The sequence below is a fragment of the Pseudomonas sp. NPDC098740 genome (assembly GCF_044760065.1).
Classification (GTDB): Bacteria; Pseudomonadota; Gammaproteobacteria; order Pseudomonadales; family Pseudomonadaceae; genus Aquipseudomonas; species Aquipseudomonas rossensis.
This window is the reverse complement of record NZ_JBIWAM010000008.1, coordinates 230,685-288,355: the sequence shown is the minus strand read 5'-3', so window position 1 is coordinate 288,355 and position 57,671 is coordinate 230,685. Positions and strand designations below refer to the sequence as shown.

Annotated in this window: 40 protein-coding genes and 8 pseudogenes (1 of these 48 only partly in view); 20 read left to right on the top strand and 28 right to left on the bottom strand. The window is 60.1% G+C overall.

Annotated features, from left to right (window positions below):
- Window positions 1–91: 91 nt before the first annotated feature.
- From ACIQU2_RS13235 to ACIQU2_RS13220, 4 genes and pseudogenes are all read right to left on the bottom strand, one after another.
- Window positions 92–484, bottom strand: a pseudogene (locus ACIQU2_RS13235) (ATPase); the annotation flags it as partial.
- A 37-nt stretch (window positions 485–521) separates the two neighbouring features.
- Window positions 522–938, bottom strand: coding sequence for a cupin domain-containing protein (locus ACIQU2_RS13230; protein WP_403141241.1), 417 nt, complete (start codon window positions 936–938; stop codon window positions 522–524).
- Window positions 939–1,127: 189 nt separating this feature from the next.
- Window positions 1,128–1,421, bottom strand: a complete 294-nt coding sequence (locus ACIQU2_RS13225; RefSeq protein WP_008150809.1) for a putative quinol monooxygenase — start codon at window positions 1,419–1,421, stop codon at window positions 1,128–1,130.
- A 123-nt stretch (window positions 1,422–1,544) separates the two neighbouring features.
- Complete coding sequence (locus ACIQU2_RS13220; RefSeq protein WP_347805732.1) at window positions 1,545–2,978, bottom strand: PLP-dependent aminotransferase family protein; 1,434 nt, start codon at window positions 2,976–2,978, stop codon at window positions 1,545–1,547.
- A gap of 207 nt (window positions 2,979–3,185) precedes the next feature.
- Here ACIQU2_RS13220 and ACIQU2_RS13215 point away from each other — a divergent pair, with 207 nt between their 5' ends.
- From ACIQU2_RS13215 to ACIQU2_RS13205, 3 genes and pseudogenes are all read left to right on the top strand, one after another.
- Window positions 3,186–3,626: a carboxymuconolactone decarboxylase family protein gene (locus tag ACIQU2_RS13215; RefSeq protein WP_347805731.1), complete on the top strand. Its 441-nt coding sequence runs from the start codon at window positions 3,186–3,188 to the stop codon at window positions 3,624–3,626.
- Window positions 3,627–3,713: 87 nt separating this feature from the next.
- A complete protein-coding gene (locus tag ACIQU2_RS13210) occupies window positions 3,714–4,694 on the top strand; it encodes a LysR substrate-binding domain-containing protein (protein WP_403141238.1) in 981 nt (326 codons plus the stop codon).
- A gap of 202 nt (window positions 4,695–4,896) precedes the next feature.
- A pseudogene (locus ACIQU2_RS13205) lies at window positions 4,897–5,154 on the top strand (GNAT family N-acetyltransferase); the annotation flags it as partial.
- A 71-nt stretch (window positions 5,155–5,225) separates the two neighbouring features.
- Here ACIQU2_RS13205 and ACIQU2_RS13200 read toward each other — a convergent pair.
- Window positions 5,226–5,345 (bottom strand): annotated as a pseudogene (locus ACIQU2_RS13200) (aspartate/glutamate racemase); the annotation flags it as partial.
- A 128-nt stretch (window positions 5,346–5,473) separates the two neighbouring features.
- Between ACIQU2_RS13200 and ACIQU2_RS13195 the strand changes: the two are divergent.
- Together ACIQU2_RS13195 and ACIQU2_RS13190 are read left to right on the top strand one after the other, a co-directional pair.
- Window positions 5,474–8,155, top strand: coding sequence for a YncE family protein (locus tag ACIQU2_RS13195; protein ID WP_403141235.1), 2,682 nt, complete (start codon window positions 5,474–5,476; stop codon window positions 8,153–8,155).
- Between the two features lie 38 nt (window positions 8,156–8,193).
- Window positions 8,194–8,328, top strand: a pseudogene (locus ACIQU2_RS13190) (GNAT family N-acetyltransferase); the annotation flags it as partial.
- A gap of 1 nt (window position 8,329) precedes the next feature.
- Here the strand turns inward: ACIQU2_RS13190 and ACIQU2_RS13185 are convergent.
- Entirely contained in the window at window positions 8,330–9,022 is a 693-nt protein-coding gene (locus ACIQU2_RS13185) for an aspartate/glutamate racemase family protein (protein WP_403141233.1), read from the bottom strand.
- A gap of 93 nt (window positions 9,023–9,115) precedes the next feature.
- Between ACIQU2_RS13185 and ACIQU2_RS13180 the strand changes: the two genes are divergently transcribed.
- Both ACIQU2_RS13180 and ACIQU2_RS13175 read left to right on the top strand, forming a co-directional pair.
- Entirely contained in the window at window positions 9,116–9,892 is a 777-nt protein-coding gene (locus ACIQU2_RS13180) for a helix-turn-helix domain-containing protein (RefSeq protein WP_403141231.1), read from the top strand.
- Window positions 9,893–9,961: 69 nt separating this feature from the next.
- Window positions 9,962–10,456: a hypothetical protein gene (locus ACIQU2_RS13175; RefSeq protein ID WP_046046933.1), complete on the top strand. Its 495-nt coding sequence runs from the start codon at window positions 9,962–9,964 to the stop codon at window positions 10,454–10,456.
- 125 nt (window positions 10,457–10,581) lie between these two features.
- Here ACIQU2_RS13175 and ACIQU2_RS13170 read toward each other — a convergent pair.
- Window positions 10,582–10,802 (bottom strand): annotated as a pseudogene (locus ACIQU2_RS13170) (cbb3-type cytochrome c oxidase subunit 3).
- Between the two features lie 15 nt (window positions 10,803–10,817).
- Window positions 10,818–11,129: pseudogene (locus tag ACIQU2_RS13165) on the bottom strand (cbb3-type cytochrome c oxidase subunit I); the annotation flags it as partial.
- Between the two features lie 71 nt (window positions 11,130–11,200).
- Here ACIQU2_RS13165 and ACIQU2_RS13160 point away from each other — a divergent pair.
- Window positions 11,201–12,169 (top strand): hypothetical protein, encoded by a 969-nt coding sequence (locus ACIQU2_RS13160; protein WP_403141228.1) that lies wholly within the window; start codon window positions 11,201–11,203, stop codon window positions 12,167–12,169.
- Window positions 12,170–12,371: 202 nt separating this feature from the next.
- Here ACIQU2_RS13160 and ACIQU2_RS13155 read toward each other — a convergent pair.
- Window positions 12,372–14,716: pseudogene (locus tag ACIQU2_RS13155) on the bottom strand (tetratricopeptide repeat protein).
- Window positions 14,717–14,837: 121 nt separating this feature from the next.
- Here ACIQU2_RS13155 and ACIQU2_RS13150 point away from each other — a divergent pair.
- Window positions 14,838–15,209, top strand: a pseudogene (locus ACIQU2_RS13150) (DUF3313 domain-containing protein); the annotation flags it as partial.
- Window positions 15,210–15,289: 80 nt separating this feature from the next.
- Here the strand turns inward: ACIQU2_RS13150 and ACIQU2_RS13145 are convergent.
- From ACIQU2_RS13145 to ACIQU2_RS13135, 3 genes are all read right to left on the bottom strand, one after another.
- Window positions 15,290–15,508: a hypothetical protein gene (locus ACIQU2_RS13145; RefSeq protein ID WP_403141225.1), complete on the bottom strand. Its 219-nt coding sequence runs from the start codon at window positions 15,506–15,508 to the stop codon at window positions 15,290–15,292.
- Between the two features lie 10 nt (window positions 15,509–15,518).
- Window positions 15,519–15,647, bottom strand: a complete 129-nt coding sequence (locus ACIQU2_RS13140; RefSeq protein WP_403141222.1) for a hypothetical protein — start codon at window positions 15,645–15,647, stop codon at window positions 15,519–15,521.
- A gap of 304 nt (window positions 15,648–15,951) precedes the next feature.
- Window positions 15,952–16,377, bottom strand: coding sequence for a YciI family protein (locus tag ACIQU2_RS13135; protein ID WP_403141220.1), 426 nt, complete (start codon window positions 16,375–16,377; stop codon window positions 15,952–15,954).
- Window positions 16,378–16,640: 263 nt separating this feature from the next.
- On the opposite strand from ACIQU2_RS13135, the gene tpx reads away from it, so the two are divergent.
- The 7 genes from tpx to ACIQU2_RS13100 all read left to right on the top strand — a co-directional run bounded on the left by tpx (window position 16,641) and on the right by ACIQU2_RS13100 (window position 29,564).
- A complete protein-coding gene (tpx, locus tag ACIQU2_RS13130) occupies window positions 16,641–17,141 on the top strand; it encodes a thiol peroxidase (protein ID WP_403141218.1) in 501 nt (166 codons plus the stop codon).
- 178 nt (window positions 17,142–17,319) lie between these two features.
- On the top strand, window positions 17,320–18,636 hold the full coding sequence (locus ACIQU2_RS13125; protein ID WP_403141216.1) for an MdtA/MuxA family multidrug efflux RND transporter periplasmic adaptor subunit: 1,317 nt from the start codon (window positions 17,320–17,322) through the stop codon (window positions 18,634–18,636).
- Window positions 18,633–21,737, top strand: a complete 3,105-nt coding sequence (locus ACIQU2_RS13120) for an MdtB/MuxB family multidrug efflux RND transporter permease subunit (RefSeq protein WP_403141214.1) — start codon at window positions 18,633–18,635, stop codon at window positions 21,735–21,737. Before ACIQU2_RS13125 ends, ACIQU2_RS13120 begins: the two co-directional genes overlap by 4 nt.
- Window positions 21,734–24,841: an efflux RND transporter permease subunit gene (locus tag ACIQU2_RS13115; protein ID WP_403141211.1), complete on the top strand. Its 3,108-nt coding sequence runs from the start codon at window positions 21,734–21,736 to the stop codon at window positions 24,839–24,841. Before ACIQU2_RS13120 ends, ACIQU2_RS13115 begins: the two co-directional genes overlap by 4 nt.
- Window positions 24,838–26,319, top strand: coding sequence for an efflux transporter outer membrane subunit (locus ACIQU2_RS13110; protein WP_403141207.1), 1,482 nt, complete (start codon window positions 24,838–24,840; stop codon window positions 26,317–26,319). Before ACIQU2_RS13115 ends, ACIQU2_RS13110 begins: the two co-directional genes overlap by 4 nt.
- Window positions 26,320–26,642: 323 nt before the next feature.
- The gene (locus tag ACIQU2_RS13105) at window positions 26,643–28,724 is read left to right on the top strand and encodes a putative bifunctional diguanylate cyclase/phosphodiesterase (protein WP_403141205.1); all 2,082 of its coding nucleotides are present in this window, start codon (window positions 26,643–26,645) and stop codon (window positions 28,722–28,724) included.
- Between the two features lie 93 nt (window positions 28,725–28,817).
- Window positions 28,818–29,564: an SDR family oxidoreductase gene (locus ACIQU2_RS13100; protein WP_403141202.1), complete on the top strand. Its 747-nt coding sequence runs from the start codon at window positions 28,818–28,820 to the stop codon at window positions 29,562–29,564.
- A 150-nt stretch (window positions 29,565–29,714) separates the two neighbouring features.
- On the opposite strand, the gene mapR is transcribed toward ACIQU2_RS13100, so the two are convergent.
- The 3 genes from mapR to ACIQU2_RS13085 form a co-directional block, all read right to left on the bottom strand.
- Window positions 29,715–31,124, bottom strand: coding sequence for a GntR family transcriptional regulator MpaR (mapR, locus tag ACIQU2_RS13095; protein ID WP_347804657.1), 1,410 nt, complete (start codon window positions 31,122–31,124; stop codon window positions 29,715–29,717).
- A gap of 99 nt (window positions 31,125–31,223) precedes the next feature.
- Window positions 31,224–32,654, bottom strand: coding sequence for a cytochrome c oxidase accessory protein CcoG (ccoG, locus tag ACIQU2_RS13090; RefSeq protein WP_403141198.1), 1,431 nt, complete (start codon window positions 32,652–32,654; stop codon window positions 31,224–31,226).
- Between the two features lie 195 nt (window positions 32,655–32,849).
- Complete coding sequence (locus ACIQU2_RS13085) at window positions 32,850–33,083, bottom strand: DUF3203 family protein (protein ID WP_347804659.1); 234 nt, start codon at window positions 33,081–33,083, stop codon at window positions 32,850–32,852.
- 137 nt (window positions 33,084–33,220) lie between these two features.
- Here ACIQU2_RS13085 and ACIQU2_RS13080 point away from each other — a divergent pair, with 137 nt between their 5' ends.
- Window positions 33,221–33,718: an MgtC/SapB family protein gene (locus ACIQU2_RS13080; RefSeq protein WP_403141195.1), complete on the top strand. Its 498-nt coding sequence runs from the start codon at window positions 33,221–33,223 to the stop codon at window positions 33,716–33,718.
- A gap of 69 nt (window positions 33,719–33,787) precedes the next feature.
- Here ACIQU2_RS13080 and ACIQU2_RS13075 read toward each other — a convergent pair whose 3' ends face one another.
- Window positions 33,788–33,952, bottom strand: a complete 165-nt coding sequence (locus ACIQU2_RS13075; protein WP_403141193.1) for a hypothetical protein — start codon at window positions 33,950–33,952, stop codon at window positions 33,788–33,790.
- 230 nt (window positions 33,953–34,182) lie between these two features.
- Here ACIQU2_RS13075 and ACIQU2_RS13070 point away from each other — a divergent pair, with 230 nt between their 5' ends.
- The 3 genes from ACIQU2_RS13070 to glgB all read left to right on the top strand — a co-directional run bounded on the left by ACIQU2_RS13070 (window position 34,183) and on the right by glgB (window position 41,918).
- Entirely contained in the window at window positions 34,183–36,177 is a 1,995-nt protein-coding gene (locus tag ACIQU2_RS13070) for an alpha-1,4-glucan--maltose-1-phosphate maltosyltransferase (protein WP_403141191.1), read from the top strand.
- Window positions 36,178–36,342: 165 nt separating this feature from the next.
- Window positions 36,343–39,684, top strand: a complete 3,342-nt coding sequence (gene treS / locus ACIQU2_RS13065; RefSeq protein ID WP_403141187.1) for a maltose alpha-D-glucosyltransferase — start codon at window positions 36,343–36,345, stop codon at window positions 39,682–39,684.
- 2 nt (window positions 39,685–39,686) lie between these two features.
- A complete protein-coding gene (glgB, locus tag ACIQU2_RS13060) occupies window positions 39,687–41,918 on the top strand; it encodes a 1,4-alpha-glucan branching protein GlgB (protein WP_403141185.1) in 2,232 nt (743 codons plus the stop codon).
- A gap of 86 nt (window positions 41,919–42,004) precedes the next feature.
- On the opposite strand, the gene ACIQU2_RS13055 is transcribed toward glgB, so the two are convergent.
- The 12 genes from ACIQU2_RS13055 to malQ form a co-directional block, all read right to left on the bottom strand.
- Window positions 42,005–43,078 (bottom strand): autotransporter domain-containing protein, encoded by a 1,074-nt coding sequence (locus tag ACIQU2_RS13055; RefSeq protein ID WP_403141182.1) that lies wholly within the window; start codon window positions 43,076–43,078, stop codon window positions 42,005–42,007.
- Between the two features lie 326 nt (window positions 43,079–43,404).
- A complete protein-coding gene (locus ACIQU2_RS13050) occupies window positions 43,405–45,972 on the bottom strand; it encodes an autotransporter outer membrane beta-barrel domain-containing protein (RefSeq protein ID WP_403141150.1) in 2,568 nt (855 codons plus the stop codon).
- 203 nt (window positions 45,973–46,175) lie between these two features.
- Window positions 46,176–46,976: an endonuclease/exonuclease/phosphatase family protein gene (locus ACIQU2_RS13045; RefSeq protein WP_403141147.1), complete on the bottom strand. Its 801-nt coding sequence runs from the start codon at window positions 46,974–46,976 to the stop codon at window positions 46,176–46,178.
- Between the two features lie 248 nt (window positions 46,977–47,224).
- The gene (locus tag ACIQU2_RS13040) at window positions 47,225–47,983 is read right to left on the bottom strand and encodes a PIG-L deacetylase family protein (RefSeq protein WP_403141144.1); all 759 of its coding nucleotides are present in this window, start codon (window positions 47,981–47,983) and stop codon (window positions 47,225–47,227) included.
- Between the two features lie 120 nt (window positions 47,984–48,103).
- Complete coding sequence (locus ACIQU2_RS13035; protein ID WP_403141142.1) at window positions 48,104–48,763, bottom strand: glycosyltransferase; 660 nt, start codon at window positions 48,761–48,763, stop codon at window positions 48,104–48,106.
- The gene (locus ACIQU2_RS13030) at window positions 48,760–49,359 is read right to left on the bottom strand and encodes an SAM-dependent methyltransferase (protein WP_403141139.1); all 600 of its coding nucleotides are present in this window, start codon (window positions 49,357–49,359) and stop codon (window positions 48,760–48,762) included. The genes ACIQU2_RS13035 and ACIQU2_RS13030 overlap by 4 nt, the downstream gene beginning before the upstream one ends.
- Window positions 49,356–50,114: a PIG-L deacetylase family protein gene (locus tag ACIQU2_RS13025; protein WP_403141136.1), complete on the bottom strand. Its 759-nt coding sequence runs from the start codon at window positions 50,112–50,114 to the stop codon at window positions 49,356–49,358. The genes ACIQU2_RS13030 and ACIQU2_RS13025 overlap by 4 nt, the downstream gene beginning before the upstream one ends.
- Entirely contained in the window at window positions 50,111–51,100 is a 990-nt protein-coding gene (locus ACIQU2_RS13020) for an acyl-CoA dehydrogenase family protein (RefSeq protein ID WP_403141133.1), read from the bottom strand. The genes ACIQU2_RS13025 and ACIQU2_RS13020 overlap by 4 nt, the downstream gene beginning before the upstream one ends.
- Window position 51,101: 1 nt before the next feature.
- Window positions 51,102–53,261 (bottom strand): glycogen debranching protein GlgX, encoded by a 2,160-nt coding sequence (gene glgX / locus ACIQU2_RS13015; protein WP_403141130.1) that lies wholly within the window; start codon window positions 53,259–53,261, stop codon window positions 51,102–51,104.
- 130 nt (window positions 53,262–53,391) lie between these two features.
- Window positions 53,392–53,709, bottom strand: coding sequence for a DUF2934 domain-containing protein (locus ACIQU2_RS13010; protein WP_347805010.1), 318 nt, complete (start codon window positions 53,707–53,709; stop codon window positions 53,392–53,394).
- Between the two features lie 21 nt (window positions 53,710–53,730).
- Window positions 53,731–56,514, bottom strand: coding sequence for a malto-oligosyltrehalose synthase (locus tag ACIQU2_RS13005; protein WP_403141127.1), 2,784 nt, complete (start codon window positions 56,512–56,514; stop codon window positions 53,731–53,733).
- Window positions 56,511–57,671, bottom strand: the 3' portion of a protein-coding gene (gene malQ / locus ACIQU2_RS13000) for a 4-alpha-glucanotransferase (protein WP_403141124.1). The gene runs 918 nt beyond the window's last position; only the last 1,161 of its 2,079 coding nucleotides appear in the window; its start codon lies off the right edge, out of view; its stop codon occupies window positions 56,511–56,513. The genes ACIQU2_RS13005 and malQ overlap by 4 nt, the downstream gene beginning before the upstream one ends.

Below are 57,671 nucleotides of genomic sequence, written 5' to 3'. Positions count from 1 at the left end.
CCCATCGCGAGCAAGCTCGCTCCCACATTAGTTTTGCGTCGTGCATATAACCAATGTGGGAGCGAGCTTGCTCGCGATGGGGCCATCAGCCTCAATACAACTTCCGGCCAGTTGAATTATCGATCATCGACACTTTATCTGTCGGTCTGGTCAATAAATTACTGAGCGACTGGTCAAACTTCTGCAAGGCCCTGACTTGCGCATCCTGTTGTTCGTTTATCTCGGCAACTATCTCTTCGCTGCGTTTATAGTCCGCCCATAACGGACTCAGTTCTTTAGCGTCATGACCTTGCGCAGTGCCGATGTAGTTGAAATTGGTATCGTAGAACGCGGCGCTGACATTCGCGCTGATATCCGAACTGCGCGACGTCATCAGTTGACTGCGCGCGTCGACGGCGGCGACCACGTCCGGTTTAGCGGCCCTGAGACTTTGCATGTCCGGGTACACCGTCACCGAACCGAACTGACGTTGCAAGGACGCTTTATTCGAGCCTGTTTATTTATGGCTGGCGCAACAGCTATCAGTTTTCCAAAGGGATCAGTATTTTTTCTTCTGGCGCTAACACCATAAACACCAACAGCTTGGCAGGCTTGGTCGCGCTGGCATTTTTCGAGACCAGATGCTCCGACCCCGCCGGCTCATACCAATATTCACCGGCCTTGTAAGTGATCGCCTTTTCACCTTTGACCTGGGAGATGATTTCTCCCGAAATGACGTAAGCCATGGCCGTGCCCTCGTGCTTGTGGGCGATGGACGATTGGCCGGGCAGATAGTCGACCTCGATCATCAGCGCCTTTTTATTGGGCACGTTTTTCAACATCTGGTCCTGCAACACGGTGACCTTTTCCGAAGGCGCGGCTTCATGAGCGTATGTCGCGGCGGAAAAGGTCAGGGCCAGGGCGGTGAGGGGGGCAGCACAGTAGCGGAAGGCTTTCATGGGTATCACCTGCTGTGGTTAGTCGTCAGGGACCACAGTAAGTCTCGGCCAAGGCCAATCAAACAGCCAATTTTCGTGAAGGCGAGGGGACCAATCATGCGCGCTGAAAAACAAGATCGCCGTCTACAGCCACTTCTGCAGGGGTACCCATTGCCCTGTAGGAGTGGCCGAAGGCGGCGACCTAACTTTCTAAACGATAGGAAAGCTGTTGAAGTCGACGCTGTTGGCCAGGCGGCTGTCGATCAGGCCGATAAAGCCTTGTACTTCAGGGCAGTTGAAATGCATTTGCATGGCCGCTTCCGATTGCCAGCGGGCGCTGACAGTCCAGCGGTTGTCGTCCTCGGGGCAGCGGTCGACCATATAGGAATCACAGCCCGGTAGTTCGCGCAGGGTGTCGACAATCTTTTGCAGTTGCTTGCCCAGTTCGTCCGAGCGGCCGGCGGCGGCCTGCACCTTAACGGTATTGATCACTTCGTTGGACATTGCTCACACTCCTGAATCAGGCCGAACGAATCCTGCTCATTGAGGGATAACACTTTTGCAGGATAGGCCTGCATCCCCGGACCACCAATAGCCAATCGCGGGATAAAAACGCAGACCAATCTGTCAGGCGACCTGCTGCAAAATGTCCCGCAGCCGGTCCAGGGCGATGTCGATGTCCAGGGTTTCAATGGCGCCAAAACCCAGGAAAAGCCCGGCCTGCGGCGCTTGCTGATAGAAAAAGCTGTCGATGGGATACACCCCGACTTCAACCTTTTTTGCAAGTGTGATCACCAATGGAATATCAATAGACACTTTGCACATAACCACCATGTGGAACCCGGCGGTGGTCGGGACAGCCTCGAGCCACGGTGACAGATCGCCGGCCATGCGCTCGAGGATCCGCTCACGACGCCCGGCATAAATCGTATGGCAGCGCCGGATGTGCTTGAGCAGACAGCCTTCGGCGATGAACTTGGCCAGCGCCCATTGGGGCAGGGTGGACGTGTGCAGATCGGTGAGCTGCTTGGCGCGAATGACCGCTTCGAGTATTGCCGGCGGCAGGATCGCATAACCCAGGCGCAGCTCCGGCAGCAGGGTTTTCGAAAAGGTCCCGACGTAGGCGACGATGCCGCGTTCGTCCATGCTTTGGAGCGAGTCGGTAGGCCGGCCTTCATAGCGAAACTCGCTGTCGTAATCGTCCTCGATGATGATCGCGCCCAACTCATGGGCCCGCTCCAGCAGCGCCACCCGGCGCGCCTGGCTCATCGGCATGCCGAGCGGGAACTGGTGCGACGGGGTGACGTAAATCAGGCGGGTGCCAAGGGGGATTTTGTCCACCTGAATGCCTTCCGCATCCACCGGGACGCCGATCACCGTGGCGCCGTGGGTACCGAACAACAGGCGTGCGGGCGGATAGCCGGGGTCTTCCATGGCGACAAGGCTGCCGGGGCGCGTCAGTACCCGGGAGATCAGGTCCAGCGCCTGTTGCGCGCCGTTGCACACCACCACGTCTTCGTCCTGGCAATTGACCCCGCGGGAAAACGCGATGTGCCGGGCGATCGCATTGCGTAGCGCCGGCAAGCCTTCGGGCAGGCTGTAGAAACCCTTGGAAGCGGAGATCTGGCGCAAGGCGTGAGCGGTGCAGCGCCGCCAGTCATCCTGGGGAAACTGGCCCTTGCTGGTGGCGCCGCCGATGAAGTCGTAGCGCAACGAGCCTTCCAGCGTCGGATGGCGCAGGAACACCGGGAGGTTGCGCCAGGATTCGATGACCTCGGCACTGGCCAATTCCGAATGGCTCTGTTTACGGGTGATTTTTGCCGGTCGGGCGTTGACGTAGGTGCCTTTGCCGATGACCCCGGTGAGGAAGTTTTCGTAGGTCAGTTGCGTGTAGGTGTCGGAAATGGTTTTGCGCGAAATGCCCAATTGTTCGGCGAGTAAACGACTGGGCGGTAGCTGCGTCCCGGCTGCCAGACGGCCGGATTCGATGGCGCTGCGCAGTTGGTTATACAACTGGCCTGCCAGGTCCTTGCGGCCGTTGATGACAACGTGAAGTTCCATACCGGCGAGGCTCCTGGGGCGATTGAGGCGCGTGTGCGTCGGGCCAGATTACCCGCATGAACGCCTGCGCAAAAGTTGCGTGGGCGAAAAACCTCCGATTGGTCTGGTGCCTGAGTGGTCCACGGTTATTTCGCAGAATTGGATCTGTAACGCCTGTGTATCAACGCCTACCTTGAGGGGCACGCATTCGATCCACGAGGTCACTCCATGAACGCCCGCCTGGATTACTACAGCGCATCGCCCAAAGCGATGAAAGCGATGATTGCCATGGAGGCCTTGACCAGCAACCTCAGCATCGAGCCGGCCTTGCTGCACTTGATCAAAATCCGTGCCTCGCAACTCAATGGCTGCGCCTTCTGCACCGACATGCACTCGGTGGATGCCCGGCGACTCGGCGAGACTGACCGTCGTTTGTATTCGATCGTGGTCTGGCGCGACAGCGGTTTCTTCAACCCGCGAGAACGCGCGGCGCTGGCCTGGACCGAAGCCGTCACGTTGCTCTCTGAAAGCCATGTACCGGACGAGGTCTACGCGCAGGCACGGGAGCAATTCAGCGAAGGCGAGATGGTCGATCTGACCATCGCCGTCACCACGATCAACAGCTGGAATCGCCTGGCGGTGAGTTTTCGGCAGACCCCTGGAGGCTGAATCGATTTTCTGCCCTGAGCGTCACATCAGGTTCATAAACCCTGCGCAGGATGAGGCTATCAAGGACAGATCGACAGGGAGTCAGCGATGCGATTCATGGAAACCACAGAGCGTCAGCGAGTTGCTGAGTACCGCTCGCCCGTAGAAAAAACTTCATCCTGGCGCACCCTGGCGGCAGGGATCGATCCGGTGCTGGCGCAGTCTTTTCGGGTCAGTGCCCGTTGCGGCTGTTTCATGCAGGCGGCCCGCAGTCTCAATATCAAGACAACACTGTTGCGCAAACACTTGGCGCAACTTGAAGCGCAACTGCAGTGTTCGCTGTTCAGCCATTCAGAGCATGGCGTTGCCCTCAGTCGTGACGGATTGCATCTGCAATCGCAGTTGATTGCACTGGCCCACGAGCGCGACTTGCCGGTGATCGAACAGCCGTTGATTCGCCTGGCCGTCGCCGAATCGATCCTGCATGACATTCTCGGTCGCGATCTGGTTGCCTTGTTGCGGCGCAACGCCAGCGTGCGCCTGGACATCATCACCCTGGACAGCGAACTGTCCCTGCAAGCGGTCAGTGCCGATGTGGTGCTGTGGCTGGCCGGCACCGATTCACCGCTGCCCGGTCCGAGTTTTGCTATCAGCGAGCCTCAGCGTCTGGCGCGGCTCGACTACCTGCCCCACATCGCCAAACGGTATTCACGGGTCGCGTCCCGCCCTGACAGCCTCGATGACCTGGCGGATTTCCTGCTGGTGCAATGGCAGCATGACCGTCAGGTCGACAGCTTTCGGCCGTGGAATACCCTTGTGGACCAACGCCTGGCCGGAGTGGTGCAGTTGCATTCCTATGAACTGATGCTGGAGATGATCCGTTGCAGCGCCTGCATTGGCCTGCTGCCCGGATACATCAGCCGCTTCGACCGCGGCCTTATTGAATTGCCGGGGCTGTTCAGTCAACCGATGCAGCGTCAGGTGTGGGTGGCGGTCGGTGCCGAGTCCGAGGGTTCAGCGCAGGTGCAGATGATCGTTGAGCTGATCCAGAATACCTTCGAAGAGCGGCGGGAGTGGTTCGAAGGGTGACCGCCGTCCAAAATGTGGGAGCGAGCTTGGTCCGGGCGGCGATCCGACGATAGCGGCCGGACAGTCGACATCAATGTTGAATGTGATGGCCCCATCGTCGGATCGCCGCCCGGACCAAGCTCGCTCCCACATGGGTTCTCGCCAAATCGGAAGTAGGCGGTATAGAGTGGTCGGCCATGTCTGTATCAAGGATGAATCACCCATGCCCGCCACTGACGCTGTCATTTCCCTCGAACGTTTCAACGAATCTCACATCGACGGCATTACTGCGCTTTACAACGACCCGGCCATTACCCGTCAGGTGCTGCAAATGCCATTTCAGTCCCCCGAAGTCTGGCGCAAACGCCTGGAGTCGGACAACGAGCGTGTGGTGCAGCTGGTGGCGCTGCATCAAGGGACGGTCATCGGCAATATTGGCCTGGAGCAGTTTTCGCGGAGCCGCCGCAGCCATGCCGGTAATCCGTGCGTGACGGCGGATGGGTCGATGCCTTGAGCATGGCGCGCCTGCGTCGCACACCAAGGCCGGTTGAGTCACTCGCCCAACGCGAACGCCACCGCCGCCTGTGCATGCAGTTCGGTGGTGTCGAGCAAGGGCAGGGCGCTGTGCTCGGGTTTGATCAGCAGGCTGATTTCGGTGCAACCGAGGATGATGCACTACCGTTCGTCTAAAAACCGCCTTCACCTGTCAGATTTGACAGTAGCCAATGTTCGCACCTTTGGTGTGTGATGAGCCTGTACCCCCGAAGGCCAGGGTTAGCCACACACACAGGGAATGAATGATGGATATCCAGTCTGCCGTGTTGAACGAATTATTCGTACTGTACCCAGTGATTATTCAAGGCTGGATCACTCCTGTCTTGCCGACCGGTATCGCGCAGGGTGGCATTCCAAAAGCGCTTTACGATGGTCAGTCCGCGGGGCTTGAGTGTCTGGTCGACCCCTTGACCGAGGTTCGGTCCGGGACCCTGGCGGTGGATGATCGTGTGGATTTGTATGTCAATGACGGGCCGACACCTGTTGCCGGCAAAACCATTAACCCTGGCGAGGAACAACAGCGCATCCGCCTGTACGTACCACACGGAGAGCTGCAGGACGGCGTCAACACGCTCCATTACGTCGTCACCCGTCCCGGCGGGAACGGCTCTGATAAATCCCGAGTGCTGGAGGTGCTGTACCACCTTCGCGCGCCCGGCGAACCGGTCCCGGCAGGTATGCGTTTGCAGATTCCGGCCGCCGTCCGGGAGCAAGGGGTGGACGCCGGTCAGGCTGCACAAGGCGTGGTGTTCGGCTTCGACTATGCCAACCGGCGAGCCTACGACCGTATTCGCCTGACGCTGGGCACAGTGCCTGTTGATCGGGTGGTCGCCCCCGGCGAAGCGGGCCCTGGTCTGCCCGTTGTTACGCAAACGCTGTTCACCGATACCTTTAAACAAAGTGGAGACAACCCCAATACGCTGGTTTTCTATTCGGTCACGGATCAGTTGGGCAACCGCAACACATCGGCAGACGAACAAATTGATGTCCACCTTGAACGTCTCACGCTATCGCCCCCGACGCTGGTCTCGCCCGCCCTCAACCCGATTGACCCATTGGCTTATCCGCAAGGCGTTACCGTGCGTGCCGAGTTCCTGGCAGCACTGAAGGGGGACAAGGCAAGACTCGTGGAAAAGAACCCGCCGGGGGGCGCCCCTGCCTTTCCTCTTGTAGATTTCGGGGCGAACAAACGCGCGGATTTCAAGCTGGATCCGGCCTTTCTCATCGCCCGTCAGGGCAAGCCGCTCGAGGTGTTCTGGAACTTGAACCGTGGCGGCAAAAGGGTCGCCTCGTCAGACCCTCTACCGTTGAGTGTCAAGCCGATCGCCGCCGAAGATCCGCGCTTTCCAACACCGGCGATTGATCGTGCGAGCGGCGAACTGGACGTGACCAACCTGCTGCCTACCGATCAGCTCAGGGTCGCCGAATGGTTGGGGCATACCAGCGGGCAACCGGTGTGGTTGCGGTATGACGGAGTCGATGCCAATGGCACTGCCATTTTCTTTGAAGACCGCAAGGGCGAACCGCACACCACGTTGCCCGGTCTGAACCGTCCGGTGCCGTTGGAGTGGTTGAAAACGCTTAAGGATGGCAGTGAGTTGAAGGTCAGTTTCAAGGTGAATTTTGATGGGGTAGCGAATGAGGCGGCGGCGGTGAGGTTTCCGGTGCGCACGTACAGCGTGAAAGCTGCTGCGGCTACTGTCCTCACGTTCACCAATGATCCCTACCTGATTGCGCCCGCCGGGCGCGTCAAAAACATTGAGTTAAGTTTACGCACTCCTGCAAACCAACCTGTTCCGGGGGCGAACGTGACTCTGGAGTTGCCAGCCAACGTGATCTATGCCGATGGCGGCAGCGGGGCGCGGGACTTCACCACGGAAGCTGACGGCACACTGACCGTAAGGGGGGTAAAAGGCCATACCACACCGGGGACGTATCCGCTGGTTGCCGTCAGTGGTCAGCAGCGTGCGAGCGCCAGTTTGACCATTACCCCTCAAGGGTTGGTCGGGGAGATCCCTGTGCCTGAGCTGAATGATTTTGTCTACAGTCGGGACGGCACCCGCATCTATGCGTGTAGTGGGGTTGGATTTTTCATGGTCATTGATGCCTTGACTTTGCAGGTTCTCAGGACAGTCTACGTCGGCGGGGACACGCCATATTGCATCGCCGTAAGCCCTGACGACACCCGTCTCTATATTGGTCTGTACTACTCCAACGTGGTGGTAGTGATTGATACGATGGACTGGTCAATTATGGTGAGAATTCCCGCAGGTTCGAATCCTCGTGCTATCGCCTTGAGCTCTGACGGGGCTCGTGCCTATGTACTGAATACCACAGGTCTAGGTATCACTGTCATAGATACCGAGTTACTGAAACCAGACGCGTTCGTTTCAATCCCATCCTCTCGTAGGTTCCTTCTAGGGATGACTATCAGCCCGGACAATACTCGTGTCTATGTCGTTGCTATAAACAACACCACCAACGAAGGCCCTAGCACCCTCATCGTTGTTGATACGCAGAAACTGGAAGTAATTAATCGCTTCCAGATACCCTTGCCGGCGGCGGAAAAAGTAATCATCAGTCAGGATGGTCAACGTGCGTATATCATCAGCGCGTATGGCGGACCACTAGTGGTCCTTGATACAAAAAGTGGGGCTCTCATTAAATCTATTCCTATGAGTCCGACACCGGCACATAACGGGACAGGTGGTTTCGTTTTCACGGCAGACGGTTCTCGTCTTTTTACCTGCCACCCTGTTGACTACTTTGTGAGCAACGTTGAGGTCATTGATACAGAAAAACTGGTGCTGAGTTACACCCTGTATAATTGCCCGGCACGCACATACAAGATCGATCTTAGCCCCGATGATACTCGCCTGGCTGTCGGCGTAAGGGAGAAGGGGGTCGTAGTCATCGCCACCCGCTAAACCGAGTGGTACACCGGAGCATGGCCAAATTGGCGTTGGAGCAGGCCATTGCGCTGTACCGCAAGTTTGGCTTCGACACGGAAGGGTTGTTTCGTGAGTATGCGGTCCGTGATGGATCGCTGGTGAAAGCCCTGAGCATGGCGCGTTTGCGCCGTACGCTCAGGGCTTCCTGAGTCAGTCGCCGAGAGCGAAGGCCACGGCGGCCCGGGCATGCAGCTCAGTGGTGTCGAACAGCGGCAGGGCGCTGTGCTCGGGTTTGATCAGCAGGCCGATTTCCGTGCAACCGAGGATGATGGCCTGGGCGCCGCGTCGGGTCAGCGATTCAATGACCTGCTGATAGACCTTGCGTGACGCCTCGCTGATCACCCCGACGCACAACTCGTTATAGATGATCCGGTGGACGGCTAGTCGCTCATCGGCCTCCGGCACCAGTACGGTCAGCCCCATTGAAGTCAGGCGTTCCTTGAGGAAGTCCTGCTCCATGGTGAACGCTGTGCCGAGCAATCCAACCTTCAGCGCGCCAGCCTCGACGGCAGCCTGACCCGCCGGGTCGGCGATGTGCAGAAACGGAATACTGATCGCGGCCTGAATCTGCCCGGCCACTTTGTGCATGGTGTTGGTGCACAGCACCACGCAATCGGCACCGCCGACTTCCAGCCTGCGCGCCGCATCCACTAGAATCGCCGCCGCATCGTCCCAGCGTCCGGCATGCTGGGCCTGTTCGACAGGGCCGAAGTCGACGCTGTACATTAGCAATTTCGCCGAACGCAACGGCCCGAGCCGGTCGCGAACCTGCTGGTTGATGAGGCGGTAATACTCGGCGCTGGACTCCCAGCTCATGCCGCCGATAAGGCCGATGGTGCGCATGTCGTGCTCCTGTTGATGGCAACCCTTTGTTCGAGCATGCCCTTATTTGAGAGTACCCGTGGCTCTTCATCGCGATCTATCAGGAAATTTCACATGCCAACCGCGCTGAGCCAAGAGCTGCTGGACGGCAGACTCTGCTTGCAGCTTTTGCCCCGTGCCGCTTACAGCGCACGTGATCCTGTGCAGTGGCAAACCCTTGGGGTGTCGCTGGAACGTCAACACGGCGTGCACGCCATCGATTCGGATCACCGGGTGGATTTCGATACCTTGCCTGGCGTGCTGGCTTACACCCCGGTCGGCGTGGAAGTGTTTTCCGAATCGGCCAGCGGTGGCGAATACCTGCTGATGCGTCTGGACGAGCCGTTGGCCGATCAGCATTTCCCCTCGGTTGACTACCGCGTGCAGTCTTCAGGTAATCGCCGTGCACTGATGCTTGGTCGTGAACTGCGGCGTCTGTTGCTCGCTCCGGAACCGGACAGGCTGGCGCTTGAGCAAAGGGCGGTGGAATTCGTTGGTTTGATGAACCCGAAGACCAATACCGCGCAACGTGTCACGCCCAGGGTTTTCACCCAAGTGCTGGATCAGATCGCCGAGCAGTTCCACGAACCCCTGACGCTGCAACAATTGGCCGCCACCTACGGACAAAACGAGCTGCGCTTCCTGCGCGACTTTACCCGGGCCATCGGCCTGACACCCCACGCTTACCTCGTTGAAGTGCGGCTTCAGGCGGCACGCCGGATGATCGAACACACCGACCTGTCCCTGGCCGACATCGCCCTGTACGCCGGCTTCGCCCATCAGTCCCACATGGGCAGTGCCTTTCGTAAATACCTGGCCATGACCCCCAGCCAATACCGTTCACGCTTTTAGTCGTACGCCGGCAGCGCGCATCTGCCATGCTCAAAGTCCGCAGCACCGCTTCAACAAAGGAACACCGCAATGGACGACGTACAGCAACTGGGTGAGATGCTTCGCCATTACGCAGAAAGCGAAGCGCACAAGAAGCAACTGTTCGAGTCGCAATCGGCCGTGTGGGCGACGCGCATTGGCGAACTGTTCGATCAGATCCAGCAATGGCTGGAACCGGTCCAGGCCCCTAATCTGCTGGAGGTGAGCCGCGAGGCCTATGTCGCCTCGGGGCCGAGCGTTCCGGTCGAAACGTCGACCTTCAAGACCGAGAAGCTGTCCATTGTGATCGCCGGTAAACCGGTGGAATTTGTGCCGGATGTGATGGGTGCCGGTGGTCAGATTTCACTGGCCGTGATGGGCCTGACAGCGGCGCGGTACGGCAGCATTTCGCTGGTGTGCCTGCCGCCGTCCAGTAGCTGGCAATGGCGCAAGACCAATGGCTTGAAAGACCCGGATACCTTTGCGTTCGATGCGAACTTTTTGGCGCAGCAGTTGCAGAGCCTGATTCCCCGCGAGCGCAGCTGAATTCTCTAAGGCTGGCACAGACCCCTGTGGGAGCGAGCTTGCTCGCGATGAGGCCATAACATCCAACATCCATGTTGACTGTTACACCGCCATCGCGAGCAAGCTCGCTCCCACAATGGGCTGCATCAAACCTCCAGATTTCCCCACCCGTGCTTCAATTCCTCCGGCGCCACCGCCTTCACGATCTTGCCCGTCGCCAATTCCACCCGCCGCGCCACCTCGGGTCATCGGCAAACGGGATCAAACTGGCTTCATCCAGACTCTCTGCCGTCTGGTGCTTCAGGCAGTATTCAACCGCCAGCCAAAGCCCCACCACGCCCAGCACATTCAGCACGACCTCAATCATCTCAAGCCCCTTGCCTCAGGCAATCTGCGCTTCGCGGTGGGCCATTTCGACGTCCGAAACCCGCACCGTGCGCCAGACGTTGTAAGCCATCAGCAACATGCCGCTGAGGAAGAACACACCGCCGGCGAAGCGCACCACGAACCCTGGATGGCTGGCCTGCAAGGCTTCGACGAAGGAGTAAGTCAGCGTGCCGTCATCGTTGATCGCACGCCACATCAAGCCCTGGGTGATGCCGTTGACCCACATCGAGGCGATGTACAGCACCGTGCCGATGGTTGCCAGCCAAAAGTGCAGGTTGATCAGCGGCGTGCTGTGCATCTGCGGTTTCGCTTGGGTCGATGATGGCATTTTGGTAGAGTCCGCGCTTCATAAGGGAGTAGTACGCAAAGGAGTCTGCTTTGAGTGTGGGCAAGAAGATTTTAGGGTTAACCGCGTTTCTGCTGATGTTGACCCTGTGGGGCGGTTACTTTTATGTGTTCCAGGAGAACCGTGGCGGTCAGTTGGGAGGTGCGTTCGACGGTTACGCCTGGTGCGGCACGCCACCGGCCGCCGATGCGCTGTCGCTGGGCAAGGATCAGTTGACCCTGCGCATCACCAACAACCTGCGTGGCGAGTTCCTGCTGAGCGGCGCGGTGATTGTTTCCGAACGCACCTTCAATCGCTATGATCTGGGCCGTAACGAGCTGCGCCTGCGCCTGGAACCGCTGCAATGGTCCTACGGCGCCACGCCGATTTTCCTCGAACAGGTCAAAATCAAACCCCTGAGCCGCAACCTCGCCTCAGACAACAAAAGCGCCTACGCAGAGCTGGAGCCGCGACCGATTGGCGTGCAGGGGCGCGCCACCGAGTTTCCCTTCGACACCTACCGCTATGGCTACAAACCGGTGCTGTATTACCTCAAGGGCAATGAGCGCATCGACCTGCGCTTCCGCCACATCACTACGGTAATGGAGATGTCGAACACCTTTACGCCCATTCAGAAGTACAACCGGGTCGAGTACATCAATGAGAAAAACTCGTTGGTGCGCGACGAGGATTACAAGCCTTACGCCGCCAACGAATGTGCGTTCAGCGTCGAGCGCAAAGGCTCGTTCAAGGTGATCGTCCTGCTGTTGTTGCTGGTGATTTGCCTGCCGCTGATGCACGTGTTTTATCGCGACGAGCCCGGCATCGATTTTCTCGCCACGCTGGTGAGTATCGGTGCAGTCCGGATATTGCTGGTGGGGCCGTTGCAGGACTTTCAGCTGTACAACATTGACTTCCTGTTTGGCGCAGCGATATTGCTGGTGGGCACGGTGTCGTTGATCAAGGCGATGCGAGCGAATAGTCGGCGGGAGTTGGCGCTCAAAAGCGGTTCGTCTTGGTGATTCCACCGTCTATGGTTCTTCGAGGTGATGCCACCGTCTATGTAGCAGCTGTCGAGCAGCGCGAGGCCGCGTTCGGCGACGAAGTCGTCGTAAACCCTACAAACGCGGTTTTCCTGTAAACCTATCGCCTGATTTCACGACGACTTCGTCGCCGAACGCAGCCTCGCGCTGCTCGGCAGCTGCTACAGAGCTGGCGCAAGGGTTACTTCAACGCCGGATCCCCCATGTTCATTTTCTTCCAGCCTTGCAACAGCACCTGTGCCTTCGGTTCCTGCCCATTGTCCAGGTAGTACTGGATCAACGACAACCGAGCATTGCGATTGGCCGGTTGCACTTTCAGCAATCGCTCCAGCTCTTCACAGGCCTCATCGACCTTGCCACTGTCGTGCAACGCCACTGCCAACACGTAACCGTACTGGGCGTTCTGAGGCTCCAGTTGTGCGGCTTTGCGCAACGCCGACATGGCTTGGCCTGATTTACCCGCGCGCACCAGCGACAGGCCTTGAGTGTGTTGCAGCAGAGCGGCATCCGGATGTGCTTTCAGGCTCTGCTCCAGCAGCGTCTGAGCTTCCTGATTGCGTCCGTTCGCCTCCAGCCATTGCACCAGCGTCACCAGCGCCGGGTAGAAATCCGGATCGCGCTTGAGGGCTGTGCGCAGCAGCGCTTCGACTTCGCCGCTACGACCGCTGGCCTGATAGAGCATGGCCAGGTTGAGGTTGGCTTCAGCGCGTTCGGCCAGGCTCTTCTGGACCTCCTCGTATTCGGCGATGGCTGCATTCCAGTTGTCCTGGGCGCTGCCCAAGCCATTACGGGCCACGCTCAGCAGATCCCGGGCCGCGACAATCCGCACAGCCTTCACCGGATCATGCAGCAACGGCGTCAGCAGCGACGCGCGCTCCGGTGGCGGCAAGAACGCGCTGATCGCCCGGACGGCGCTTTCACGCACCTGCGGGGCCGGGTGGTTCAAGTCCTTGGTGGCCAGTTTCAATGCCTGTTCGCTTGGGTACAGCGGCAACTCGGCGAGTAGGGTCGCGCGCTGAATCGCTGGCAAATTGCTGCGTTGAAGCTGCTCGTACAAGGCTTGTGCCGCGCCGGGCTGACCGTTGCGAATCAGCCACAGGCTTTCGTCGTAACGCGGTGCCTGGGCGGTGGTGGTGTTCCAGAGCTTGAATTGCTCGGTGACCTTGTCGCCAGCCTTGCCCTGGTGACAGGTCAGGCAAGCATCCGGCGTGCCGAGTTTTTTCGCCCGCTCAGGGTTGGGGATGCTGAAACTGTGGTCATGCCTGAAGTCATTGCCCATGTAGAACTTGCCGGGCATGTGGCAATCCACGCACTGCGAACCCGGTTGGCCCATGGTGTGGCGGGTGTGTTCGATGGAATCCTTCGCTTGCAGGCCCTGGCCATCAACGCCTGCCACCGAGGTCTTGCCGGCGGTGTTGTGGCATTGCAGGCAGACACCGTTGCCCGGCGCCTTGAGCTCGGTGCTGTGCGGGTTGTGGCAGTTGCTGCAGCGCACGCCCTTGTCGAACATTTTGCTCTGGGCGTAGGAGCCGTGTTCGAACACTTCGTCCTTGATCTTGCCGTCCAGTGCGTACAACTCGCGGGTCAGGGTGCTCGGCAGGTAGTCATCCATCAAGCGTTTGCCAGCGGTGAAGCCGTCGCCCAGTGGCGCACGGCGCGAGTGGCAGCGGGCGCAGGTTTCGATTTCGACAGTGGCGTTCTTGTCCTTCAGGTCTAAGGCAAAACCGGCATGGACCAAGTCACCTTTTTTTGCCGTCCATTCCAGGTGATTGGAGGCCGGACCGTGGCAAGCCTGACAGCCGACACCGAGGCTGTTCCAATGGCTGTCGAAGGTGTTTTTCGGGGCATCGAAATTGCGTTTGTAACCGGTGGTGTGGCACTCGACGCACATGAAGTTGGCGTTCTGGCTCGGCTTGCTCCAGTGCACGGATCTTTGAAGTTCACACCCTGGCCCGGATAGAGGTGAAACCAGCGGTGCTTTTCGGTATCCCAGGCCACGCCGAGGGCCTGCAACCGACCTTCGCCGACCTCAATCAGGTATTGCTGTAACGGCGCGATGCCGAAGGTGTAGGCGACCTTGAAGTCGGCATTCCTGCCGTCAATCCCGGGGGTATTGACCCAGAACCCGTCGCCCTTGCGCGAGAAACGAGTGATTTCGTTTTCCGCTTTGAAGGTGACGTTATTGAAGTCGCCCAGCATCGTCTCGGCATTGGCTTCCTGCATCGCCAATTGGTGATGGGAACCTTGCCAGTCCTTGACCTGCTCGCTGTGGCAGCCTTGGCATTGTTGCTCATCGACCATCGTTGCCGGCGCCACGACGATCGGTTGCGGTTTGGCCGGCTGAGCGACCGGCGTACTGACAGGCGCATACGTCACGGGGGCCGGTTTGCTGCTGAACAGAAACCAGCCGATGCCCGCTATGGCCAACAGCAAAACGCCGAGGACGACGGGAAACAGGTAACGGTTAATGAAGGTCGGTGGCGAATCAGGGTTTGGCTGTGCCGCTTTATTTTTATGTTTCGGCATTGCGACTTCCATAGTCCGGGTGCGTTTGCCGTCGGGCGCGCTTTCAAGCTCGATGCAGCTTTGCCGGATGGCCGGCGTCTGTCAAATGACGGTTGTGATCCACTGTGCGGCGTTGCCATCCTCGGGTGCCACGGTCACGGTGATGCGCTGGGTGGACCCCAAACTCGACATCAACAAATTCACCAGTGTTTACATCGAACCGACCCAGCTCTATCCCAAACCTCAACCGACCGTGAAAATCCCTCAGGCGACCCTGAACGGAATCACCCGTTACTACGATCAGGCACTCAAGCGCGAAATCGGTAAATCCCTGCCGTTGGCCGCAGGTCCTGGTCCGGGTGTGATCGTGGTGCGCGCCGCCATCACCGCCTTGAGCAGCAAGACCGAAGGCCTGAAACCCTATGAAGTGATCCCGATCGCTTTGGTGGCAGCGGCTGTGAGCACGGCCAGTGGCATTCGCGATCAGGAAACCGACCTGGCCACTGAGGCACTCGTGGGAATGATGTGGAGTTGCTGCATCACTCACCGGCAGGTCGCCGCCTGAACGCCGAGTTTGTCACGGAGTTCTTCCTGTCACTGCGCGTAGGAAACCAGCGGCAAGGCCCACAGATAACTTTGGGTCGTCTGTTGGAAATCCAGCTCGGCGTAAAGCCTGGCGATCGATTCTTGGGCCGGCGATTCGCCCGCCATCGCGATCTTGCCGATCCGCATATCGAGGTCCTGAGCACCGACGCCGCAACTGACGAACATCGTCATCAGGCTGAAACCGGCTGCGCGAATTGCAACGTGCATATCAAAGTCCTCATTGGCCGAAGGTGACGTTGGTCCCGGCGAACTGTGCGAATTGCGGTAGGCCATCGCCGTTGCTGTAGCCGCCGTTTGGGTGGGGGCGAGTGTTGATTGGCACGGTGGCGCGCAGCAACTGCGCCACACCAATAATATCGCCGGGAGCGAGGGTTAAGTGCCACGCATCAGAACGTCATTGGTGTGGACATTGGTGTCGTGAGGCGCGGGCGTGTAGTCATCCTGGAGGGTGGGTACCGGGCCTGTAGGACACTCTGTTGAAGCTAGCAGCTGACGCCGGGTTCGCCAGCCGAAGGGGGAATCCTTGGTTTTTTGTACACGTTTGCGTGAGTTCCGTGTACTAAAAAGTTGTTGGGAAACAGGGGGTAGAGATCCATGGACTGCCGATGTGGCGAGGGGGACAAGCCCCCTTGCCACATTGATTGGATTATTCAGCGTTTTTTTGCCTGCTCGCGAAGTCGCTCCTCCTGCTCTCGCAACTCCGGTGTGAACTCAGCCCCGAAATCTTCGGCCTCGAACACCTGGCGAATCTCGATCTCGGCGTCGGTGCCTGGCATCGGGTTGGGGCAGCGCTTGACCCAGTCGATCGCCTCCTGCTTCGACTTCACGTTCCATAGCCAGTAGCCGGCGATCAGCTCCTTGGTTTCGGCGAACGGGCCGTCGATCACCGTGCGCTGGTCACCCGAGAAACGCACGCGGGCGCCTTTGCTGCTGGGTTGCAGGCCATCGCACTCGATGAGGATGCCGGCTTTGACCAGCTCCTCGTTGTAGTTGCCCATCGCGGTCATCAGTTCTTTGCTGGGCAGCGCGCCGGCCTCGGAATCCTGGCTGGCTTTCACAATGATCATGAATCGCATGGTCTTATCTCCGCTGGATGTGAGTGACTCACAGGCTAGTCGAATAGCCATCGCCTGAATCGACAATGCGTCTTACGGATGATCGCCGAAAAGCAGATTTGTTTCTCGACACTAAACTCGCTATGCGGTGATGGGGGCGGGTTGTATCCAATGCGTGCGACGAGACTTCACAATTTGTATCTGGGCATAGGTCGTCGGGCCATTTCGTGGTTAACTTCGGCCTCTTCAAAATTCTCTACAACAACGTCAGAAGGACTCCGTTCATGGCTCAAGTCACTCTTAAAGGCTCCCCGGTTCAAGTCAACGGCCAACTGCCACAAGCCGGTTCCAAGGCGCCAGCCTTTTCCCTGGTTGCCGGCAATCTGTCCGACGTGACCCTGGCGAGCTTCGCCGGCAAGCGCAAAGTGCTGAACATCTTCCCAAGCGTCGATACCCCGACCTGCGCGACTTCGGTTCGCAAGTTCAACGCCCAGGCCAGTGATGTCGCCAACACTGTCGTGCTGTGCATTTCCGCTGACCTGCCGTTCGCCCAGGCTCGCTTCTGCGGCGCCGAAGGCCTGGAAAACGTACAAAACCTGTCGACCCTGCGCGGTGCCGAGTTCATCGAGAACTACGGCGTTGCCATCGCTGACGGCCCGCTCAAAGGCCTGACGGCCCGTGCCGTCGTGGTTCTGGACGAAAACGACAACGTTCTGTACAGCGAACTGGTCAAGGAAATCGCTGAAGAACCGAACTACGAAGCGGCACTTGCCGTTCTGAAGTAAGCGCAACTTTACAATTGTTAACGGCCTGGCCCTGTCCAGGCCGTTTTCATTTGTGATTCAGTGTCTTGGCAAAACATCCTGTTACGTAAGCCAAAGGTAAATTGCCGGTAAAGCCGCTTTGCTTAATGCCCGCCAGTGCTTATCGTTCAGCCTCCTGTAGAAGAAGCCCACGCGCCCAATGGTTGATCATTCCATGCAATCCTCCGTTTCCCGTAGTCCCCGTCGCTGGCTGTTCGGCCTGCTTGTCCTGTTGGTCATCGCTGGCCTGTGCTGGAAATTCTGGCCCGCCGGCACTGCCCAAAAAGAGGGCGCAGGGCAAAAAGCCGTTGCCGGGCATACCGGCAGGTCGGGGGGGATGCGTCCGGGTTTCGGCGGGGCGACCGGACCTGTTCCAGTGCGTGTCGCGCCAGCGGTCAAGGGCGACTTCCCGCTGTACTACAAGGCGCTGGGCACCGTGACGGCGCTGAACACCATCAATGTGCGCAGCCGCGTCGGCGGTGAGCTGATGAAGATCTCCTTCGAGGAAGGGCAGATGGTCAAGGCGGGCGATCTGCTGGCTGAAATCGACCCGCGTTCTTACCAGAACGCCTTGCTTCAGGCCGAAGGCACGTTGCTGCAGAACCAGGCACAACTGAAAAACGCCCAGGTCGATGTGGAACGCTATCGCGGCCTGTATCGCGAAGACAGTATCGCCAAGCAGACCCTGGACACCGCCGAAGCGCTGGTGGGCCAGTATCAGGGCACGGTAAAAACCAATCAGGCGGCGGTTAACGACGCCAAGCTCAATCTGGAATTCACCAAAATCCGTGCCCCGATTGCCGGGCGTGTGGGCTTGCGTCAGCTGGACGTCGGCAACCTGGTGGCAGCCAACGACACCACCGCGCTGGTGATCATCACCCAGACCCAACCGATCAGCGTTGCCTTCACCTTGCCGGAAAACAGCCTCGACGTTGTACTGGCGCGCTACCGCACCGGCGCCAAGTTGCCGGCCGAAGCCTGGGACCGTGGCGACACCAAGTTGCAGGCCACCGGCGTTTTGCAGAGCCTGGACAACCAGATCGACGTCACCACCGGTACCCTGAAATTCAAGGCTCGTTACGAGAACCGCGATCAGGCGCTGTTCCCGAACCAGTTCGTCAACGTCCACCTGCTGGCCGACACCCTCAAAGACGTGGTGCTCGCACCTTCGGCAGCGATTCAGTTCGGCACCAACGGCACGTTTGTCTACGCCCTGGACGGCGACAAGAAAGTCGCGATTCGTCAGTTGAAAGTCGGCGCCAGTGACGGTGAAAACACCGTGATTACCGAAGGCCTGGCCCCTGGGGATCGCGTGGTTCTTGAAGGCACCGACCGCTTGAAGGAAGGAAGCGAAGTGGAAGTGGTCAACGACACCAAGGATGTACCGACCACCCCGACCGGGCACCTGCAAGGCAAATCGGCCGCCACGGCGCCTGACGCGACGACCACCGACAAGGCGAAAAAGGGCGGCGCATGAACATCTCGCGGCTGTTCATCCTTCGCCCGGTAGCCACTACCCTGAGCATGCTGGCCATTATCCTGGCCGGCGTGATCGCCTATCGGCTGTTGCCGGTGTCGGCATTGCCTCAGGTCGATTACCCGACCATCCGCGTCATGACGCTGTATCCCGGTGCCAGCCCGGATGTCATGACCAGCGCCGTGACCGCGCCCCTTGAGCGTCAATTCGGGCAGATGCCCGGCCTGACCCAGATGGCTTCGACTAGTTCCGGCGGCGCTTCAGTGCTGACCCTGCGTTTCAGCCTCGACATCAACATGGACGTCGCCGAGCAGCAGGTGCAGGCGGCGATCAACGCTGCGACCAATTTGCTGCCCAAGGACCTGCCGGCGCCGCCGGTGTACAACAAGGTCAACCCGGCGGACACCCCGGTGCTGACGCTGGCCATCACCTCCAAGACCATGCTGCTGCCCAAGCTCAATGACTTGGTCGACACGCGCATGGCGCAGAAAATTGCCCAGATCAGCGGCGTCGGAATGGTCAGCATTGCCGGTGGCCAGCGTCAGGCCGTGCGGATCAAGGTCAACCCCGAGGCGCTGGCGGCCAATGGCTTGAACCTGTCTGACGTACGCACCTTGATCGGTGCGTCCAACGTCAACCAGCCCAAGGGCAACTTCGACGGCCCGACCCGGGTGTCGATGCTCGATGCAAACGATCAACTGACCTCGCCCAAGGACTACGCCAACCTGATTCTCGCCTACGCCAACGGCGCGCCGCTGCGGCTCAAGGACGTGGCGGAGATCGTCGATGGCGCGGAAAACGAACGTCTAGCGGCGTGGGCCAACGAAAATCAGGCCGTGCTGCTGAATATCCAGCGTCAGCCTGGCGCCAACGTCATCGAAGTGGTTGACCGGATCAAAGCCCTGCTGCCGAGCATCACCGACAACCTGCCGGCCGGTCTCGAAGTCACCGTGCTGACCGACCGCACCCAGACTATCCGCGCCTCGGTCACCGACGTGCAGCACGAATTGTTGATCGCCATTGCGCTGGTCGTGATGGTGACCTTCCTGTTCCTGCGTCGGGCCAGCGCCACGATTATTCCGTCGGTCGCGGTCCCACTGTCGCTGATCGGTACCTTCGGCGTGATGTACCTCGCGGGTTTCTCGGTCAATAACCTGACCCTGATGGCACTGACCATCGCCACCGGTTTCGTGGTGGACGATGCGATCGTCATGCTGGAGAACATTTCCCGATTTATCGAAGAGGGCGACAGTCCCCTGAATGCGGCGCTCAAGGGCGCCAAACAGATCGGCTTCACGCTGATCTCCCTGACCCTGTCGCTGATCGCAGTACTGATCCCGTTGCTGTTCATGGCCGACGTGGTAGGGCGGTTGTTCCGCGAATTTGCCATTACCCTGGCGGTGGCGATCCTGATCTCCCTGGTGGTGTCCCTGACACTGACGCCGATGATGTGCGCGCGGTTGCTCAAACGTGAGCCGAAGGAAGAAGATCAGGGCCGTTTCTACCGTGCCAGCGGCGCCACAATTGATTGGATGATCGCGGCTTACGGGCGCAAGTTAAAGTGGGTTCTCAAGCATCAACCGCTGACCCTGATGGTGGCCATCGGCACGCTGGCGTTGACCGTATTCCTTTACATGGTGGTGCCCAAGGGCTTCTTCCCGGTGCAGGACACCGGGGTGATCCAGGGTATTTCCGAGGCGCCGCAGTCGATTTCCTTTGCGGCCATGAGTGAACGTCAGCAGGAACTGGCCAAAGTGATCCTGGCGGATCCGGCGGTGGAGAGCTTGTCGTCCTACATTGGCGTGGACGGTGACAACTCGACGCTCAATAGCGGTCGCCTGCTGATCAACCTCAGATCCCACAGCAATCGCGACCTGAGCGCCACCGAGGTGATTGCACGTCTGCAACCGGAACTGGACAAACTCACCGGCATTCGCCTGTTCATGCAACCGGTGCAGGACCTGACCATCGAAGACCGCGTCAGCCGGACTCAATATCAGTTCAGCATGTCGTCGCCGGATTCCGAGCTGCTCAGTCTGTGGAGCGGTCGTCTGGTGGACGCACTGGCCCAACGGCCGGAGCTGACCGACGTCGCCAGCGATTTGCAGGACAAAGGCCTGCAGGTGTATCTGGTGATCGACCGCGATGCGGCGTCGCGGGTCGGTGTGTCGGTGTCGAACATCACCGATGCGCTGTACGACGCCTTCGGTCAGCGGCAGATTTCCACCATCTACACCCAGGCCAGCCAGTACCGTGTGGTGCTGCAATCGCAGTCGGGCGAGAGGATCGGCCCGGATGCGCTGAACCAGATTCACGTGAAAACCACCGACGGCGGGCAAGTGCGTCTGTCCAGTCTGGCGCACATCGAGGAGCGTCAGGCCCAACTGGCGATCACTCATATCGGGCAGTTTCCGGCAGTGATGATGTCCTTCAACCTCGCGCCTGGCGTGGCGCTGGGGCATGCGGTGGAGATCATCGACCAGGTGCAGAAGGACATCGGCATGCCGATTGGCGTGCAGACCCAGTTCCAGGGCGCGGCCGAGGCATTCCAGGCGTCGCTGTCGAGCACCTTGCTGCTGATTCTGGCGGCGGTGGTCACCATGTACATCGTGCTCGGTGTGCTGTACGAGAGCTACATCCACCCGATCACCATTCTCTCCACCTTGCCCTCGGCGGCGGTCGGCGCTTTGCTGGCGCTGCTGTTGAGCGGCAATGACCTGGGCATGATCGCGATCATCGGCATCATTTTGTTGATCGGTATCGTGAAAAAGAACGCGATCATGATGATCGACTTCGCTCTCGACGCTGAACGCAATCAGGGCATGGACCCGGAAACGGCGATCTATCAGGCGGCGCTGCTGCGTTTCCGGCCGATTCTGATGACCACACTGGCGGCGTTGTTCGGTGCGGTGCCGCTGATGCTGGCGACCGGTTCCGGCGCGGAACTGCGTCAACCGTTGGGTCTGGTGATGGTGGGTGGCTTGTTGGTGAGTCAAGTGCTGACGCTGTTTACCACTCCAGTCATCTATCTGTATTTCGACCGCCTCGGTCGGCGCTGGGGTCGCAAGTCTGAAGCCGTGGAAGCGGTAGAACAGCCATGAACCTGTCCGGACCTTTCATCAAGCGCCCGGTCGCGACGATGTTGCTGAGCCTGGCGATCCTGCTGCTGGGCGGCGTGAGCTTCGGCCTGTTGCCGGTGGCGCCGTTGCCGCAGATGGATTTCCCGGTGATCGTGGTCCAGGCGAGTCTGCCCGGTGCTAGCCCGGAGGTCATGGCCTCGACGGTGGCCACGCCGCTGGAGCGCTCTTTCGGCGCCATAGCCGGGGTCAACACCATGAGCAGCCGCTCCAGCCAGGGCTCGACCCGGGTGATTTTGCAGTTCGACCTGGACCGCGACATCAACGGCGCGGCGCGGGAAGTGCAGGCGGCGATCAACGCTTCGCGCAACCTGCTGCCGAGCGGGATGCGCAGCATGCCGACCTACAAGAAGGTCAACCCGTCCCAGGCGCCGGTCATGGTGCTGTCGCTGACCTCCGACGTACTGGAAAAAGGCCAGCTCTACGATTTGGCCTCGACGATTCTGTCCCAGAGCGTGTCTCAGGTGCAGGGTGTCGGCGAAGTGCAGATCGGCGGCAGTTCCCTGCCGGCGGTGCGCATCGAACTCGAACCGCAGGCGCTCAACCAGTACGGCGTAGCGCTGGACGATGTGCGCAACACCATCGCCAACGCCAACGTGCGCAGGCCAAAAGGGTCGGTCGAAGACGGTCAGCGGTTGTGGCAGGTTCAGGCCAACGATCAACTCGAGAAAGCCAAGGATTACGAGTCGCTGATCATTCACTACGCGGACGGCGCGGCCCTGCGCCTGAAGGACGTGGCCAAGGTCAGCGACGGCGTCGAAGACCGCTACAACAGCGGTTTCTTCAACAACGACGCGGCGGTACTGCTGGTGATCAACCGCCAGGCCGGCGCCAACATCATCGAGACGGTCAACGAAATCAAGGCTCAACTGCCGGCGTTGCAGGCCGTGTTGCCGGCCAGCGTCAAACTGAACGTGGCGATGGACCGGTCGCCGGTGATCAAGGCGACCTTGCACGAAGCGGAAATGACCCTGCTGATTGCCGTGGCGCTGGTGATTCTGGTGGTCTTCCTGTTCCTCGGTAACTTCCGCGCCTCGTTGATTCCGACCCTTGCGGTGCCTGTGTCCCTGGTCGGCACCTTTGCGGTGATGTACCTCTATGGATTCTCCCTGAACAACCTGTCGCTGATGGCGCTGATTCTGGCCACCGGGCTGGTGGTGGACGATGCCATTGTGGTGCTGGAGAACATTTCCCGGCACATCGACAAAGGCGTACCGCCGATGAAGGCCGCGTACCTGGGGGCGCAGGAAGTCGGCTTCACCTTGCTGTCGATGAACGTCTCGCTGGTGGCGGTGTTCCTGTCGATCCTGTTCATGGGCGGGATTGTTGAAAGCTTGTTTCGCGAGTTTTCCATCACGCTGGCGGCGTCCATCGTAGTGTCGCTGGTGGTCTCGCTGACGCTGACACCGATGCTCTGCGCCCGCTGGCTCAAGCCGCATACGCCGGGTGAGGAAAACCGTTTGCAGCGTTGGAGTCAGCGCGCCAACGAGTGGATGGTCGGCAAATACGCCACCAGCCTCGACTGGGTGCTGCGTCACCGGCGACTGACCTTGCTTAGCCTTATCGTGACAGTCGGCGTTAACATTGCGTTGTATGTCGTTGTTCCTAAAACATTTATGCCTCAGCAAGACACCGGTCAACTGATCGGTTTCGTGCGCGGCGACGACGGACTGTCATTCAGCGTGATGCAGCCAAAAATGGAAACCTTCCGCCGCGCCGTGCTCAAGGATGACGCGGTACAAAGCGTCGCCGGCTTCATCGGCGGCACCAACGGCACCAACAACGCCTTCATGCTGGTGCGGCTGAAACCGATCAAGGAACGCAACATTTCTGCGCAAAAGGTCATCGAACGCCTGCGCAAGGAAATGCCCAAGGTCGCCGGTGCGCAGCTGATGCTGATGGCCGATCAGGACCTGCAGTTTGGTGGCGGTCGTGAACAGACCACGTCCCAGTATTCCTACATCCTGCAAAGTGCCGATCTTGGCGAGTTGCGCGAGTGGTATCCGAAAGTCGTTACCGCACTCAAGGCTTTGCCGGAGCTGACCGCAATTGACGCCCGTGAAGGGCGCGGCGCCCAACAGGTGACCCTGATCGTCGATCGTGATCAGGCCAAACGCCTGGGCGTCGACATGGACATGGTCACCGCGGTGCTGAACAACGCCTACAGCCAGCGGCAGATTTCGACGATTTACGACAGCCTTAACCAGTATCAGGTGGTCATGGAGGTCAATCCCAAATACGCCCAGGACCCGATCACCCTCAAACAGGTTCAGGTGATCACCGCCGACGGCGCGCGGATTCCGCTCTCGACCATCGCTCATTACGAAAACAGCCTGGAAGACGACCGCGTTAGCCATGAAGGCCAGTTCGCCTCCGAGAGCATTTCCTTCGACATGGCCGAAGGCGTGACGGTGGAGCAGGGCACGGCGGCCATCGAGCGGGCTATCGCCAGACTGGGTATGCCGGAAGACGTGATCGTGAAAATGGCCGGCACCGCCGACGCCTTCGCCGCCACCCAGAAGAGCCAGCCGTTCATGATTCTCGGCGCGCTGGTGGCGGTGTATCTGGTGCTCGGTGTGCTGTATGAAAGCTACATCCATCCGCTGACCATTCTCTCGACCTTGCCGTCGGCCGGGGTCGGCGCGTTGCTGTCGATTTACGCGCTGGGCGGTGAGTTCAGCCTGATCTCGTTGCTCGGGCTGTTCCTGCTGATCGGCGTGGTGAAGAAAAATGCCATTCTGATGATCGACCTGGCCTTGCAGCTGGAACGGCATCAGGGCATGGCGCCGCTGGATTCGATTCGCAGCGCTTGCTTGCAACGTCTGCGGCCGATTCTGATGACCACCCTGGCGGCGATCCTCGGCGCGTTGCCGTTGCTGCTGAGCCGCGCCGAAGGTGCGGAAATGCGTCAGCCACTGGGCCTGACGATCATTGGCGGGCTGATCTTCAGCCAGGTGCTGACCCTTTACACCACCCCGGTGGTTTACCTCTATCTCGACAAACTGCGCCATCGCTTCAACCACTGGCGTGGGGTGCGTACCGATGCTGCTCTGGAAACTCCGCTATGACTGACCGTTCGCTTATCACTCTGGCTGCACCGCTGGTAACGGCCCGAGGCTCGCGTTTGTTGAGCCTGGCGCTGTGCGTGGCGATGCTCAGCGCCTGCGCCATCGGCCCGGATTACCAGCGCCCGCAAGCGGCTGCACCGGCGCAATACAGGGAAGCGGCAGGCTGGCGTCAGGCCAATCCCAGCGATTCCCTGGCCCGTGGCGCCTGGTGGGAGTTGTATGGCGATCAGCAGCTCAATGGCCTGATCGAAAAGCTTAACAGTGCCAACCAGACCGTTGCGCAGTCCGAAGCCCAGTACCGTCAGGCCCAGGCCTTGGTGCGCAGTGCCCGTGGCGCGTTTTTCCCGACCGTGGACCTGACCGTCGGGAAAAACCGCTCCAGCCAGGGCACCGGCAGCAGCAGTTCGAGCCTGACCAGTTCTTCCAGCGGGATTCGCGACACTTACACCGCACAGGCCGGGGTCAGTTGGGAGGCCGACGTCTGGGGCAAACTGCGCCGAGGCCTTGAAGCCGACACCGCCAATGCCGAGGCGAGTTTTGCCGATCTGGCGGCGATGCGCTTGAGTCAGCAGTCGGAACTGGTGCAGAACTATCTGCAACTGCGCGTGATCGACGAGCAGAAACGCCTGCTGGAAGCGACGGTCGAGGCCTATCAGCGCTCGCTGACAATGACTGAAAACCAGTATCGCGCCGGTGTCTCCGGCAAGGATGCTGTGGCGCAGGCTCAGACTCAGCTCAAAAGCACCCAGGCTGACATGGTTGATTTGATCTGGCAGCGTGCTCAATTCGAGAATGCCGTTGCCGTACTGATCGGGCTACCGCCGGCCGAGTTCAGCCTGGCTGAAAGCAAAGACATTCCTGCGTTGCCCGAGATACCGCTGAGCCTGCCTTCGCAATTGCTCGAGCGCCGCCCGGACATCGCCTCCGCTGAACGCTCGGTGATGGCGGCCAATGCCAACATCGGTGTGGCCAAGGCGGCCTATTACCCGGACTTCACCCTGAGTCTGAACGGTGGTTACAGCAGCAGCACCTCTTCCAACTGGATCAGCGTGCCGAACCGCTTCTGGTCGGTCGGACCGCAATTGGCCATGACCTTGTTCGACGGCGGTCAGCGCTCCGCGGAAGTTGACCGCAGCGAAGCGGCCTACGACGAAACAGTGGCCAAGTACCGCCAGACCGTGCTCGATGGCTTCCGTGAAGTGGAAAACTACCTGGTGCAGCTCAAGGTCCTGGAAGACGAAGCGGGCGTGCGCCAGGAAGCACTGGACGCGGCGCGTGAGTCCTTGCGTCTGACCGAGAACCAGTACAAGGCCGGGGTGATCGCGTATCTCGATGTGGTCGTGGTTCAAGCCACGGCGTTGAGTAATGAACGCAGCGTGCTGAGCTTGTTGCAGAGCCGGCTGATTGCCAGTGTGCAATTGATTGCGGCGTTGGGCGGTGGCTGGGATGGGGCGTTGCAAGTGAGTGAAAAAGAGTAGCGCCCCCTTCTCTGACGGCAACTCGATACTCCGTAGCAGCTGTCGAGCCTGCGAGGCTGCGTTCGGCTGCGTAGCAGTCGTGAAATCAGACGACACGGTGTTTCAGGAAGACCGCGTGTGCCGGGTTTACGACTGCTTCGCAGCCGAACGCAGCCTCGCAGGCTCGGCAGCTGCTACTGGTGGACGCGGCCGTCGCGAGTTGTCAAACAAGCGCTTCATCGGCTTGATGGCCCTTTGCTAATTTTGTCAGTGCGTTCTTTTGCGCAATCAGTACAATCGCCCGATTTGCCCCCCGAGAGCGGAGGGCTGTCACGAGTAGTCTCATGCTTATCGGTAGCTATTCCCCCACGCTGGTCATCATCTCGCTTTTTGTGGCGATTCTCGCCTCCTATACCGCGCTCGACCTGACCGAACGCATCGCCACGGCCAAGGGCCGGGCCGTGCATTTATGGACGGCGGGCGGCGCTTTTGCCATGGGGGTTGGCGTGTGGTCGATGCATTTCATCGGCATGCTCGCGTTCAAATTGCCCATCGACCTCGGTTACGACGTCGGCATCACGTTGCTGTCACTGCTGACTGGCATCCTGTCCTGCGGCTTTGCCCTGTGGCTGGTCAGCCAGCCACAATTGCCAGCCTGGCAATTGGCATTCGGCGCGCTGGTCATGGGGGCTGGGATTAGCGCGATGCACTACACCGGCATGGCCGCCATGCGTATGCAGCCGGGTATCGATTACGATCCGACGCTGTTCGGCGCTTCGCTGCTGATCGCCGTAGTCGCCTCGGGCGCCGCGTTATGGATCGCTTTCCGTCTGCGCCAGCACACACCTTATGTCGGCCTGATCCGTGGCGGTGCGGCGGTGATCATGGGGTTCGCGATCGTCGGCATGCACTACACCGGCATGGCGGCGGCGCGTTTCCCGGATGGCAGCTTCTGTGGCGCGGCCGTCAGTGGCCTGAACGGCAAGGGCCTGGACAATCTGGTGCTGATCACCACCCTGGCAGTGTTGAGCCTTGCCTTGTTGACCTCGATTCTCGATGCGCGCCTTGAGGCCCGCACCGCAAGCCTTGCCCACTCATTGACCGAGGCCAACCGCGAACTGACTCAACTGGCTCTGCATGACACCCTCACCGGCCTGCCGAATCGCGTATTGCTGGCTGACCGCATCGATCAGGCGATGTCCATGGTGCAGGAGCAGGGCGGTTGTTTCGCATTGATGTTCATCGATCTGGACGGCTTCAAACCAGTCAACGATGCCTTCGGTCACCATATGGGCGATCTGTTGTTGCGTGAAGTCGGTCTGCGCTTGCGCGAGGATTTGCGCAGCCATGACACCCTGGCGCGGATCGGCGGTGATGAGTTCGTTTTACTGGTGCAGCTCGGCGAACAGAATGACGCATTGAGCCTGGCAGCCCGTCAGGTTGGGCTGATCGGGCGTTCGTTCCGGGTCGCCGAACATGATTTGCAGATTTCCGCCAGCGTCGGCATCGCTATCTATCCGGGCAACGGTGAAACCGCCGAGGAATTGCTGATGAACGCTGACGCGGCGATGTACCACGCCAAGGGCGCCGGGAAAAACGGCTACAGCTTCTTCGATGCCTCGATGAACAGCAACGCGCGCAAACAGCTGCAATTGCTGCAGGACTTGCGTATCGCCATTGATCAGCAGCAATTCAGTCTCTATTACCAACCCAAGTTCGATGCCAACAATGGCCGGCCGGTCGGCGCCGAGGCGTTGCTGCGCTGGGTGCATCCGACCCAGGGCATGTTGCTCCCGGACAAGTTCATCGAACTGGCGGAAAAGACCGGGCTGATCATTCCGATTGGCGAGTGGGTGCTCAACGAAGCCTGCCGTCAGATGCGCGAGTGGTACGTGCTCGGGTACACCGACTGGCGCATCGCAGTGAACCTTTCAGCCCTGCAGTTCTGCCACGCAGGCCTGGTCCAGAGCGTCGCCAAAGCCTTGGCCACTCACCATTTGCCGGCCAACAGCCTGACCCTCGAGATCACAGAAACCACCGCCATGAGCGATGCCGATGCGAGCATGACGGTGCTTCAGGAGCTTTCGACAATGGGTGTCGACCTGTCGATCGACGACTTTGGCACCGGCTATTCGAGCTTGATGTACCTCAAGCGCCTGCCGGCTAACGAACTGAAGATCGACCGGGGTTTTGTCCGCGATCTGGAGCGTGACAGCGATGACGCCGCCATCGTTTCCGCCATCGTCGCCCTCGGCCAGGCACTGGGGTTGCGGATCGTCGCCGAAGGGGTGGAAACCGACTCGCAGCAAGACTTCCTGACGCAACTCGGTTGTGATTCGCTTCAGGGTTATCTGCTCGGGCACCCGCTGCCGGCCGAACGCTTCATGGTGGATATTCTGCGTGCAGAGCAATTGGCGGCGAGCTGAGAACACTGTGATTGATGTGAGCCCATGCAAAAGCCAGCGATGACGGTTATTCTTGGCCCCGACTGCTAACGCTTGGAATGGGGGAAATTTCGCATGGACAAAGTCATCGTCATCACTGGTGGCAGCCGTGGTATCGGCGCCGCCACAGCCCTGTTGGCCGCCGAACAAGGCTATCGGATCTGCATCAACTACCTGGCCGACGAATCCGCTGCGCAAACTGTGCTGGATCAAGTCCGCGCCCTCGGCGCCCAAGCCATCGCGGTGCGCGCTGACGTCAGCATCGAAGATGAAGTGATCGCGCTGTTCCACCGCGTGGACACTGAGCTGGGCCGGGTCACGGCACTGGTGAACAATGCCGGCACCGTCGGGCATAAGTCCCGGATCGATGAAATGTCCGAATTCCGTATTCTCAAAATCCTCAGAACCAACGTCCTGGCGCCGATCCTCTGCGCCAAACACGCGATCCTGCGCATGTCGCCCAAGCATGGCGGGCAGGGTGGCAGCATCGTTAACGTGTCCTCGGTGGCCTCACGCCTGGGCGCGCCAAGTGAATACGTCGACTACGCCGCCTCCAAAGGTGCGCTGGATACGTTCACCATCGGCCTGTCCAAAGAAGTGGCCGGCGAAGGCATCCGCGTCAACGCCGTGCGCCCTGGTTACATCTACACCGATTTCCATGCGTTGAGCGGTGACCCGGATCGGGTCAGCAAGCTGGAGTCGGCAATTCCGATGGCTCGGGGCGGGCGTCCGGATGAAGTGGCTGAGGCGATTGTGTGGTTGTTGTCGGATAAGGCTTCTTATGCCACGGGGACGTTCGTCGATCTGGGCGGGGGGCGCTAAGTCCATAGATTTGCATTGTTTGGGCGGGCCTCTTCGCGGGCAAGCCACGCTCCCACAGGATTTGTGTCGTTCACAACCTTCTGATCGACACCGTCCATTGTGGGAGCGTGGCTTGCCCGCGATGAGGCCGGTACAGGCAAAACCAAACCCTCAGAACGACCGCACAATCCGGCCCAACGTCTCCATCGCCTTCTCGGCAGTCTCATCCCAGGGGCTGCCGTAATTCAGGCGGATACAATTCCTGAAGCGCTGGGTCGGTGAAAAAATTGGCCCGGGCGCAATGCTGATCCCTTGCGCCAATGCCATCTGAAACAACTTCAGTGAATCCATCTGCGGTGGCAGTTCCAGCCACAAAAAGTAGCCGCCGGCCGGTTGACTGACGCGGGTTTGTGCCGGGAAGTAGCGCGCGATGGCGGCGAGCATGGCGCTTTGCTGTTCTTCCAGGGCGTAACGCAGTTTTCGCAGGTGCCGGTCGTAGCCGCCGTGTTGCAGGTAATCGGCGATGGCCGCCTGGGCCGGCATCGACGCGCACAGCGATGTCATGAGTTTCAGCCGTTCGATCTTCTGCGCATAGCGCCCGGCGGCGACCCAACCGATGCGGTAGCCGGGGGCCAGGCTTTTGGCGAACGAACCGCAGTGCATCACCAGCCCTTCGGTATCAAAAGCCTTGGCCGGTTTCGGCGCCTGTTGGCCGTAATACAGTTCGGCGTAGACGTCGTCTTCGATCAGCGGCACCTGATGGCTGCGCAATAGCTCAACCAGTTCCTGTTTCTTCGCCTCGGGCATCGTCGCGCCCATCGGGTTCTGGAAGCTGGTCATGCACCAGACAGCCTTGATCGGGTGCCGTGCCAGGGTTTGCGCGAGTACGCCAAGGTCGATGCCATCGCGCGGGTGCACAGGGATTTCCACGGCTTTGAGCTTCAGCCGCTCCAGGATTTGCAGGCACGCGTAGAACGCCGGGGCTTCGATGGCCACCAGATCGCCGGGCTCGGTGACCGCTTGCAGGCACAGGTTCAGCGCTTCCAGCGCGCCGTTGGTGATCAGCAGTTCTTCCATGGGCAGCATCAGCCCGCCGACCATGTAGCGCAGGGCGATTTGTCGACGCAGTTGCGGGTTGCCCGGCGACATGTCGGTGACGACCATGCGCGGGTCCATCTCGCGGGCGGCGCTGGCCAGGGAACGGGACAGGCGCTGCAGCGGGAACAGGGTCGGGCTGGGGAAGGCCGAGCCAAAGGGCACGGTGTTCGGGTCCTTGATCGAATCGAGGACCGAGAACACCAGTTCGCTGACGTCGACTTCGGTGGACTCATTGACCTGACTGCTGATTACCGGCTCCGAGAACGGGCTCGGCGCGTGCGCGTTGACGAAGTAGCCGGAACGCGGGCGAGCGCGGATCAGGCCGCGGCGTTCGAGCAGGTAGTAGGCCTGGAACACCGTGGACGGGCTGACCCCGTAGGTCTGGCTCGCGTAGCGCACCGACGGCACGCGCTGGCCGGGGCCGAGAACGCCGGAGTGGATCAGTTCAGCGATGTCGTCGGCGAATTTTTCGTAGCGTTTCATCGAGTGCCTGGATGGGTGTCATTCATTGAAAAAATGGGTGGCAGTCAGGTCGCCAAGATCGCAGCCTTCGGACGATCTTTGGCTTTGCATCTTAAAGGCTCAACGATTCATCGGCGCAACAAACCGGCTCTTCGCCACGCTATAAATCTCTGGCTCATCACTGTCGACAATCTTGAAACTGATCGTCTGCGAACTGCTGCTCGGCCGTTCCGTGGTCATTGCCACCGACACCGGTACATCCACAATCTCGCCCGGTGCCAGGCTCAGTTCGATCTTGCCTTGCAGCAGGAAGCCTTCGCCATCGACCAGGGTCAGACGGTAATCCTGACGTTGCTGGGTCTTGTTGATGACTTTCAGGCTGTAGATGTTTTCGATCTGCCCCTGACTGTTCTCGCGGAACAGGCCACGGTCCTTGCTCACGTCCAGCGAGACCATCGGCCGCTCCACCAGCGCCAGGGCAAGCGCACCGATCATCACCAACAGGACCGCGGTGTAGCCGATCAATCGCGGCCGCAGCAAATGGGTCTTGCCGCCCTGCAATTGATGCTCCGAGGTGTAGCTGATCAGCCCGCGGGCGTAGCCCATTTTGTCCATGATCGAATCACAGGCGTCGATACACGCGGCGCAACCGATGCATTCCATCTGCAAGCCGTCGCGGATGTCGATGCCGGTCGGGCAGACTTGCACGCACAACTGGCAGTCGATGCAATCACCGAGGCCGACTTCTGCCGGTGCCACGTCACGTTTGCGCGGGCCACGGTTCTCGCCGCGGGCCAAGTCGTAGGAGATGGTCAGGGTGTCTTTGTCGAACATCACGCTCTGGAACCGCGCATACGGACACATGTGCATGCACACCGCTTCACGCAGCCAACCGGCGTTGATGTATGTCGCGCCGGTAAAGAACAGCACCCAGAACAGGCTGACGCCGCCCATCTGCAAGGTCAGCAGTTCTTCGACCAGCGGCCGGATCGGGGTGAAATAGCCGACAAAGGTCAGGCCGGTCAACAGGCTGATGGCCAGCCACAAGGTGTGCTTGGCCGAGCGGCGGACCAGTTTGTTCAGGCCCCAGGGTGCGGCTTGCAGCTTGATCCGCTGGTTGCGTTCGCCTTCGGTGAGCTTCTCGCACCACATGAAAATCCAGGTCCAGGAACTCTGTGGGCAGGTGTAACCACACCAGACTCGCCCGGCGAACACGGTGATCGCAAACAGACCGAACGCGGCAATGATCAGCAGCGCCGACAGCAGGATGAAATCCTGCGGCCAGAAGGTCGCGCCGAAGATGTGGAATTTGCTTTCGCAAAGGTCCCAGAGCACAGCCTGGCGGCCGCCCCAGTTCAACCACACCGTGCCGAAGAACAGCAAAAACAGAAACCCCGCGCCGCTCATCCGCAGGGTGCGGAATAAACCGGTGAAGCTGCGGGTGTGGATCAGGTTGTCGCTGGACTTGGCCTTCATCTTTGGACGCGAAGGCTCATAGCGTTGAACGGACGGGGCACTTTCAACAATTCGGACGGGGATTCTATCGCTCATGGTCTTTCGCTCATCAGCCTCCATCAGGCCTGAGCACTATGAGCGGCGATCTGTTTGCATAACAGACTCACCTATTGCAATAAAAAGCGGATCAGATGGACATTGATCCGCTGCCTGCGACAAGTTGATGCACCCGCTACAGCGGGACGCAGACACCTATATCAAGCGTCTGCGGGTGTTATTGATCCGGGTCAGTCAAATCACCGAATCACTGTCAGTGGCCTTCAAATGCTTACGCCCGTCGACTGCGCCTGCTACGGTCAATGCGTCGGCTTCTGCTTCGGTGATGTAGACGCGCTGGCCGTCGAGTTCCACCGCCGACATGGCTTTTTCCGGGTCGGTAATGATGGTGACGTCTGGACACAGACGAATTTCTTCGCCGTTCTCGGTAATGAAGAAGCAGGTCTGGTTTTCGATGCGCACAGTCATGGAGGTGTCCTTTTTTCTGCGGGTTCTAAAGTGTTAGGGCACAACCGAGGATCATCGTTCTGTGCAACCGATTAATGGTCGACGCGGTCCATCCTCAATAGAGCAACTTTCTATCCAGTCATCACAAGGACAACACCATGAACGCCTGGTGGCATGAGGTTTGGGTGACGCTGCAAGCGGAGTTCGCCGACATTGGCGACGCTTCACAACTGACGCGCATTACCGTGCGCTTGCTGATGGCAGCGGTGTTGGGCGGGATTCTCGGCTTCGAACGCGAGCACAAGGGCAAGGCCGCCGGGGTCCGCACCCACATGCTGGTAGCTCTCGGCGCCGCGCTGTTCGTGCTGGTGCCGCAAATGTCCGGTTCACAGGCTGATGCCATGAGTCGGGTGGTGCAGGGTGTGATCGCGGGGATCGGCTTTCTTGGCGCAGGGACTATTCTGAAAAACACCGAGGGCGACGAGGGGCACGTCAAAGGCCTGACCACCGCCGCCGGGTTGTGGATGACCGCCGCCATCGGCGTCTCGGCCGGGTTGGGGCGAGAGGCGACGGCGGTGCTCAGTACGTTGCTGGCGTTGGCGATCCTCAGTGTGATGCCGAGGATCGTAAAAATGCTGGAACGCGATCCCCCGTAGGAGCTGCCGAAGGCTGCGATCTTTTGATCTTGAAAAGCAACATCAAGAGATCGCAGCCTTCGGCAGCTCCTACGGTGTGACAACCACCGGCGGCATGGTGCTCGGCGGGTCCTCGCGCGGCGGCGGGGTAGTACCGGGCGGATCTTGCTCAGGCACAGGTTCAGGCTCGGTTGGCGGAATGGTCGGGTTGTCGATGTTTGGATCAGGCGTTTCGGCAGGGATCGGAATGCTCATAACTTCAACCTCCAGTGGCACATGGCGTAAGTCGTGCTTAAGTGTGTTGACCACTGTGTAAAGGAATTGATTCCTCCGAAGGCCCAGGCAAATCCTCGTGAACTTTTACCGGCGCCTGTCGCTCGGAACCTAAGTGAGTTCATTCCGGGGCGGACGATCCTGCGGGATGGCTATCCTGTTACAAGCCACAGACACAAGAGCGTCCATGGGGCGTAAAGGAGAGATGCTCGATGACTGCTGAAAAACCGACAGAGCTGAACTACAACCCTCATATGCCGCTGTCGCAGGCTTTACTGCTGCCGCGCATCGCAATCGAAAACACCATGCCGACCCTCGATGGCGGGCAGTTCGCCGTCAAAACCGTGGTGGGCCAGGACGTGGTGGTGACCAGCAAAGTGTTTGCCGACGGTCACGACAAGTTGGCCGTGCGAGTGCGCTGGCACGCCGAGGGCGAGGAAACCTGGCAAAGCGAAGTCATGGCCGACTTGGGCAATAACGGTTGGCAGGGCCAGTTCCGGGTCGCGCGCCAGGGCCGTTATGTGTTTTGCATCGAAGCCTGGATCGATCAGTTCGCCAGCTTCTGTTATGAGCTGGAGAAAAAACACGCCGCCAGGGTGCCGATCAGCCTGGAATTGCAGGAGGGGCGAACGCTGGTCCAGCAAGCCGCCGAACGCACCGAAGGGCAACTGAGTGAACAACTGGCGACGCTGCACCATGAATTGTCGGGCCTGCTCGAAATCGAGCAGGTCGAGCTGTTTCTGCACCAGCGTAGCGCCGGGTTGATGACGCAGGCCGATCATCGTGCCTATTTGAGCATCAGCCCTGAGTACCCGCTCGACGTCGAACGGAACCTGGCGCAGTTCGCCAGTTGGTATGAATTGTTTCCGCGTTCGATCACTGACGATCCGGCCCGTCATGGCACCTTCAACGATGTGCATGCGCGGCTGCCGATGATCCAGGACATGGGCTTCGATGTGCTGTACTTCCCGCCGATCCACCCGATCGGCCGCAGTTACCGCAAAGGCCCGAACAACTCCCTGACCGCCGGGCCGGACGATCCGGGCAGTCCGTATGCCATTGGCAGCGAAGAGGGCGGGCATGAAGCCATACACGCCGAACTGGGCAGCCGCGAAGACTTCCGGCGTCTTGTCGCGGCAGCCGCTGACCATGGACTGGAGATCGCCCTGGACTTCGCGATTCAGTGTTCCCAAGATCACCCGTGGCTGAAGCAGCATCCGGGCTGGTTCAACTGGCGGCCGGACGGCACGATCAAATACGCCGAGAACCCGCCGAAAAAATACCAGGACATCGTCAACGTCGATTTCTATGCCGCCGATGCGATTCCGAGTCTTTGGGTCGAGTTGCGCGACATCGTGGTGGGTTGGGTCGAGGAGGGCGTGAAGCTGTTTCGCGTCGACAACCCTCACACCAAACCGCTGCCGTTCTGGCAGTGGCTGATTGCTGATGTGCGGGCGCTGTACCCCGAGGTGATTTTCCTGGCCGAAGCCTTTACCACCCCGGCGATGATGGCGCGATTGGGCAAGGTCGGTTACTCCCAGAGCTACACCTATTTCACTTGGCGCAACAACAAGTCCGAGCTGGCCACTTACTTCACCGAGCTCAACGAATCGCCGTGGCGTGAATGCTACCGGCCGAACTTCTTCGTCAACACACCCGACATCAACCCGGCGTTTTTGCATGAGTCGGGGCGCGCCGGTTTTCTGATCCGCGCGGCGCTGGCGACCATGGGCTCCGGTCTGTGGGGCATGTATTCAGGCTTCGAACTGTGCGAAGCGGCCCCGGTGCCGGGCAAGGAGGAGTACCTCAATTCCGAGAAGTACGAAATCCGCCCACGAGACTTCAACGCACCGGGCAACATCATTGCCGAGATCGCCCAGCTCAACCGCATCCGCCGGCAGAACCCGGCGCTGCAGACGCACTTGGGCCTGAAGGTCTACAACGCCTGGAACGAAAACATTCTGTATTTCGGCAAACGCAGCGCGGATGGCAGCAATTTCATTCTGGTGGCCGTCAGTCTTGATCCGCTTAACGTCCAGGAAGCGAATTTCGAATTGCCGCTGTGGGAAATGGGCTTGCCCGACGACGCCAGCACCCAGGGCGAAGACTTGATGAGCGGTCATCGCTGGACCTGGCACGGCAAGTACCAATTCATGCGGATCGACCCGGCGCATCAACCGTTCGGGATCTGGCGGATTACTGTGTAAACGCAGCACCTGTGGGAGCGAGCTTGCTCGCGATGGCGATTGAACATTCAACAGATGTGTTGCCTGCCAAATTGCTATCGCGAGCAAGCTCGCTCCCACAGGTCATCATCGCGTTTGAGAACAGGCGCTCGGCTCAGCGACTTTCGAATTCAACAGGAGTTTCAAATGGCGAAGAAACCCAAGGCAGCCACCTTTATCAAGGACCCGCTCTGGTACAAGGATGCGGTGATCTACCAGGTTCACGTTAAGTCTTTTTTCGACTCCAACAATGACGGGATCGGCGACTTTCCCGGTCTTATCGCCAAACTCGATTACATTGCCGATCTGGGCGTCAACACCATCTGGCTGTTGCCGTTCTATCCCTCGCCACGGCGCGATGACGGCTACGATATTGCCGAATACCGTGGCGTGCACTCAGACTACGGCACTATGGCCGACGCCAAGCGGTTCATCTCGGAAGCCCACAAACGTGGCCTGCGGGTCATTACCGAACTGGTCATCAACCACACCTCGGACCAGCACGCCTGGTTCCAGCGTGCGCGTAAGGCCAAGAAAGGTTCGGCGGCGCGGGATTTCTACGTCTGGTCCGATGACGATCAAAAGTACGACGGCACTCGCATCATCTTTCTCGACACCGAAAAATCCAACTGGACCTGGGACCCGGTGGCCGGCCAGTACTTCTGGCATCGCTTCTATTCCCATCAGCCAGACCTGAATTTCGATAACCCGCAAGTCATGAAAGCCGTGCTGTCGGTGATGCGCTACTGGCTGGACATGGGCATCGACGGTCTGCGTCTGGACGCGATTCCGTACCTGATCGAACGCGACGGCACCAACAACGAAAACCTGCCCGAGACCCACGACGTCCTCAAGCAGATCCGTGCCGAAATCGACGCCAATTACCCGGACCGCATGCTGCTGGCCGAGGCCAACCAATGGCCGGAAGACACGCAACTGTACTTCGGCGACACCGACGCCAAAGGCCTGAACGGCGACGAATGCCACATGGCGTTTCACTTCCCGCTGATGCCGCGCATGTACATGGCGCTGGCCCAGGAAGACCGTTTCCCGATCACCGACATTCTGCGCCAGACACCGGAGATCCCGGCCAATTGTCAGTGGGCGATTTTCCTGCGCAACCACGATGAGCTGACGCTGGAAATGGTCACCGACAAGGAGCGCGATTACCTGTGGAATTACTACGCGGCCGACCGTCGGGCGCGGATCAACCTGGGCATTCGCCGCCGCTTGGCGCCGCTGATGGAGCGCGACCGTCGTCGTGTGGAGTTGCTGAACAGTCTGCTGCTGTCGATGCCCGGCACGCCGACCCTGTATTACGGCGATGAAATCGGCATGGGTGACAACATCTACCTCGGCGACCGTGATGGCGTGCGCACGCCGATGCAGTGGTCGATTGACCGTAACGGCGGTTTCTCCCGCGCCGACCCGGCCAGCCTGGTGCTGCCACCGATCATGGACCCGCAATACGGCTACCTGTCGGTCAACGTTGAAACCCAGGCCGGCGACCCGCATTCACTGCTGAACTGGACCCGGCGCATGCTCGCCGTGCGCAAGCAGTCCAAGGCCTTCGGTCGCGGCACACTGAAAATGCTCTCGCCGAGCAACCGGCGGATCCTGGCCTACACCCGGGAATTCACCGGACCGGACGGCAAGCACGAAATCATCTTGTGCGTGGCCAACGTGTCCCGCAGCGCGCAAGCAGCGGAACTGGACCTGTCGGCCTACGTCGGCATGGTGCCGGTGGAAATGCTCGGCGGTAACGCCTTTCCGCCTATTGGTCAGTTGAATTTCCTGCTGACCCTGGCGCCTTACGGCTTCTATTGGTTCGTACTGGCGGCGGAAAACCAGATGCCAAGCTGGCACGTGGAACCGGCGCAAAGCCTGCCGGACTTCACCACGCTGGTGCTGAAAAAACGCATGGAAGAACTGCTCGAAGCGCCGTCCCGCAGCACGCTGGAGCAGAGCATCCTGCCGAGCTGGCTACAGAATCGCCGCTGGTTTGCCGGCAAGGACGCGGCCATCGAACAGGTCAACATCGCTTACGGCGTGCGCTTCGGCGATCCGCTGCACCCCGTGCTGTTGAGTGAAATTGACGTCACCAGCGGCGGCCAGACCAGCCGCTATCAGTTGCCGTTCGGCTTTATCTCCGAAGATCAGGTGGGTGCCGCGCTGCCTCAGCAACTGGCCTTGTCTCGCGTCCGGCGCGTGCGTCAGGTCGGTTTGATCACCGATGCCTTCAGCCTCGAAACCTTTGTGCATGCGGTTTTGCAGGGCATGCAAAGCGATATCGTGTTGTCTTCCAGTGCGGGCGAAATCCGTTTTCAGCCGACGGCGGAACTGGGGAATCTCGGTCTGAGCGGGGAATCGGAAGTGCGTTACCTGTCCGCCGAACAGTCCAACAGTTCGGTGGTGATCGGCAACAGCCTGGTGCTGAAACTGATCCGCAAGGTCGCGTCCGGCGTGCACCCGGAACTGGAAATGAGCGCGTTCCTGACCCACGCGGGTTTCCGCAATATTTCGCCGCTGCTGGGCTCGGTGGTGCGCCGCGATCCGGCGGGCGAGGACAACCTGCTGATGATTGCCCAGGGCTACTTAAGCAATCAGGGCGATGCTTGGGAATGGACCCAGAACAACCTCGAACGGGCGCTGCGCGACGAACTGGCCGACGCCATGTCCGAGCAGGAGCAACACTACAACGCGTTGGGCGAACTGCGAGACTTCGCCGGCATGCTCGGTCAGCGTCTGGGCGAAATGCATCAGCTGCTGGCGGCGCCCAGCGACAACCCGGACTTCGTTCCGCAGGTCACCACCCAGAAAGATGCCTTGGCCTCGGCCAAGGATGTGGCAGCGCAACTGGAGTACGCGTTTAAGTTGCTCAAACAGCATCAAAGCGAATTGAACCCGGCAGACAAAGCCTTGGTCACTCGTTTACTGGACAACAAAAAAGCCATCCTCAGCCATGTTCAGGAGCTGGGCAAAAAAGCCGTTGGTGGTCTGCGCATTCGCGTCCACGGCGACTTGCACCTGGGCCAGGTGCTGGTGATCAAGGGCGACGCCTACTTGATCGACTTCGAAGGCGAGCCGGCGCGGCCGCTGCATGAGCGACGGGGCAAACACAGCCCGTACAAAGACGTCAGTGGCGTATTGCGTTCCTTTGACTACGCTGCGGCGATGGCGATCAATGTGCACAACGTCGATAACACGGCCGATGCCCAAGCCGCTCGTCTACGTGTCGCCGATCGCTATTTAAATGAAGCAAGACAAGCATTTGTCGACGCTTATCGGCTGGCGGCAGCTAGTCTTGCTCATGCATGGCAAGATCCGGAAGGCGAGGACGCCGCATTGGCGTTGTTCGGCCTGGAGAAGGCAGCGTATGAAGTGGCCTATGAGGCAGAAAATCGCCCCACCTGGTTGCCCGTGCCGTTGCACGGTTTATATGGACTATTGAGTGGGCTTAAACCCTTTTCCGATCTTGGTGGAGAGTAGTCATGAGTTTCTCGAACAAGGAACAGGGTCACGCTAAAGAAGCGTTGCTGCCCAGATCGCGGGACATCGACGCGCTGGTACGCGCCGAACATCACGACCCCTTTGCAATTCTTGGCCCCCACGGCGATGGTGCCGGCGGGCAATTCATTCGGGCCTATTTGCCGGACGCCTTGAGCGTGCAGGTACTGGCCAAGGACTCCGGGGAGGAACTCGGCAACCTGGAGGCCACCCAGACACCGGGCCTGTTCGTCGGGCACTTCGATCGGGCGCAGCCGTATCTGCTGCGAACCCGGTGGGCCGGCGGCGAACAAATTTCCGAGGACCCTTACAGCTTTGGCCCGTTGCTTGGTGAGATGGACTTGTACCTGTTCGCCGAAGGCAATCACCGCGATCTCAGCGCTTGCCTGGGCGCGCAGCTGCAAACCGTCGACGGTGTCGATGGCGTGCGATTCGCCGTGTGGGCACCGAACGCCAAAAGGGTGTCGGTGGTGGGTGACTTCAACAACTGGGACGGTCGCCGGCACCCGATGCGCCTGCGTCATCCTACCGGTGTATGGGAAATTTTCGTCCCGCGCATGCAAGCGGGGGAAACATACAAATACGAAATCCTCGGCACCCACGGCATTCTGCCGCTCAAGGCCGACCCGATGGCGCTGGCCACCTCGCTGCCGCCGGACACCGCGTCAAAAGTCGCTTCGCCGCTGAACATCGATTGGCAGGATCAGGAGTGGATGCAATCGCGGGGCGACCGTCATCGGGTGAGTGCGCCGCTGTCGATCTACGAATTGCATGCCGGGTCCTGGCAATGTGAGCTGGATGATCTGGGCGAGGTCGCCCGCCAGTACACCTGGCATGAGTTGGCCGAGCGGCTGATTCCTTACGTCAAGGATCTGGGTTTTACCCACATCGAGCTGATGCCGATCATGGAACACCCGTTCGGCGGCTCCTGGGGCTATCAGCTGCTGTCGCAATTCGCCCCGAGCGCCCGCTACGGTACGCCGGATGACTTCGCCGCGTTCGTCAATGCCTGCCACCAGGCTGACATCGGCGTGATCCTCGACTGGGTGCCAGCGCATTTTCCGACCGATACCCACGGCCTGGCGCAGTTCGACGGCACCGCGCTGTACGAATACGGCAACCCGCAGGAAGGCTTCCATCAGGACTGGGACACGCTGATCTACAACCTGGGTCGCACCGAAGTGCACGGCTACATGCTGGCCTCGGCGTTGCACTGGCTCAAACATTTCCACGTCGACGGTCTGCGGGTCGATGCCGTGGCGTCGATGCTGTATCGCGATTATTCGCGCAAGGCCGGCGAATGGGTGCCGAACCGTCACGGCGGTCGGGAAAACCTCGAAGCCATCGACTTCCTGCGCCATCTCAATGACGTGGTCGACCTTGAAGCCCCCGGCGCGCTGGTGATTGCCGAAGAATCCACCGCGTGGCCGGGTGTCAGCCAGGGCACGCAACAAGGCGGACTGGGCTTCGACTACAAGTGGAACATGGGCTGGATGCACGATTCGCTGCATTACATCCAGCAAGACCCGGTATACCGCGCTCATCACCATAACGAACTGAGTTTTGGTCTGGTGTATGCCTGGTCCGAGCGCTTTATCCTGCCGATCTCCCACGACGAAGTGGTTCACGGCAAGCACTCCCTGATCGACAAGATGCCCGGTGACCGCTGGCAGAAATTCGCCAACCTGCGCGCCTACCTCAGTTTCATGTGGGCACATCCGGGCAAGAAGCTGTTGTTCATGGGCTGCGAGTTTGGTCAGTGGCGTGAGTGGAACCACGATCAGCAGCTGGACTGGTACTTGCTGCAGTACTCGGAACACAAAGGTGTGCAGAAACTCGTCGGCGACCTTAATCGGCTGTATCGCGAAGAACCGGCGCTGCATGATCAGGATGACGCGCCGCAAGGCTTCCAGTGGTTGATTGGTGATGATGCAATCAACAGCGTTTACGCCTTCATGCGCTGGAGCAGGGAGGGGCGGCCGGTGTTGGTGGTGGCTAACTTCACGCCGGTGCCGCGTGAGGGTTATCGCGTCGGCGTACCGTTTGCCGGGCGTTGGACCGAGGTGATCAACAGCGATGCGGCTACTTACGCCGGTTCGAACTATGGCAACAGCGGCGGGGCGTTTACCGAGGAAGAGCCGAGCCATGGCCAGGCCCTCTCGTTGGTATTGAACCTGCCGCCGCTGGCGGTGTTGATGCTGCGTCCGGAGGGTTGACCGAAAGATCGCAGGCTTCGCCAGCTCCTACAAGGTGTACGCCACCCAATGTAGGAGCTGCCGCAGGCTGCGATCTCTTGATCTTTTTACCACCGCATCCGCACACCCAAACTCCCAATCAACCCGTTCAAATCATTGTCGTCCACATCACTGCTGTAGTCGGCGCTGACGTAAAGACTCACGGCGGGTGTCACTCTGGCCACCAACCCCAAACCCACTTCGACGGTCGATGAATAACGGCTGCTGCTGATCTTCTCGACCTGATCGAGGTTCACCGTATTGCCGGTGTATACCGTGTGCCACACGTTGGTTCGCACATAGGGTTCGACCCCCAGGCCGTTGATGTTGTAACTACCTTTCAACCGTGCACCGACCCGGCCGCTCCAGGACGTCAGATCGCTGGACGAGGCATTGCCTGACCCGGCATACGGGGTGTCCAGGGTAATGCGTTGATTGATCAACTGCGCCTGGGGTTCGACTACCCAGTTATCGCTCAGACCAATGGGGAAACCACCTTCCACCGACAGCGTCACCGCGCTGCCCTCGGTCGCCAGTCGGGCGCCCTGGTCATTGCGGGTATAACCGTTGACCCGGCCGCCGCTGGCCGTCAAATCCACGTGCCAGCCTTGGGGCCCGGTCAGGCTCCAGTAGGCGCCGAGGCTCTGGCCTTCGAGGTTGAGGGTGTCGTGGCTGGGGTCAGCAAGGGCGCGACCGGTCAGCAGCCCGTTGCTGTTGCCTTGTAACTGAGTCGTGCCGCCGACCAGTCCGACCCGCTGGGTATGACCGCTACCGCTTTGCAGAGTCAGGATCGCCGGACCTTTGAACTCGCTACTGCCAGGGATAGCAAACCCCTGAGCCAGAACATCGGTTTGCGCCTGCCGCGAAGCCTGTCCATACACCTGATCCCAGGCCGAAGGCGCAGCGTCCTCGATGGTCAGGCGCGAACTTCGTGTATCGGAGGCGGCGCTGAAACGGCCGGAGTAGGGGGCGGTGAAAGTGACGGCGGGTAAGGTCATGACCGGAACATCCTGACGGTACCAAGGGGTGGTTTCATCCTCTGCCGGCCCTGCCTGTACTTCCATGGACGAGCACAGAAGGAGTGAACTCGAGACAGTGCAAAAAGTAACTTTGATCTCTTGTTGGGTGAATGACGTTTTCATGGAGGTCTACCTTGCAATCGCATGCCGAATCTCGCTCTGGCGTCTCTCTCCTACCCCGAATGAGGGGCGACCGAATGTAGTGGGGCAAGCCTCTGGCCGCCCGATTTTGCGGGAGTCTGGGGGGTTGCCCCGGGTAATATTTCCGGGGGTAGTAACGTGTAGCTAAGAAGACCCTTGACATCGCGTCAAGAAAATGTCCGATAAGTGGTATGTGTATTTTAGGACTTGCAAGTGACTGATTTACGCCGCACATCTAAGTTCTTGTTTGTTCGAAAAATCGTCAAAAAATCCGCATTCCAGAGCGGTTTTGATAGTGGGTTACCGGTTCACCAAGTCACCCTGACACCGACATTTGCGGCCGTTCCGCGCAGCTGATTGCTGTCGATATTGCTGGTGTAGTCGAGTCCGCCATACACGTTCACGGTTTTCGCGAGGCTAAGCACAACGCCGACACCGAGGTCGGCCGATGACGATTTTTGCTCGGTATCGATCCGGTCCGCGCCGTCGAAGGTTACCGAGTCGATACCGGAAAGGGTGTGCCACAGATTGGCTCGTACATAAGGTTCCAATGGGCGTCCACTGACTTGGTAAAGGCCTTTGAGTCGAGCACCGAGGCGACCGGTCCAGGCACTGTCGGAGTCGAATGAAACGTGGGAAATGCCGTCGTCCTGGCTGTCCAGCGAGACTTTTTGATGGATGACCTGCGCCTGGGGTTCAACCACCCAGTTATCCGTCACTTGAATCGGATAGCCGGTTTCCGCCGAAACAGTCAAGGCGTGGCCTCGGTTATCCAGTTTGAGGCCGCGTTCGGAGTGGCTGTCACCGTCGAGCCGGGTGCCCATGATGACGGTGTCGACGTACCAGCCCTTGGGATCGGTCAACGTCCAGTACAAGCCATAACTGTCGCCTTCAAGTTCCACTTGGCCAGCGCGCTTGTCTTCAAAGCCTTGGTTGAAACCGTCGACATCGCCCTGTAAACGCGTATGCCCGACAAAAAAACCAGTGCGCTGGGTCTGTCCATTGGAAGTCTGTGAGCTGTACACATCGTTACCAACCTGGAAACCGCTGAGCGAACCGTCGAGCCTTGGCGTTACGGTGCCGGCCCAGGTCTGATCGACGTTCTTGCCGTAGACCCGACCCCAGCCAGCGCCAAAGGCCCCGGTTTCGTTGAGCAGGCGCTGATCGCCTTGGCGATCATGGAAAGTGCCGAGTGCATTCAGGGTCAGTTGCGCGGCAGCGGGTGGCAGTACCGACCAGGTCGGAACCTCGGGGCGGTACAGCGGAATCGGTGACGCGCCCGGTACGGCTGCCGGTAAAACCGGTAGCGGTGGGCTGCCGGCGGGAGCGAGTGCGGCCACCGGCGTTGCGATGACCGGGACGACAATCGGTGGCAAGGCCGGATCCGGGTTTGGGATGGTGACGGTCGCGGGGGCCACAACGGCAGAGCGCAAATACCAACTGTTTTCGCTGCCTGCGCTAACGCCACCCTTGAACAGGTAGTAATCGAAGGCACCCGCAGATACCGGACCTTTGAGCGCAAACGCATCGGGGGTGCTGACAGCAGTGCCTTGAGCCTGCACCAACTCAATGCCGTTCTGCTGGGTCAACCCGCCGGTTCCGCCCAGATTGGTGACCGTGATCAACGTGCTGCCGGTCAATGTCCCATCGTTCACCACCAGTTTGTCGCTGGGGGAGTTGTCGTCTCCCACCACGCTTTGCAACAGCAACTGGCCGCCGTTGCCCGCGTAATTGCCTTGCACGGTCAGGGTGTCATTGGTGCGGGTATTGCCGCTGCTCAGGTCGATCACCCCGGCGTTGTTCAAGGTCGCAAGTTGGCCCGCAACAGCGGGCGTGATGCTGCCTTGGGCAGATGTCAGTGTGCTGCTGCTATCAATAGAGAACACCCCGGTGCCGCTGGCGGCGTCGCCCAGAATAAAGTTTCCGGCGAGGTCCAGTTGCGAACCGTTGCTCAGATTGACCGTCTCCCAGTTGATATAGCGGGCAGGGGTGGCTGAGCTGACATGATCGAAAATCAGCACATCGTTGCCCCTGCCGCCGTCGATGCCCGGGGTCAGGGCGAGGGTGCTTTCGCTCAGATTGCGCAGGGTCACACGGTCGTTGCCTTCGGCCAACAGGATCGCCGAGCGGATGATGCCGCCACCGTCCCAGACCAGCGTGTCATCGCCGGTACTGGCGCGGATCTCGCCCACGATTTCGCCGCCCGTCACGGTAATGCTGTCGTTGCCGCCGCTGACGCTGATGTTGCCGCCAATCCGTCCGCCAGAAACGGTAATGGTGTCGGTACCGAAACCGGTGACCAGATTGCCCTGGATCTGGCCGCCCGACAGGTCAAAGATATTGTTGTCGAGTTTCATGTCGACCCGGCCAATGGTCCCGCCCATCATGCGGGCGACGTCACCATCCTCGAAGGCGCCGACGATGGTGCCGCCGGTCATCAGAAACGTATCGCGATTGTCGCCTTGAGCGAGGGACTGAATAGTCCCGCCAGTCATCACAAAATCATCGATTCCATTGCCCTGGCTGACGGCGCTTGTAATCAACCCGCCTGTGATACGCAGGCGGTCCGCGCCGGCGCCTTGGTCCAGTGCGCCGGCGAGTGTGCCGGAATTCATCTCGACGGTGTCGCTGCCCGCGCCGAACGTCACGTTGCCATTGATACGGCCAGTGCCGTTGGCGGGGAACGTCAGGCTGTTATTGCCCGACAGGTCGGTGAGTGCAGCGCTGGTGCCGCTGTCACAGGTGAATGCATCGTTTCCGGGCCCTGCGATCAAGGTGCAAGCGGCGGAAACGGGAGGGCTGACGCCTATCAGCAACGAAGTGGGTACAGCGAGTATCTGCGGCAATGCCTGCAGCAATCGGGCGTAACGATTCATGTTGTATCCCTACCGCATGTTTCGGGAAATCATCCTTGGATCGTTCGCCGGATCTTCAATCAAGCCATCAAGTGAAGTTCATAAACTGCGTGAGACCTGCATCCTAACGAGTTGAATCAACTGCTCCTTCAGCTGCTTAAGGTGTAGACGCGTTTTTCGCCCGTGGTGGTGTTGCTGACGAATGGTCTGTTGAAAAAAGTACTTCAGAGGTGTACTTCCACCGCCAGCGGCAAATGATCCGACAGGTGCGTCCACGGCTTGCTCCCGAGTATTCGCGGCTCATGACTGCTGGCATTGCGCAGATAAATCCGGTCCAGACGCAGCAGCGGAAAGCGCGCCGGATAGGTTTTTGCCGGGCGACCGTGGTGACGTTCGAAGGCTTCATGCAGATAGTCGCGTCGGGCGAGGGCGGTGTTACCTTGCAGCTGCCAGTCGTTGAAGTCGCCGGCGATAATCACCGGCGCATCGTCGGGTAACGATTCGAGTAGTAGGCAGAGGAGCTGGAGCTGTAGTTGGCGATGGCTTTCCAGCAGACTCAAGTGAACGCAGATCGCATGGACTTCAGTGTGCCCCGGCACATCCAGAACGCAATGCAGCAGGCCGCGGCGTTCGGGGCCGGTGATCGAGACGTCGAGGTTGCGGTGTTCGCGGATCGGGTATTTCGATAACAGGGCATTGCCGTGGTGACCGTTGGGGTAGACCGCGTTGCGACCGTAGGCGAAGTCGCTCCATATGCTGTCGGCCAGGAACTCGTATTGTGAGGTCTGTGGCCAATCGTTGTAGCGAGTGGAATGGCGGTCGTGTTCACCGACGACTTCCTGCAGGAACACCAGGTCCGCCGACGTACTGCGTACCGCTTCACGCAGTTCCGGGAGAATGAAACGTCGGTTGAATGCGGTAAAACCCTTGTGGGTGTTGACCGTCAGCACTCTCAGTCGATGAATCGCCAGAGGCGTGTTCAATGGAGATGATCCGACGGCCTGCCACTTGGAGTCACTGGTCACGTTCACTCCTCTGAATCAGGACTGCTTATGTATGCGACTGATACAGCGGCGGGCAGTTCAGAGTGATTCGTCGCAAGCAGCCTTCACACCAAAATGTAGCAGCTGCCGAGCCTGCGAGGCTGCGTTCGGCTGCGTAGCAGTCGTCATCCAGAACATGGAGTTTGCCTGACACACCACATTGCCGGGCCTTACGACTGCTTCGCAGCCGAACGCAGCCTCGCAGGCTCGACAGCTGCTACATCGCTGCGTCAGACAAACACAATTTCGTAGGGCAACCGTATCCGTTCCAGAAGCACCGGGGGCAGCAGCGGGGCGAGGCCGATGGCGGGTTCGCCGTCGAGCTGGCTGGCATAGGCGTGGGTGGCGTGGCTTTTGCGCGCGACGGTCCAGGTGTCCAGGCGCACCTTGCGCGCGCGATGCCACGGGATGAGCCCTCGATCACGCGTTGGCCAGTGCCAGGCCCAGACCGGTACTTCGTTGAACGCCGCCCCGACCATGGCCGCGGCCTTGACGCTAGCCCGGCCGACGGCGTCATGGTCGACAATGCCATCCTCGCGCCAGGTGCTGAACACCACATCCCCGGGGCGTAAATAACGGGCAATGAATTGAGTCATCTGAAATTCCCGTTCGGCCAGGGCGTTGTCGGTGAAGCCGCCACGAATCCATTTGAGGCTGTGCATCGGCAGCCCGAGCCGGCGCAAGGCTTCGAGGCTTTCCTGGGGGCGGAACACGCTCAAGCGTTTCTCCGACCACTGTTGCGAGCCCGGATGGCTGGCGCTGCCGTCGGTAATCGAGATTAACTGGAGGGGATGCCCCAAGGCGCTGAGCAACTGCAGCAGGCCGCCGCAGGTCACGACTTCATCGCCAGGGTGTGGGGCAATCACTACAGCGCGTGCGCCGGCGGGGACCAGGGTCTGAGTGCTGATGACAGGAATGTTGTCCAGTTGCGGGGCGCTGTTCCAGATTTGTACGGGTAGGCTGCTTTCACTGATGGAGACCGATTTCATGGCTACGTCCTTGTTCTCGTTGATAGCAATGTGCAGCGCTCCAAACCCTGGATTGCCGCAAGCAGAGTATTGCTCATGTCACGCTATTCGTCGCCTCGCTGTTCCATCCGGTACGTTTTTTTATCCGACCTGCAGCATGTCCCGCAGGAAATCGCCAAAGCCCCCTCGTGCGCGGCTGTCCAGTCGGGCACTGGTGAGCACCTGCGGACGTTGGCTCCAGGCGATAGTCGCCCCGCAGCGTTCGAGTTGCCGAACCAGTTGCACATCTTCGTCGCTGGCCAGCGGTTCGAAACCACCGGCACGCCGGTAAGCCTCGGCACTGATGCCCAGGTTGGCACCATGGATATGCCGGTGGCCGTCGCGGGCCTGATAACGCTTGTGATAGCGAATCTGTGTCGCCTCATCGAAGGCCGCGTTCCACTGATCGACCGTCACCGTGCCGCACACTGCGTCGGCACCGAGGTCCAGTTGCGCCACCAGCCAGTCCTTGGCGACCCGGCTGTCGGCGTCGGAGCAGGAAATCCAGCGCACTCCCCGATCCAGTAGAAACCGTGCACCCGCGGCGCGCGCCTGGCCGACGTTACGCGCCTCGATCGCCAGGCTGTGCACTGGGTAACTGTCAACAATCTCTGAGGATCGGTCAGTGCAACTGTCGAGCACCACCAGCACCAGGACCGTTTCACCCTCCAGCCGTTCATGGCACGCGGCGCGCAGGGCGGCCCGTATGCACTGCTCGATCAACTCTTCTTCGTTATGCGCCGGGATCAAAATGCCAATCATCGCAAGCCCTCCAGCACGGCCACGGAGCGCGGCTCACGGCTCCAGAGTTCCAGCAGGAAATCGGCCTCCTGATGCAGGACCAGGCGCGGTAAGTGCAACTGTTCGTGAAGCAGGTCATGGACCTGTCGGGCGTTCAGCGGGCAGCCATCGATCGGTGGGCGCCAGTGGCAGGCCAGGAGTTGGCCGTCGGCGGTCAATGATCGGGCGGCGTGTTCGATCAGGCACTTGAGGTCTTCGGCATCCAGGTAATAGCCGACTTCGCTGAGCACGATCAGGTCAAACTGCTCGTTGGGCCAATCCCCCGGCAGACGGCTTTGGCGGACTTCGACATGGTCGAACAGACTCAGGCGAGTGCGAGCCAGCGCCACGGCGGCGGCTGCCGTATCGCAACACAACAGGCGATCGCAGCGAGTGGCCAGATCAGCGCTCAGTTCCCCGTTGGCGCAACCGGGTTCGAAGATCGCGCGGTAGTGCGGTCGGGGCAGCGCGGCCAGCGTTATGGCGCGTTTGCGCTGTTCGTACCAGCGCTGACGGAACGACCAGGGATCGTCGTTGCCGGCGAACAAACCGTCGAAATAGCGATCCTCGACGCTCATACAAACACCACTTCAAACGGTTGCAGTAACCGGTCCAGCACATACGGTGCCAGCACCGGTGGCAAGCCGATTTTCGGGTCGCCCTCCAGTTGGCTGGCGAAGGCATGAATGGCGTGACGTTTGCGCGCCACCAGTGCCGGGGCCAACAGAATCTTTCGCGCCCGGTGCCAAGGCACGAAACTGTCTTCGGGGGTTGCCCAGTGCCAGGTCCAGACGGGCAGCTCATGCAGCGCAGCACCGACCCGTTTCGCCGCTTCGACACTGGCACGACCCACAGCCTCGTGATCGCAATGGCCGTCTTCACGCCACGTGGTAAAGACCACATCGTTGGGCCGCAGATGACGTTCGATGAACTCGCACAACTCGGCTTCCCGTGCCGCCACCTGACTGTCGGCGAAACCACCGCGCAGCCATTTCAGGCTGTGCAATGGCAGGCCGAGACGGCGCAAGGCCTGGGCCGATTCCTGCGGGCGGACCACGCTCAGGCGTTCCACCGGCCAGCGCTCGGAACCGGGATGGCTGGCACTGCCATCAGTGACTGAAATCAGTTGCAGCGGCCGGCCGGCCGCAGCGAGCAACTGCAGGAACCCGCCGCAACCCAGCACTTCGTCATCCGGATGGGGGGCGATGATCACGGCGCGCGAGCCTTCCGGCACCAGCGTCAGGATGTCGGTCACCGGTAATTGGGCCAGATGGCTTGAGGTTTGCCATAAATGCAGAGGCGTTCCCTGGCCGACAATGGGGTTGGTTTTCATAACATCCATGTCTCCGTCAGAACCTGTTGCCCAAGCGCGGCGAGATCCCGTTCGGCGTGGCTTTGGCGCAGGAATACCGGCAGGTCGGCGATCAGGCGGGCGAACTGCCGATCCTTGCAATAGGGGCCGGCACCGAGTGCGTGGCCGACATGCCGGATAACCTGTTCGGCGGCGTGTTCAACCACCGTGCGGGCGCGCCGGGCCAGCAGTTCGGCGTCGTCCAGCGGAGCGGCGTCGATCATCAATGCGCTGACCCGCAATACCTCGGCGGCAGCATGCAGCGCACTGTCGACCGCGCCCAGGTGGGCGAGGGCGTGGGGTTCTTCACGTTGAGCGCAATGGCTGCGCAGACGTTCGGCGATGCTCTGTGCCGCGCCGTACCAGCAAGCGGCAATGCCGATTCCGCCTTGCCAGAAGCCGGGACGTTGCAGGTAATCGCCAGGGTTGCCAATGGCTTGTGCTTCGGCACCTTCGAACAGCACCTCAACGCTGCCAGTGGCACCCATTCCGACGGCTTGCCAGCCCTGATCCGTCACGGTCACGCCGGGTTGATCCAGCGCCACCGCAACCAATTGCTGCCGGTCGTGATGATCCCATGCCGTGAGCAACGCGTGACTCAACACCGAAGCTCCTGAACACCAGGCCTTGCGCCCATTCAACACAACCATCTGACCTTGCGGCCTGACTTGCACGCGCGCTTGCGGTGGTTCTGCGGCCCACATGCCCCACGTGCTGCCCGGCGTAGGCGAGCCACCCAGTTGCTGGATGATCGCCAGGGCGTCGGTATGGCCCTCGTACAACTTGCACAACCCCAGATCATGCCCGCCGACCTCGGCCAGACGCTGAAACCGCTCCAGTGTCTGGCCACCGCCAGGCAGCGGAAGCTGATCGAGACCCGCCTCAACCAGCGCTCGCAGGCACCGGCCTAACGCTTGCGTGTCGGCGTAATCCGCGGGCTGATGCTGGAGAAATCCCTGAAGGTCCATTTCACTCTTCTTCCTCACGCTGCAATTCGAACAGCAGCAGCGAACGGCCAGTGACCGAATATTCGTGATCGAACTCGAAGCGTTCCTGACCACGAATCGACGGTTGATTGGTGTCGATCATGCAGGTCCAGAAACCGCCGTCGGGCACTTCCGGAAGCAGGAAATTGACGATGTCGTGATGCGCGTTGACCACCAACAGCAAGGTGGCGTCGGCGCCCTTGCGGCGGATACCGGTTTCCTGGGCGCGGCCATCCATCAGCATCCCGAGGCAGCGGCCATGGCCTTCTTCCCATTGTTCGATGGACATTTCGCTGCCATCCGGCGCGAGCCAGGTGACGTCCTTGACGCCGATGTCCTCGTTGTAGTTGCCCACCAGGAACCGACCGCGACGCAGGATCGGGTAGGCCAGGCGCAACTTGATCAGCCGTTTAACGAACTTGAGCAGGGCCTTGCCGTCTTCGCTCAGGTCCCAATTGACCCAGCCGATCTCGCTGTCCTGGCAATAGGCGTTGTTGTTGCCTTCCTGGGTTCGGGCGAATTCGTCGCCGGCCACCAGCATCGGCGTGCCTTGGGACAGCAGCAGCGTGGCAAAGAAATTGCGCATCTGCCGCTGACGCAGTTCATTGATCTCGGGATCGTCGGTCGGGCCTTCGACGCCGTGGTTCCAGGACAGGTTGTTGTTGCTGCCGTCCTGATTGTTCTCGTCGTTGGCTTCGTTGTGTTTGTCGTTGTATGACACCAGGTCGTTAAGGGTGAAACCGTCGTGGGCGGTGACGAAGTTCACCGAGGCGTACGGCCGCCGGCCACGCTGATTGAACATCTCGCCGGAGGCGGTCATGCGACTGGCGAAGTCCGCCAGTTGGCCATCGTCACCTTTCCAGAACGCACGCACGGTGTCGCGGAATTTGTCATTCCACTCGACCCAGCCCGGCGGAAAGTTACCGACCTGATAGCCACCGGGGCCACAGTCCCAGGCTTCTGCAATCATCTTCACCTGGCGCAGCACCGGGTCCTGACGGCAGGCCACAAGGAAGCTGTGACGTTCGTCGAAGCCATCGTGGTAACGCCCGAGAATGGTCGCCAGGTCGAAGCGGAAACCGTCCACGTGCATTTCCGAGGCCCAGTAGCGCAAGGAGTCGGTGACCATTTGCAGCACGCACGGGTGACTCAGGTCCAGGGTGTTGCCGGTGCCGGAATCGTTGATGTAGAAGCGCTTGTCGTCGGGCATCAAACGGTAGTAGGAGGCGTTGTCGATGCCGCGCATGGACAGGGTAGGGCCTTGTTCGTTGCCCTCGGCGGTGTGGTTGTAGACCACGTCGAGGATCACTTCAAGATTGGCTTCGTGCAGGTGCGCAACCATCTCCTTGAACTCGGCGATCTTGCCACTGGCCAGGTAACGAGGGTCGGGGGCGAAGAACGCGATGCTGTTGTAGCCCCAGTAATTGGTCATGCCTTTGTGCAACAGATGCTGGTCGTTGACGAAGGCATGAATCGGCAGCAATTCCACCGTCGACACGCCGAGTTTGCGGATGTGTTCCAGCACGTCATCGACCATCAACCCGGCGAAGGTGCCGCGCACATTCTCGGGGACGGAGGGATGACGCATGCTGATACCGCGCACGTGAGTCTCATAAATGATGGTCTTGTCCCACGGCACGCTGACCCGATGGTCGTGACCCCAGGTGTGAGCCGGGTCGATCACTTTGCACTTGGGCACGAAGTGCGCGCTGTCCCGTTCATCGAAGCTGAGGTCGGCGTCGGGGTGGCCTATGGTGTAGCCGAACAGGGCTTCGGACCATTTCAACTGGCCGACCAGTTGTTTGGCGTAGGGGTCGATCAGCAGTTTGTTGTGGTTGAAGCGATGACCATTAGCCGGATCGTACGGGCCGTAGACACGGTAGCCATAGATCATCCCCGGATGCGCGTCGGGCAGGTAGCCGTGGTAGATCTCGTCGGTGTATTCCGGCAGCTCGATGCGTTCCAACTCGACCTCGCCGGCATCATCGAAGATGCACAGCTCGACCTTGGTGGCGTTGGCGGAAAACAAGGCAAAGTTGACCCCTAGGCCATCCCAGTTCGCGCCCAGCGGGAAGGGCAAGCCTTCACGGATTCGCGAGGCCTCGACCTGAGGTTCTGGCGCGGCTTTCTTTGGACTGGTCATGGGTGCTCCTGCAAAGGGGGGACATTACTCAATTATAAAAAGTCGGGGCTCTGGTTTTTTTTGAGGGCGAGCGAGCCCTCGGTGGCGAGAAAGCTCGCCACGAGGTCAATCAGGACACAGGGGAGAGGCGTCAGACAGCGGGCGGTTTACGCGCTGCTCGAGGCTTTTTCTCGTTGGCTTTTTCGCCCGGCGGGATCACCTTGGAGGCAGCTGCGGGCTTGGCTTTGGTTTTTGGCTCCGCTGCCTTGCCATTGGCTTTGCTGGCAGGGGCCTTGGTGCCGGCGGTTTTGCTGCCAGCGGCCTTCGGCGATTTGCTCGGTGCCAGGGCTTCGGCTTCAGCCAGTTTGCGGGCCATCTCCCAGTGGCGAGCGTCCTGGCCCTCGGGTTTTCCTTCCGATTCCCAGATCTGATAGGCAAATTCGCGGATGCGTTTATCGTTGGTACTCATCGCAATGCTCCTGAACTGAACTCAAGGGGTAGTTTGGATAAAAACATTGATTGAGAAATCCCCTAGCGCGGCGCTGATGTTCAGCTCCCTTTGGGGTGTGACTGTTGTGCTTGAAAAAAGTCCCTTCAAATTTTCATCAGGGGCGGTGAACGGTAATTTGACCCGTGTATCGCCCCACAGCGGCGCGTCAATCCGGGGTTCGGCACTGTTTTTCAGCAGTTCGGCGCAGCGTATCGGTACGATCACGATGGCGCGTTTTCCTTCCAGCGAGCGAGCAAATGCGAGCACCCGGTGAGCCTCGCTGCCGACGACTTCAAGCGCTTGATACGTCCCTCGCCGAAACAGCTCGGTGTGTTCGAGCCGCAGGTTCAACACATGAGCGATCAGCGCTTGTTTAATGCGCCCGTCACGCCAGTTAGCCAACAGTTCGGGCAGTTCCAATGGCGTCTGCATGGACTGCTGACGGCTGGCGTAATCCACCGGCCGGCGGTTGTCAGGATCGACCAGCGAAAAGTCCCAGTACTCGTTGCCCTGATAGAGATCTGGTACCCCCGGCACGGTCATGCGCAGCAAGGTTTGCGCCAATCCATTGAGTGCGCCGGGGACGGCGATGCTCTTGGCGGCTTTGCCGAGGGCAGCGCGTAGCAGTTCACCTTCGGGGCTCAGAAGCAGACGTTGCAGGAATTGCTGAACTGCTTGTTCGTAAGCCTCGTTCGGCGCGCTCCAGCTGCTTTGCAACTTGGCTTCGCGCAAGGCTTTCTGTTGCCATTGCCACAGCCGTTGAGTGTAGTTCTCCAAGGCTGTTTGATCGTCACTGCGCACATCGAGCGGCCAACTGCCGAGGATCGCTTGATAGAGGATCAGCTCATCGCCCGCAGTCGGCATCTGGTCGTCGTCGCGCAGGGGCCGGGCGAGGGCCTGCCAGAGCGGGACTTGCTCGGCGTACCAGGCACTGCGCTCGCTCAGCACCGCCAGGCGCGCGCGGGTGTCTTCGCCGCGTTTGTGGTCGTGGGTCGCGGTGGCCAGCAAATTATCGGGGAACGCTTCAAGACGGTTGATGCAAGCCGCATGGAAATCGGCCACCGGCGCGCTGAACTGCTCGGTGCTGAAGCCCACATCATTGCGCGACAGCAACGTCGCTGAACGATAGAACGCGGTGTCTTCCACGGCCTTCGCCGCCGCCGGCGACGTCAGTTGCTGAAAACGCACACAGCCATGCTTGAGCATCTTGCGCGGCCGGCCCAACGAGCGTTTGCGCCATGATTCACCGCCCAGCCAGCGGGCCAGGCAATCGAGTACCGGCCAGTCGGTCTCGCCGAGGGTAAGCCTGGCACCGTCCATGGCTTGCTGGAAAAACACATCGTCTTCAGCGGAACGCCCACGGGGGCTGATATAGGTGCGGTACACCGGGAAATGCACGATCAGTTCCTGCAACGCCCGACGAATCGCACCGAGGGTCAGGTCGCGGGTCATCAGGTCATCCCGGGCCACTTGCAACAGGGCCTGGGCGACGCTTTCGAAGTCTCCGGCGAGGGAACCGTTGAGGATCTGCTGACGGGCCAGTTGCGCTTCCTGACGGAAATCGGCGGGCCGTTCGCTGTAACGATTCCACAGTTCGCCCAAGGTGTCGGCGCCTTCCGGAGCGTGTTGCAGCAGCGACAACTGATTCATGAACTCGTAACCCGTGGTGCCATCCACTGACCAGTCACGGTGCAGGGTTTCACCTTCGCCGAGGATCTTCTCGACGTAGATCGGCAGGTGACGATCCGGTGACAGGCTGTCGACCCGCCGCCGCAATTTGCGGCAGTAACCCCGAGGGTCGGCGAGACCGTCGATGTGGTCGATGCGCAAACCGTCAACCAGTCCTTCGGCTACCAGCTCAAAGATTTTTGCGTGGGTGGCTTCGAACACGGCGGGGCGTTCAACCCGCAAGCCACCCAGTTCGTTGATATCGAAAAAACGCCGCCAGTTGATGTCATCTGCCGCCGTGCGCCAACTGGCCAGGCGATAGCTTTGGCGTTCAAGCAACAAGTGCAGGCGCTGGAAACCTTCGGCGGTGAGCGAGTCGTAAGCGCTGAGGTTTTGCTGGATGGCCTGCAGAATCGCCGGATCATTGGCCAGTTCACGCAGCTCTGCTTTCAGCGGCATCGCCAGACTGTGGGCGTCGGTCTGGTAGCTCAAGGTGCTGAAGCGGTCTGCCAGCGACTTGAGCGATTCGGCGGTCAGCGGGTCATCGGTTCTGAGCAGTTCGCCGTAATTCGTCGGGCAGATCGGGAAGTGATGCTCATAGTGCTCGACATAAAACGCGCCCTTTTGCGCATCGAAGCGCAGGGGCAGGGTGCCGTCCTGCAAGGCGATGCCGTAGTCGCTGCCGAGGAAGGGCAGCAACAACTGGCCTTCCATCAACGGGTCGGGTGAATGCCACTGGATATCGAAGAACTCGCCATAAGGACTCAGGCGTCCCCATTCCAGCAAATCCTGCCACCAGGGATTATCGCCACCGCCGACGGCCATGTGGTTGGAGACGATGTCGAGGATCAGCCCCATGTTCTGCTCGCGCAATGCGCTGACCAAACGCCGCAGCGCCGCTTCGCCACCCAGTTCCGGGTTGACCGTGGTCGGGTCCACGACGTCGTAGCCATGCATGGAGCCGGCGCGGGCGCTCAGCAGGGGTGACGCATAGACATGGCTGATGCCGAGGCTGGCGAAGTACGGCACCAGCGGCACCGCATCGTCCAGCGTGAAGTCTTTATGGAACTGCAGCCGCAGGGTCGCCCGCAGCGGTTGGATAAGCGTTTGCTTCATTGGTCACGCTCGGCCGCCTGAAGCCGCGCACAGGCGAGCAGTTCCAGGCGCCGGGCGGCGTCCGGGTCATCGAGCAAGGCTTCACTGTCGCCGGGCAAGCGTCTGGACCAGTTGGGGTGCGTGTCGGTGGTGCCGGGCAAGTTGGCCTGCTGTTCGATGCCCAGGGCATCTTCCAGTGGCAGCAACACCAGCGGCGCACGGGTATGACCGAGGAAACGTATCGCGGCGTCGAGCACCTGATCGGTTTCATGGGACTCTTCGCGAAAGTTCTGCGGGTCCTCGCTCAACACCCGGCGCAGGCCTTCGCGCTCGCGTTCGCGGTGGTGGCGCCATTCGATTTCACCCGGGGCGTCGACCAGGCCCAGCCGGGCGTTCCAGTCGATATCGCGGCCATGCCACCAGCCATTGAGCGTCGGCAGGTCATGGGTACTGGTGGTCGCGAGGGCGTTGTCCGGCCAGTCGAGAATGGTTTTGAAGTGCGCGTTGTCCTGTTCGAACAGCAGCACGCGCATGCCGAGGATCGAACGGGCGATGAGCTTTTCTCGCAAACCATCGGCCACGGTGCCGAGGTCTTCACCGAGGACGATGGCCTGATGACGATGGGACTCGAGAGTCAGCAAACGCAGCAGGTCGTCCACCGGGTAATAGAGGTAGGCGCCGTCGGCGGGTGACGCGCCATTGGGGATTACCCACAGCCGTTGCAGGCCCATGACGTGATCGATGCGCAGGCCACCGGCGTGAGCAAAATTGGCACGGAGCATTTCGATGAAGGCACGAAATCCATTGCGCACCAGACCTTCGGGCGAGAACGCGGAAATCCCCCAGCCCTGACCGGTGCGGTTGAGGATGTCCGGTGGTGCACCTACGGTCAGCGAGGCGAGCAACTCGTCCTGACGACTCCAGGCCTGACTGCCACCGCCATCGGCACCCACCGCCAGATCGGCGATCAGGCCAATGCTCATACCGGCGCTGCGGGCGGCGGTTTGTGCGCGCTCCAGGCAGCGCGTGATCAGCCATTGGCAAAAGGCAAAGAAGCCGATGCGTCCGGCGTTCTCTTCGGCGAATTCGGCCAGGGCAGCGCTGCGCGGGTCCTGCCATTGCTCGGGCCACTGCCGCCAGTCGAGGCTTGCGCCCTTGGCGGCGCGGGCTTCTTGAAT

Excerpts from the sequence above, each read along its gene's own strand:
- ACIQU2_RS13100 (WP_403141202.1), top strand. The coding sequence starts at position 28,818 with ATGGACAAAGTCATCGTCATCACTGGTGGCAGCCGTGGTATCGGCGCC.
- ACIQU2_RS13210 (WP_403141238.1), top strand. The coding sequence starts at position 3,714 with ATGCGATTCATGGAAACCACAGAGCGTCAGCGAGTTGCTGAGTACCGC.
- treS (WP_403141187.1), top strand. The coding sequence starts at position 36,343 with ATGGCGAAGAAACCCAAGGCAGCCACCTTTATCAAGGACCCGCTCTGG.
- ACIQU2_RS13230 (WP_403141241.1), bottom strand. The coding sequence starts at position 938 with ATGAAAGCCTTCCGCTACTGTGCTGCCCCCCTCACCGCCCTGGCCCTG.
- glgX (WP_403141130.1), bottom strand. The coding sequence starts at position 53,261 with ATGACCAGTCCAAAGAAAGCCGCGCCAGAACCTCAGGTCGAGGCCTCG.
- ACIQU2_RS13110 (WP_403141207.1), top strand. The coding sequence starts at position 24,838 with ATGACTGACCGTTCGCTTATCACTCTGGCTGCACCGCTGGTAACGGCC.
- mapR (WP_347804657.1), bottom strand. The coding sequence starts at position 31,124 with ATGAAACGCTACGAAAAATTCGCCGACGACATCGCTGAACTGATCCAC.
- ACIQU2_RS13010 (WP_347805010.1), bottom strand. The coding sequence starts at position 53,709 with ATGAGTACCAACGATAAACGCATCCGCGAATTTGCCTATCAGATCTGG.
- ACIQU2_RS13005 (WP_403141127.1), bottom strand. The coding sequence starts at position 56,514 with ATGAAGCAAACGCTTATCCAACCGCTGCGGGCGACCCTGCGGCTGCAG.
- ACIQU2_RS13050 (WP_403141150.1), bottom strand. The coding sequence starts at position 45,972 with ATGAATCGTTACGCCCGATTGCTGCAGGCATTGCCGCAGATACTCGCT.
- ACIQU2_RS13225 (WP_008150809.1), bottom strand. The coding sequence starts at position 1,421 with ATGTCCAACGAAGTGATCAATACCGTTAAGGTGCAGGCCGCCGCCGGC.
- ACIQU2_RS13145 (WP_403141225.1), bottom strand. The coding sequence starts at position 15,508 with ATGCACGTTGCAATTCGCGCAGCCGGTTTCAGCCTGATGACGATGTTC.
- ACIQU2_RS13120 (WP_403141214.1), top strand. The coding sequence starts at position 18,633 with ATGAACATCTCGCGGCTGTTCATCCTTCGCCCGGTAGCCACTACCCTG.
- ACIQU2_RS13135 (WP_403141220.1), bottom strand. The coding sequence starts at position 16,377 with ATGCGATTCATGATCATTGTGAAAGCCAGCCAGGATTCCGAGGCCGGC.
- ACIQU2_RS13070 (WP_403141191.1), top strand. The coding sequence starts at position 34,183 with ATGACTGCTGAAAAACCGACAGAGCTGAACTACAACCCTCATATGCCG.
- ACIQU2_RS13195 (WP_403141235.1), top strand. The coding sequence starts at position 5,474 with ATGGATATCCAGTCTGCCGTGTTGAACGAATTATTCGTACTGTACCCA.
- glgB (WP_403141185.1), top strand. The coding sequence starts at position 39,687 with ATGAGTTTCTCGAACAAGGAACAGGGTCACGCTAAAGAAGCGTTGCTG.
- ACIQU2_RS13025 (WP_403141136.1), bottom strand. The coding sequence starts at position 50,114 with ATGAAAACCAACCCCATTGTCGGCCAGGGAACGCCTCTGCATTTATGG.
- ACIQU2_RS13180 (WP_403141231.1), top strand. The coding sequence starts at position 9,116 with ATGCCAACCGCGCTGAGCCAAGAGCTGCTGGACGGCAGACTCTGCTTG.
- ACIQU2_RS13105 (WP_403141205.1), top strand. The coding sequence starts at position 26,643 with ATGCTTATCGGTAGCTATTCCCCCACGCTGGTCATCATCTCGCTTTTT.
- ACIQU2_RS13030 (WP_403141139.1), bottom strand. The coding sequence starts at position 49,359 with ATGAGCGTCGAGGATCGCTATTTCGACGGTTTGTTCGCCGGCAACGAC.
- ccoG (WP_403141198.1), bottom strand. The coding sequence starts at position 32,654 with ATGAGCGATAGAATCCCCGTCCGAATTGTTGAAAGTGCCCCGTCCGTT.
- ACIQU2_RS13220 (WP_347805732.1), bottom strand. The coding sequence starts at position 2,978 with ATGGAACTTCACGTTGTCATCAACGGCCGCAAGGACCTGGCAGGCCAG.
- ACIQU2_RS13080 (WP_403141195.1), top strand. The coding sequence starts at position 33,221 with ATGAACGCCTGGTGGCATGAGGTTTGGGTGACGCTGCAAGCGGAGTTC.
- ACIQU2_RS13055 (WP_403141182.1), bottom strand. The coding sequence starts at position 43,078 with ATGAAAACGTCATTCACCCAACAAGAGATCAAAGTTACTTTTTGCACT.
- ACIQU2_RS13185 (WP_403141233.1), bottom strand. The coding sequence starts at position 9,022 with ATGCGCACCATCGGCCTTATCGGCGGCATGAGCTGGGAGTCCAGCGCC.
- ACIQU2_RS13175 (WP_046046933.1), top strand. The coding sequence starts at position 9,962 with ATGGACGACGTACAGCAACTGGGTGAGATGCTTCGCCATTACGCAGAA.
- ACIQU2_RS13075 (WP_403141193.1), bottom strand. The coding sequence starts at position 33,952 with ATGAGCATTCCGATCCCTGCCGAAACGCCTGATCCAAACATCGACAAC.
- ACIQU2_RS13085 (WP_347804659.1), bottom strand. The coding sequence starts at position 33,083 with ATGACTGTGCGCATCGAAAACCAGACCTGCTTCTTCATTACCGAGAAC.
- ACIQU2_RS13115 (WP_403141211.1), top strand. The coding sequence starts at position 21,734 with ATGAACCTGTCCGGACCTTTCATCAAGCGCCCGGTCGCGACGATGTTG.
- ACIQU2_RS13040 (WP_403141144.1), bottom strand. The coding sequence starts at position 47,983 with ATGAAATCGGTCTCCATCAGTGAAAGCAGCCTACCCGTACAAATCTGG.
- ACIQU2_RS13035 (WP_403141142.1), bottom strand. The coding sequence starts at position 48,763 with ATGATTGGCATTTTGATCCCGGCGCATAACGAAGAAGAGTTGATCGAG.
- ACIQU2_RS13020 (WP_403141133.1), bottom strand. The coding sequence starts at position 51,100 with ATGGACCTTCAGGGATTTCTCCAGCATCAGCCCGCGGATTACGCCGAC.
- tpx (WP_403141218.1), top strand. The coding sequence starts at position 16,641 with ATGGCTCAAGTCACTCTTAAAGGCTCCCCGGTTCAAGTCAACGGCCAA.
- ACIQU2_RS13125 (WP_403141216.1), top strand. The coding sequence starts at position 17,320 with ATGGTTGATCATTCCATGCAATCCTCCGTTTCCCGTAGTCCCCGTCGC.
- ACIQU2_RS13215 (WP_347805731.1), top strand. The coding sequence starts at position 3,186 with ATGAACGCCCGCCTGGATTACTACAGCGCATCGCCCAAAGCGATGAAA.